A 57,671-nucleotide genomic window follows, 5' to 3' on the forward strand; every position below is an offset into this window, starting at 1 on the left:
TGCAGCTGGCACGGCGGGCGAGCGCTTTGCGGTGCGTAACTCCGGCGCCTCAGCGGTCATTGAAGGGGCTGGCGACCACTGCTGCGAATATATGACTGGTGGCTTGGTTTGTGTGCTTGGCGAGACCGGGGTGAACTTCGGTGCCGGTATGACCGGTGGGTTTGCCTACGTGCTCGATGAAGATCGCTCCTTCGTCGATAAGTACAATCACGAGCTGGTCGAAATTCATCGCGTCACCACAGAGGCTATGGAAGCGTATCGCCGCCATCTGCGTGAAACGATTGAAGCCTATGTGGCCGCGACCGGTTCCGCACGTGGCGAAGCCATTTTGGAAGACTTTAGCGACTACGCGCGCCACTTCTGGTTAGTGAAGCCGAAAGCGGCCAGTTTGGGCAGTTTGTTGGATCAGTCTCGGCGTCAGCCGCAATAACCCGATTATGCCGCTCATGCTGACAGGAGAGAGATCATGGCTAACCGTTTAAATAATGATTTTCAGTTTATCGATGTGGGTCGTAAAGACCCGCAGAAGAAAGACGCGCGCGCCCGTGCCAAAGAGTTTGCGGAGATTTACGAGCCGTATAAACCTGCCGATGCGGCCAGCCAAGCGCACCGCTGCCTGCATTGCGGCAACCCGTACTGTGAGTGGAAGTGCCCGGTGCACAACTACATTCCCAACTGGCTACAGCTGGTGGTGGAAGGCAACATTATTGAAGCCGCGGAGCTGTCGCATAAGACTAACTCGCTGCCTGAAGTGTGTGGGCGCGTGTGCCCGCAGGATCGCTTGTGTGAAGGTGACTGCACGCTGAATGATGGTTTCGGTGCGGTGACGATTGGCTCGGTAGAGAAGTACATCACCGATACGGCGTTCGCCATGGGCTGGCGCCCGGATATGTCTAACGTCACCTGGACCGATAAAAAAGTTGCCATTGTGGGTGCTGGCCCTGCCGGTTTGGGCTGTGCCGATATTCTGGCGCGTAACGGCGTTAAGCCGGTGGTGTTCGATAAGTACCCGGAAATTGGCGGCCTGCTGACCTTTGGTATTCCTGAGTTCAAGCTGGAAAAAAGCGTCATGGAGCGCCGTCGCGCAGTATTTGAAGAGATGGGCGTTGAGTTTCGTCTGAATACCGAAATCGGCACTGATATAGAGTTTGAAACGCTGTTGCAGGATTACGACGCGGTCTTCCTCGGTATGGGCACCTATAAATACATGCAAGGCGGCTTCCCGGGTGAAGATCTGCCAGGCGTGTATAAAGCGCTCGACTTCTTGATTGCTAATGCTAATCGCAGCTTAGGATTCGAAAAAGATCCGAGCGACTATATCTCGATGGAAGGCAAGCGTGTGGTTGTGCTGGGCGGCGGTGATACGGCGATGGACTGTAACCGCACCTCGATTCGTCAGCGCGCTGATAACGTTATCTGCGCCTATCGCCGTGATGAAGGCAACATGCCGGGTTCGCGCCGGGAAGTGACTAATGCCCGAGAAGAAGGCGTGGAGTTTCTTTTCAACCGCCAGCCGGTGGCTGTTGTCGGCGAGGATAAGGTCGAGGGCGTCAAGGTTGTGCGCACCCGATTGGGCGAGCCGGATGAAAACGGCCGTCAGCGCCCTGAAGTGGTGCCGGGCTCTGAAGAAATCATTGCAGCCGACGCCGTCGTCATTGCTTTTGGTTTCCAGGCAAGCCCCGCGCCGTGGTTCGATAGCTCTAATATCCAAGTCGACGAGCGTGACCGCGTCACTGCCCCGGAGCACGGTCAGTACGCCTTCCAGACCAGCAATGAGAAAATCTTTGCCGGTGGCGACATGGTGCGCGGCTCTGATTTGGTGGTCACAGCGATCTACGAGGGTCGTCAAGCAGCGGAAGGCATTTTGGATTACCTCGGCGTGTAATGCGTCTTTGCTTAGGTTGAGCGGGGCCATATTGGCCTCGCGACTATTCCGGCGTCGCTATGTGCCATTAATCAACTGTTATCTTCATCAGCAGTTCAAATTGAGCCTGGAGGCGTAATCTGCTAGTCTGTCGACCCATCCTGGCGTGGCTTTCTGCCGTGCCTTCTGATCACGTTTCGACAGGTTATCCATGACACGATATATCTTCGTGACCGGCGGCGTTGTGTCCTCTCTTGGCAAGGGCATCGCCTCCGCCTCGCTAGCGGCGATTTTAGAGGCCCGCGGCCTTAAGGTCACCATGCTCAAGCTCGACCCGTACATCAACGTGGACCCGGGCACGATGAGTCCGTTCCAGCACGGTGAGGTGTTCGTCACAGAAGATGGCGCCGAAACCGATCTTGATCTCGGACATTATGAGCGCTTTATTCGCACCAAGATGACCCAGCGCAACAACTTCACCACAGGGCGTGTGTACGAGCACGTGCTGCGTAAAGAGCGCCGTGGCGATTATTTAGGCGGCACCGTTCAGGTGATTCCGCATATCACCGATGAGATCAAAGCGCGCGTTTATGCCGGCGGTGAAGGCTTTGATGTGGCGCTGGTTGAAATCGGTGGCACGGTAGGCGATATCGAATCGCTGCCTTTCCTTGAATCGATTCGCCAAATTCGTAGTGAACAGGGTGCCAACCGCGCGCTGTTTATGCACTTAACGCTGGTGCCCTACATCAAAACGGCGGGCGAGACCAAAACCAAGCCGACCCAGCACAGCGTTAAAGAGCTGCGTTCTATCGGTATCCAGCCGGATATCTTGATTTGCCGCAGTGAAGTCGAGTTGGAAGAAACCGAGCGCCGTAAAATTGCGCTGTTCACCAACGTCGAAGAGCGTGCGGTAGTGCCGCTACAAGATGCCGATACGATTTATCGCATTCCGCTGATGCTCCACGAGCACGGCCTGGATGAGATTGTCTGCGACAAGCTGCGTCTGGAAGCGCCCGAAGCCGATTTGTCTGAGTGGGTGAAAGTGCTGGACGCTAAGCTCAATCCCCTCAAGTCGGTCAGCATCGCCATGGTAGGTAAGTACATGGAGCTGTTGGATGCCTACAAGTCGCTCAACGAAGCGCTGATTCACGCCGGTATCCAAGGGCGCATTAAGGTCAACGTCGATTATATCGATGCGGAAGATATTGAGCATCACGGCACTGAGCGGTTAGCGGGCAAAGATGCCATTCTCGTGCCGGGTGGTTTTGGCGAGCGCGGCGTCGAAGGCAAAATACTGGCCGCCCAGTTTGCGCGTGAAAATAACGTTCCTTACCTGGGTATTTGCTTGGGTATGCAGGTGGCCGTGATTGAATTCGCGCGTAATGTGGCAGGTTGGAAGGACGCTAACTCCACCGAGTTTACCCATGACACCCAGCACCCGGTGGTGGGACTGATTACGGAATGGCTAACCCCGGAAGGTAAAATCGAGCTGCGTGATGCGGCGTCTGATTTAGGCGGCACCATGCGTCTGGGTGGCCAGATATGCCAATTGGCATCTGGCACGAAAGCACGCGAAGCCTACGGTTCAGACGAAATTGTTGAACGCCACCGCCACCGTTTCGAAGTTAATAACCAGTTTATTGACGAGCTCGAAAAAATGGGATTAGTAATCTCAGGTCGAAGCGTGGATCAGTCGCTGGTCGAAGTGATTGAGCTGGCGGATCACCCTTGGTACGTTGCCTGTCAGTTCCACCCGGAGTTCACGTCTACCCCGCGCGATGGCCATCCGCTATTCTCGGGTTTTGTGAACGCGGCGTTGGAGCATAAAACAGCGCGTAGCCGCGCCCAGGCCCATTCTCAGGAATAAGGGAGAGCAGCATGTCTTCTCAGAATCTGTCTAGCGATGGGTTGCAAGAGCGCCATATTAACGTTGCTGGCCTAACCGCCGGCAACTCATTGCCGCTGATGCTGCTGGGCGGCATGAACGTACTGGAGTCTGCCGAGCTTGCCGACGAGGTGGCCCAAGCCTACGTGTCGGTCACCCAAAAGCTGGGCATTCCCTACGTTTTTAAAGCCAGCTTTGATAAAGCCAACCGCAGCTCGATTCACTCTTATCGCGGCCCGGGTCTTGAGAAAGGGCTACAGATTCTGGCTGATATCAAAGCGCGCTATAACGTGCCCATTATCACCGATGTTCACGAGGCCTGGCAGGCAGAGGCGGCGGCGGAAGTAGCCGATATTATCCAGCTGCCCGCGTTTTTGGCTCGCCAAACCGATTTGGTGGTTGCCATGGCTAAAACCGGCGCGGTGATTAATATTAAAAAGCCGCAGTTTTTGGCACCCCATGAAATGCGCCATATCCTGAGTAAATTTCAGGAAGCAGGCAACGATCAACTGATGCTCTGCGAGCGTGGCTCAAGCTTTGGTTACAACAACCTAGTTGTTGATATGCTGGGCTTTGGCGATATGAAGCAAACCGGATATCCGGTGTTTTTTGATGTCACTCACGCGCTGCAGCGTCCCGGTGGCCGTGCCGATAGCGCGGATGGTCGTCGCGCCCAGGTAGCAGAATTAGCGCGGGCAGGGGTGGCTGTCGGCCTTGCTGGACTGTTTTTGGAAGCACACCCTGATCCTGATAACGCTAAATGCGATGGCCCCTGTGCGCTGCCGTTGGATCAGCTAGAGCCGTTCTTAACTCAGCTTGCGCAGTTAGATGCGCTGGTCAAAGGGTTTGAGCCGCTAACGATTCGCTAGCTATCGCTATGCTAGGCAGAACGCCATTTTAATGATTTTATCTGACTTACAGTAAAGGACACTGCTATGACCAAGATTGTTGCTATCAGTGCGTTGGAAGTACTTGATTCGCGTGGTAATCCGACCGTACAGGCGCAGGTGCGTCTTGCCAGTGGCGCTTTCGGCGAAGCCTGTGCTCCCAGCGGTGCCTCTACCGGATCACGTGAAGCGCTAGAGCTTCGTGACGGCGATAAATCCCGCTATCTGGGAAAAGGCGTGCTGAAAGCAGTTGACGCGGTCAATAGCAAAATTCGTGATGCGTTGATGGGCATGGACGCACGCGATCAGCGCGGTTTAGACGACGCTATGCTGGCCTTAGACGGTACTGAAAATAAGGCCAACCTTGGCGCTAACGCGATTCTCGCGGTGTCGCTGGCTGCGGCTAAAGCGGCGGCTAATGCCAAGGGCGTGCCACTTTATGCACACATTGCCGAGCTTTACGGCCAGCCGGGCCAGTACAGCATGCCGGTGCCGATGATGAACATTATCAACGGCGGCGAGCACGCCGATAACAATGTTGATATTCAAGAGTTTATGGTGCAGCCCGTAGGTGCGCCTAATTTTCGTGAAGGGCTACGCATGGGCGCGGAAATTTTCCACGCGCTGAAGAAAGTGCTCTCGGCGAAGGGGCTTTCCACAGCCGTTGGCGATGAGGGCGGCTTTGCGCCTAATCTTGCGTCTAACGCCGATGCGCTGGCTATCATCAAGCAGGCAGTGGCGGATGCTGGCTACGCCTTGGGTACTGACGTGACGCTGGCGCTGGACTGTGCGTCGTCTGAGTTCTATAAAGACGGTCAGTACAATCTTGCTGGTGAAGGTAAGAGCTACGACGCTGAAGGCTTTACCGACTACTTGGCAGGTCTTTGCGCCGACTATCCGATCGTTTCTATTGAAGACGGCATGGATGAATCAGACTGGGCAGGCTGGAAAGCGCTGACCGATAAGCTGGGCGATAAAGTACAGCTGGTGGGCGACGATCTGTTTGTGACCAATACCAAAATCCTCAAGCGCGGTATTGATGAGAAAATCGGCAACTCGATTCTGATCAAGTTTAATCAGATTGGCTCGCTTTCCGAGACATTGGATGCGATTAAAATGGCGCAGGACGCGGGCTTTACTGCGGTCATTTCTCACCGTTCAGGTGAAACGGAAGACACTACCATTGCTGATTTGGCGGTGGGAACCTGCGCAGGCCAGATTAAAACGGGTTCGCTGTGCCGTTCTGACCGTGTTGCCAAGTACAATCGTTTGCTGGTGATTGAGGCCGAGCTTGGCGAAGTTACCTATCCTGGTCTAAAGGCGATTAAAGGTCAGTAAAACGCTGAAATTGAGCGAATTATTAGGCTGCTTGTAAGAGATGTCTCAATATTTTGTAAGAGATATCGTACAAGTTCCGACGAAAATCGCTCTGGTTAGGGTAAGAAAATACGAAACTTACCGCTAACTAAAGTTTAACTCATTGTTTTTTAAGATATAAAAGCTGAAAGGCGAGCCGATGCGGCTCGCCTTTTTGCGTTATAGCCATGTTGAGAAGCCGCCGGGATCTGCCACAATGCAATCAGGACAAGGGGAGGCAGGGATGCTTTAGGCAGAATGCAGCAGGATGAAAGCTCGGAGGCGCCTGGTAATTAGTGGAGTGATTACTGGCAAGGACGTTTTCCGAAAGGGGTGTGACCTAGGGAGTGGTCAGAGGAAGTGCTTGGAGTGGGGCGGCCTAAGGGCCGCCTTTTTTTATGCGTGGCCCTGGGGCCGAATAAAAAACCAGCTTATCCGCTGGTTTAACAAAACACTCTATTAATAAAGACGAGGTTAAGAAAAACGTCACGCTCAGCGCTCTAGTTTTTCCATCTTACCGGTCTTGCCATCCCATTCTTCGGCATCGGGTAGCGCGTCTTTTCTTTCGACAATATTAGGCCATACGTCTGCCATCTCAGCGTTAATCTCAATAAAGGCTTCCTGCCCGTCGGGCAACTCATCTTCTGAGAATATCGCTTCGGCGGGGCACTCGGGCTCACACAGCGCGCAATCAATACACTCATCCGGATGAATAACCAGAAAGTTCGGGCCTTCATAGAAGCAGTCGACCGGGCAGACTTCCACACAGTCGGTGTATTTGCACTGGATGCAGTTCTCGGTAACGACAAACGTCATCTTGCTATCCCTCTCGCGGGACCGGGTGTGTCCCGGTCATGATTAATCGTGAATGGTTATAAAGCAGCCGTTTTTTATAAGCTAAAGGTTTGATGACATTCTAGAGGTGCGCATACCATGCGGCAAGCGCCGCATGGTCTTCTATTGCAGCTATTAGAGCAAGTCCCGCCATTGATAAAGCAGGGCGAGGGCTTCGCGCGGCGATAAATCATCCATATCGGTCTTTTCAAGTGCCTCAATCACCGGATGAGGCGTCGCGGCAAATAAATCGTTTTGCTGCGGCGTCGTTCGCGGCACTTGCGCACCGTTGTCCACATCGCGATGCTCTAAGCTGACCAGTTTTTCGCGGGCGCGTTTAATCACATGATTAGGCACGCCGGCTAGCTGAGCCACCTGCAGGCCATAGCTCTGGCTTGCCGGGCCTGCCTCTATGCGGTGCATAAACACAATGCTGTCGCCATGCTCGGTGGCCGTTAAATGAATGTTGGCCACGCCGTCCATGTGTTCAGGCAGGGCGGTCATTTCAAAGTAATGGGTTGCAAATAGCGTTAGCGCGCGTCCTTTAGCTAAATGCTCGGCGCTAGCCCAGGCAAGTGATAGGCCATCAAAGGTGCTGGTGCCACGGCCAATTTCATCCATCAAAATCAGGCTTTGCTGGGTAGCATTATGCAGGATATTGGCGGTTTCGGTCATTTCGACCATAAAAGTAGAGCGCCCGCCAGCAAGATCATCTGACGAGCCAATGCGGGTGAAGATGCGGTCCAGCGGGCCGATGTCGGCGGCATCGGCGGGCACAAAGCTGCCGCAGTGAGCCAGCAGCGCAATTAACGCTGTTTGACGCATATAGGTCGATTTACCGCCCATGTTGGGGCCGGTAATAATTAGCATGTGCTGATCAGGCGTAAGCGTAACGTCGTTAGGCACAAATGGCGTTGCGCTGACGTGCTCAACGACAGGATGGCGCCCGGCTTCAATGCGAATGCCGGTGGCCTCGCTGAGTATGGGGCGAACCCAGCTAAGGGCCTCGGCGCGTTCAGCAAAGGCGCACAGTACGTCTAGCTCAGCGACGGCTTGAGAGGTGCTTTGCAGCGCATGCAGGCTGGCATTGAGATCACCCAGCAGACGGTCATAAAGCCATTTTTCACGCGTCAGCGCGCGCGATTTGGCTGACAGCGCTTTATCTTCAAACTCCTTGAGCTCTGGAATGATAAATCGCTCGGCATTTTTCAGCGTCTGGCGACGTATATAGTCGGCCGGCGCCTGCTGCGCCTGGGAGCGGGGTAGCTCAATAAAGTAGCCATGCACTCGGTTATAGCCGACTTTAAGGTGCGCCAAGCCGGTGCGCTCACGCTCGCGAAGTTCGAGCTGAATAAGATAGTCGCCGGCGTTTTCGGCCATGCCACGATGCTCATCAAGCTCGGCGTCAAAACCATCAGCAATCACGCCGCCATCGCGGATGACCACGGGCGGGTTCTCGACCAGCGCGCGGCTCAGCATATCGGCCATTTCCGGATAGGGGCGAATATGCGGGCGCAGGGTGTCCAACGCACTGCCGCTCTCTACCTCACTCAACTGCTGTTCAAGCGTGGGCAGCGTTACTAGTGCGTCTCTAAGGCGTGCTAAATCTCGTGGGCGGGCGCTATACAGTGCCACGCGAGCCAGAATGCGCTCAACGTCGCCGACGGCGCTCAGGGTATCGCGCAGCGGCATGTAGGCGGCATCTAGGCTGAGCAGTGCTACGCCCGCATGGCGTGCCTGGACAATCTCGCGCTGGCGCAGGGGGCGGTTAAGCCAGCGCTTGAGCAGTCGCGAGCCCATGGCGGTGGTGCAGGTATCCAGTACGCTGGCCAGGGTGTTGTCGCTATTGCCGCCGAGATTGATGTCAATTTCCAGATTACGTCGGCTGGCCGCGTCGATGACCACGGCATCATCACGATTTTCAACGCTGATCGCCGTGACGTGGGGTAGGCGCGAGCGCTGGGTGTCGCGGGCATAATCGATCAATACGCCCGCGGCAATCAGTGCGGTGGTTAAATGCGCGCAGCCAAAGCCGCGCAAATCCTGAACTTCAAACTGATCACACAGGCTGCGGGTAGCGCTGTCTATGTCAAATAGCCATTCGCCCTGACGACGCAGGCTGCGCTTTTGCGACCAGGCATCCGGCAGCGTTAAGCTTTCTGGTACGAGCAGCTCAGCGGGGGATAGACGCGTGAGCTCGGCGAGCATTTCGGCTTCGCTGTCTACTTCCAGTACGCTGAAGCGGCCGCTGGAAAGCTCAAGCCATGCCAGGCCCCAGCTATCCTTGCCGGGGGAAACGGACACCAGTACGTTGTCGCGGCGTGCATCGAGCAGCGCTTCGTCGTGGAGCGTGCCGGGGGTGACGATACGAACCACCTGGCGGTCAACGGGGCCTTTGCTCGTCGCTGGATCGCCAATTTGCTCGCAAATAGCTACCGACTCGCCGCCGGCAACTAAGCGTGCCAGGTAGCCTTCAGCGCTGTGGTAGGGTACGCCAGCCATTGGGATGGGTTTGCCGCCTGACTGCCCGCGCTGGGTAAGCGTGATATCCAATAACGCGGAGGCACGTTTCGCATCGTCGAAAAATAGCTCGTAAAAATCCCCCATTCGGTAGAACAGCAGTACCTCGGGGTGTTCACGTTTGATCTTTAAGTATTGCGTGATCATTGGCGTATTCGGGGGGATGGCCTGTGACATGGGCGTCCTGGTTAAGCGTAGCGTAGGCCGTCTCGGCTGACGGCATGTCTTTGAGCGGTTTCTTTGCGTCAGTTCTTTAAGAAAGCTAAACGCAGTATTCTACGCTGAACTGACGACTCACTTGAAGGAGCGACGATAGTGACCAGCGTATCTAGCCTGAAAAATCTTGATTTAACACTGCTTGCTCAGCGGCTGGGGCGGCTTTGCCAGCAGTTAAAGGTAGAGGTCACCGCCGCTGAGTCGTGCACGGGCGGCGGCGTTGCCAGCGCGATTACCGCGGTTGCGGGTAGCTCGGCCTATTTTACGACCGGCTATGTGGCGTATGCGAACGCGGTAAAGAGCCGCTTATTGGGCGTGCCCGACGCTATGCTGGCAGCGCACGGTGCGGTGAGTGAAGAAGTGGTAAACGCCATGGTGCTTGGCGCCTGCCGGGAAAGTGGTGCAAGCTTGGGCGTTGCGGTTAGCGGTGTCGCCGGGCCAGACGGCGGTAGCGAAGATAAGCCGGTAGGAACGGTATGGCTGGCCTGGGGCGATGCCAATGCCCAGCAGGCGGAGTGTTTTCATTTTCCAGGTGACCGCTCGGCAGTGCGTGAACAGGCCGTGCGTCAGGCGCTTGCCGGGCTAGTGGCGCGCTTGGATGCTCAGGTAAATGCGAGCGATACGAAATAATTGTGAGAAAGCGTTGTTGAGGATTTGTTTACGACGAAATCTTTGGCATACTACTGGCTAATTATACAGCTTGTTATGAGGAATCACTGAATGGCTCAGGATGACAACCGCACTAAAGCGCTAAACGCTGCACTCAGCCAAATCGACCGTCAGTTCGGCAAAGGCACCGTCATGCGTCTAGGCGACGCTCCGCGTGTAGTCATGCCGTCGGTTTCCACCGGTTCATTGGGTCTGGATATCGCGCTCGGCATCGGCGGCCTGCCGTACGGACGAGTATGCGAAATCTTTGGCCCAGAGTCGTCGGGTAAAACCACGCTGACCCTTTCGGTGATTGCCCAGGCGCAAAAGCAGGGCAAAGTATGTGCCTTTGTGGATGCCGAGCACGCGCTTGACCCGAGCTACGCTGAAAAACTGGGCGTTAACCTGGATGATCTGCTGGTTTCCCAGCCGGATACCGGCGAGCAGGCGCTTGAAATTACCGACATGCTGGTGCGTTCTGGCGGTGTTGACGTGATTGTTATCGACTCGGTCGCAGCGCTAACGCCGCGTGCGGAAATCGAAGGCGAGATGGGCGATACCCACGTTGGCCTGCAGGCGCGTTTGATGTCACAGGCGCTGCGTAAAATTACCGGTAATATCAAAAATGCCAACTGCTTAGTCATCTTCATTAACCAGATCCGTATGAAGATCGGCGTTATGTTTGGTAGTCCTGAAACAACGACCGGCGGTAATGCGCTCAAGTTCTACGCCAGCGTGCGCCTCGATATTCGCCGCACGGGCTCGGTTAAGGTCGGTGATGAAGTCACCGGTAACGAAACCCGCGTTAAAGTAGTCAAGAACAAAGTGGCGCCGCCGTTCCGCCAGGCTGAGTTCCAGATTCTTTACGGCAAAGGTATCTATCACGCGGGTGAAGTTATTGACCTAGGCGTGCAGTGTAACCTCGTCGACAAAGCCGGTGCCTGGTACAGCTACAAGGGTAAGAAAATCGGCCAGGGTAAAGCGAATTCAGCGCTGTATCTGGAAGAGCATCCTGAGATTATGATTGAAATCGAAACGCAAATCCGCGAGCAGCTGCTGGCCAAGCCGGACCCCAAGAAGGAAAAGGAAGAGGCGTCTGTAGAGGCATCGGTTGACGCAGATGCGGGTGATGACGATCTGCTATAAGGCACCCTAATGGCGTTTGCCTCGCAGCGTGATGCTACGCCACGAGTGATCGCCATCGGCTTGCTGGCTCGGCGTGAATATTCGCGCGCTGAGCTGGCACAGCGATTGGCGAAAAAATCCTTTGAGCCCGCCGCCATTGATGAGTGTCTGGATACGCTGATCGAGCAAGGGTTCCAGTCGGACGAACGTTTTGCTGCAAGCTTTGTGCGCTCACGTATTTTGCGTGGTCAGGGCGTTATCCGTATTAAGGGTGAGCTACGCCAGCGCGGCGTCGACCAAGAAACGCTCAACGCTGCCTTTGAATCGGTAGTGGCGAGCGAGCAGGTTGACTGGTTTGAATTGGCCCGTGAAACCTTAGCGCGGCGCTTTACATCTGCTGGTGAAACACCCAAAGAGCGCGCCAAGCGAGAGCGCTTTTTAGCCAGCCGTGGCTTTGATTTTGAACAAATTCGCTACGCACTTTCTTGTCTTTAACGCCTGCCTTTAACGCCTGTTTAGGTGTCTGCAATACCCTTGTTTCTACGCATAAAAACATCGTCTCTTACATTTCTAATGCCGCTCTAATAGGCTTGTGCATCTTTCTGATTGCAATTCTGCCACTAAGTGCAGCTTTAGTCGTTTGACAACTGCGCTATAATGGCTCTTTTGCGACCCCTGAGGGTAGCGGTGACAGCGCCCTGGGACACCACGCTTTCTTGTTACGGATACCCTATGAAAAGCGCAGAGATAAGACAGGCCTTTCTTTCCTTCTTTGCAGAGCAGGGGCACACCATTGTGCCAACCAGCTCGTTAGTGCCGGGCAACGATCCGACGCTGCTGTTTACCAATGCCGGTATGGTGCCGTTTAAAGATGTGTTTCTGGGTCGCGACCCGCGCCCTTATGTGCGCGCCACTTCTGCCCAGCGCTGCGTGCGCGCGGGCGGAAAGCACAATGATTTAGATAACGTTGGTTATACCGCCCGTCACCATACTTTCTTCGAAATGATGGGTAACTTCAGCTTCGGTGACTACTTCAAGCGCGATGCTATTCGCTTTGCGTGGGTGTTTCTAACAGAAACGCTGGGGCTGCCCAAAGAAAAGCTGTGGGTAACGGTGCATATCAGCGACGACGAAGCCGAACGCATCTGGAAAGATGAAGTAGGCATTGACCCTGAGCGTTTTTCCAAGCTGGATGAGGACAATTTCTGGCAGATGGGCGATACCGGCCCCTGCGGGCCCAGCTCGGAAATTTTCTATGATCACGGCACAGAGGTCTGGGGCGGCCCTCCCGGCAGCCCGGAAGAAGACGGCGACCGCTACATTGAAATCTGGAACTTGGTGTTCATGCAGTTTGATCGCGATGCCCAGGGCACGCTTAATCCGCTGCCTAAACCATCTATTGATACCGGTATGGGCCTGGAGCGAGTGGCCGCCGTTATGCAGGGCGTGCACTCCAACTACGAGATCGATCTGTTTCAGCGCCTGCTGCAAGCAGCTTCTCAGGCAACTGGCCATGCAGATACGGCGACGCCTTCGCTGCGCGTGATTGCCGACCACATTCGCTCATGCGCCTTTTTGATTGCCGATGGCGTGCTGCCTTCCAACGAAGGGCGCGGCTATGTGTTGCGGCGTATTATTCGCCGCGCGATTCGTCACGGCCATAAGCTAGGAGCGGTCGACCCGTTCTTCCACAAGCTGGTCGGTGCGCTTGACGCTGAAATGGGCGACGCCTACCCAGAGTTGCGCGAAGCCAGCGGTCAAATCGAGCGCGTGCTGCTGAAAGAAGAAGAGCAGTTTGCCCGTACGCTGGATCACGGTATGGGGTTATTGAACGCGGCACTGGCCGAGCTAGATGGCAGCGTGCTGTCGGGTGAAACCGTGTTTAAGCTCTATGACACCTATGGTTTCCCGTTTGATCTGACGGCGGATGTTTGCCGGGAGCGTGGGGTCACCCTCGACGAAGACGGCTTTCAGCGTGAGCTTGAAGCGCAGCGCGAACGCGCCCGAGCGGCCAGCCAGTTTGGTGCCGACTACAGCGCCTCCATTGACCTGGAGGGTGAGACCTCCTTTACCGGATACGACCGATTAGAAGATCAGGCCAAAGTGACGGCGCTAGTCGACAGCGAAGGCAAGGCGTTGGCGGCACTTGAGGCCGGTCAGAAAGGCACGGTGGTGCTGGACCGTACGCCGTTTTACGGCGAGTCGGGCGGCCAGGTAGGCGACACCGGTTACCTGTACGTCGACGGCGGGCGCTTCCAGGTCATGGATACCCAAAAGCAGAGCGGTCACCACCTTCACCAAGGTGTGATGGTGGAAGGCGCATTGAGCGTCGGTGCTAGCGTGCGCGGGGAAGTGGATTCCAGCCTGCGCGCTGCGACTATTCGCAATCATTCGGCCACTCACCTACTGCATAAAGCGCTGCGCATGGTGCTGGGCGATCACGTGCAGCAGAAGGGCTCTCTGGTTAACGCCGAGCGCCTGCGCTTTGATTTTAGCCACTTCGAACCGATAACGGCTGAACAGCTGGCGGAAGTCGAACGGCTGGTTAACGAGCAGATTCTGGCTAACGCGGCTACCAAGACCGAGCAGATGAGTTTGGATCAGGCCAAAGCCAAAGGCGCTGCGGCACTGTTTGAAGCCAAGTACGCAGAGAACGTGCGCGTTCTGACTATCGGTGCTGACGACTTCTCCATTGAGCTTTGTGGCGGTACCCACGTGGCGCGCAGTGGCGACATTGGCTGCTGTCACGTGATGAGCGAAGTGGGCATTGCCTCGGGCGTACGCCGCATTGAAGCGATTACCGGCGAAAACGCGCTGGCCTACTTCCGCGAGCAGGAAGCCTGCCTTGGGCGCTTGGGCGATCGCTTAAAAACCAAGCCAGAGCAAGTCGAAGCGCGTGTAGAGTCGCTGGTTGAGCGTAACCGTACCCTTGAGAAAGAGCTTGAGCAGCTCAAAGCTAAGCTTGCTAGCGCCGCGGGCAGCGACATGCTTAGCCAGGTCCAAGAGATCAACGGCGTTAAGCTGTTAGCGACCCAGCTAGAGGGTGTATCAGGCAAAGATCTGCGAGGCATGCTTGACCAGATTAAGAACAAGCTAGGCTCCGGCGTGGTTATTCTTGGCGTTGCCGATCAGGCGGCGGGCAAAGTCAGTCTCATTGCCGGCGTCACCCAAGACCTGACTGGCCGCGTGAAAGCCGGGGAGCTGGTCAACCATGTTGCCTCGCTTGTCGGTGGAAAGGGCGGTGGTCGCCCCGATATGGCTCAGGCGGGAGGTAGCCAACCCGATGCGCTGCCGGATGCGCTGAAGAGCGTACCTCTATGGTTAGAAAACACGCTTAACTAAACTCCAAGGCCGGTGCATGATTGCACCGGCCTTATCGTTAGATATGTACGACACATTTCATCCTCCATTTCCGAACGCATAGGAAAAACGGCATATGGCACTATACGTACAGAAGTTCGGCGGCACCTCGGTGGGCTCTGTTGAGCGCATCAAGGCCGTCGCTGAAAAGGTCAAAGGCTTTCGTGATCAAGGCCACCAGATCGTCGTCGTCGTTTCTGCCATGAGTGGCGAAACGAATCGACTAACGGACATGGCCCAGGCGCTGAATGAAGAACCCGCCCCGCGCGAGATGGACATGCTGCTGTCTACCGGCGAGCAGGTCACGATTTCGCTACTCGCCATGGCGCTTCAACAGATTGGCGTGCCAGCAACGTCGCATACCGGTGCGCAGGTGGGGATTCTTACGGATAGCGCCTATACCAAAGCACGTATTCAGCGCATTGAAACCGACGACTTAAAAGCGGACTTAGATGCCGGTCGCGTCGTCGTGGTGGCTGGGTTTCAGGGGGTCGATGAAAACGGCAATATTACCACCCTGGGGCGCGGTGGCTCCGATACCACTGGGGTTGCATTAGCCGCAGCGCTAGGTGCCGATGAGTGTCAAATTTACACCGATGTCGACGGCGTCTATACCACCGATCCGCGCGTATGCTCTAAGGCCCAGCGGCTAGAAAGTATCACTGTGGAAGAGATGCTGGAGCTTGCCAGCCTAGGCTCTAAAGTGCTGCAAATTCGCGCCGTAGAGTTTGCCGGTAAGTACAACGTACCCCTGCGGGTGCTGTCGAGTTTTGAAGACGGCCCCGGCACCCTAATTATTGCAGAAGCAGACAAAGACGAGGACGCAATGGAAGAACCACTGATCTCCGGTATCGCCTTCACCAAAAATGAAGCCAAACTGACCCTGCTGAACACGCCTGATGTGCCCGGCGTGGCATCGCGTATTCTTGGCCCCATTGCCGATGCCAATATCGAAGTCGATATGATCGTGCAGAACGTGGCTCCTGCCGGTGACTATACCGATTTCACCTTTACGGTCGCGAAGGGTGACTACAAGGCTACCAAGAAGCTGCTCGAAGAGACGGTGATTCCTGATTTGGGCGGCGGTGAACTACGCGGTGATGATAATATCGCTAAAGTGTCGCTTGTCGGTGTTGGTATGCGTTCTCATGCGGGTGTAGCATCGAAGATGTTCCGCGTGCTGGCCGATGAAAACGTCAATATTCGTATGGTATCAACCTCCGAGATTAAAATTTCGGTAGTGATTGATGAAAAACATATGGAACTTGCCGTTAACGCGCTACACAAAGCGTTTGGTCTAGATAAAGCAGATGTTGAATCTGAGTAACACTAATCGCTTAACTCTTCTACGCTAAAGAGGTACTTGCTGCCGTGGGGTGGTGAGCTTTCTTTCAGCGGGAGGTTAAGGTATCAAGGAGCCGACGCTTTTTTTGTGATAGGCAGTGCCAGGTGCAATATGGCGTGGCATTGCCTTCGGCTGATATAGCCCGTTGTAAAACGTCTGAAAAGGAGATCAGCCATGCTCATTCTAACTCGCCGTGTTGGCGAAACCCTGATGATCGGTGATGAAATGACCGTCACGGTGCTAGGTGTGAAAGGTAATCAAGTGCGTATCGGCGTTAACGCGCCGAAAGATGTGTCGGTTCATCGTGAAGAGATTTACCAGCGCATTCAGCGTGAAAAGAACAGCGAAAGCGAAGTGGAATGACGCCTACGTCCGCGCATCATTATGTGATGCTTTCAGCGTAAGGTAAGGCCAGCGCGAAAAAAATCGGCCAAGGGCTGGACAGAAGTAACCTAAATCGGTAATATTCGCGCCGTGCCGTTAAGGAGAGGTGGCCGAGTGGCTGAAGGCGCTCCCCTGCTAAGGGAGTATAGGGTTTATAGCCCTATCGAGGGTTCGAATCCCTCCTTCTCCGCCAACTGCACACTAGGTATGCGCCCGTAGCTCAGCTGGATAGAGTACCTGACTACGAATCAGGGGGTCGGAGGTTCGAATCCTCCCGGGCGCGCCACCTTTTAGTTAGTAGCAAGACAAGTAAACGTAAATGCAGTTATTACGCGCCCGTAGCTCAGCTGGATAGAGTACCTGACTACGAATCAGGGGGTCGGAGGTTCGAATCCTCCCGGGCGCACCAGATTCTAAACCCGCTCTCTTTTGAGAGCGGGTTTTCTGTTTCAAGCCTGTTTGTAGCCTGACCGGAAATGGCTCGCGCCCCGGTCTTGCGATCGTGTGTAGCGCCCACCGCTTTTGCGGCTGGGCGCTTTTTTTGGCCATTACTTTTGTTTAAGCATCGACCACAAGGCTGTCGAGCAGATGATCTAAGTCGGTGAGACGCTTAACGCGTTGAAAGTTCTGGTTAGCCTCGTCGCTGCCTTGGCGCATCTGGGCAAGCCATTGCTTCACTAACGAGACGGCGACGCGGTCCGGCAGGTGCTGTCGCTGTAGGGCGGCGTACTCTTGAAGTACGCTCGCGCGCATCGCCCAGCTGCTTTCAGGCAGCCGCTCTCCGGTTTTCTGCCAATGGCGAATGCGCGGTGCAAGCCAGGGGTCTGCCAGCGCGCTGCGTCCTAGCATGACGTCTTCACATCCTGAGAGCGTGCGCGCTTTCCAGTAATCTTCAAGCGTCCAGATATCGCCGTTGGCGACCACTGGAATGCTGACATGCCGACGAATCTTGCCGATCCACTCCCAGTGCGCCGGTGGGCGATAGCCCTCGTCACGGGTGCGCGCATGCACCACCAGGTGCGCCGCGCCGCCCGCCTCAGTTGCTTGCGCGCAGGCCACCGCTAAGCGCCGATTGGAGAAGCCTAGGCGAATCTTGGCGGTCACCGGAATTTCGCCGTCCAGCGCATCTGCAACGGCTTTCACCGCTTGATAGACACGCTCCGGTTGGCGTAACAGTGCCGCGCCGCCGTCGTGTCGGTTGACTAGCTTGGCGGGGCAGCCGAAATTAAGGTCAACGCTCACTGCGCCTAAGTGGAGCGCCTGGCGTGCGTTGGCGGCCAGGGCGCTAGGGTCAGAGCCGAGCAGCTGCAGATGTACCGGAATACCGCTCGGGGTTGCCACAGGGGGCTGAGCAAGCTCCGGACAGTGCTTGTAAAACACCCGTGGCGGCAGGCATGCATCAACCACGCGGACAAACTCCGTCACCGTCCAATCGAACCCCGCGTGGCGGGTTAGGAGATCGCGGGTGAGCGCATCGATCACTCCCTCCATGGGGGCTAGGCCAATTCTTCCGTTATGTAGTAAATTAACAACCATGACTTCCACTATCGCGCCATTGCATTCTATTCTGGGTGTGGCAGGTTAGTGTATTCCCTTTACTGCGCCAAGCGCCTTTCATTGCATGGGCGTAATCATGTGCCTATAAGCAGCACTTATAAACGAAGGAGAGCGTCTTATGCAGGATCAAGAACTATTGCAGGACGGGCTAGCATTGATGGCGCTCGGAATGGGCGTAGTGTTTGTTTTTCTTGCTATTTTAGTGGTCAGCGTCACGCTGATGTCAAAGCTAATTGACCGCTTTCAACCGGTGCCTGTTGTCGCTGATACGGGTAGAAAGTCACTAAGCTCTTCTGTGTCTTCCTCGCCGGATGAAGAGGTCATGGCCGTCATTAGTGCTGCAGTGCACCGTTATCGCTCCACGCGACGTAGTTAACTTTCTTGTTTTTTTCGTTAAAGCTACTTTTTGGCTATTTTTTTGTTAACTTTACTACAAACTTGCCATTCTCTACTGTGAGCTAAGACCATGAACGAAGTAAAACGCCCTCTAGGCATTACCGATGTTGTGCTGCGCGATGCCCATCAATCGCTGTTTGCAACGCGTATGCGCTTGGACGATATGCTGCCGATCGCTGAAAAGCTTGATCAAGTTGGCTACTGGTCGTTGGAAACATGGGGCGGTGCCACCTATGACGCCTGCATTCGTTACCTGGGTGAAGACCCGTGGGAGCGTATCCGCGCCTTGAAAGAAGCCATGCCGAATACGCCCCAGGCAATGCTGCTACGTGGCCAGAACTTGTTAGGCTATCGCCACTATGCGGACGACGTAGTGGATAAGTTCGTGGAGCGGGCAAAAACCAACGGTGTGGATGTTTTTCGCGTGTTTGATGCGATGAATGACCCGCGCAACCTTGAGCGCGCCATTCAGGCGGTGCGAAATGTAGAAGGCCATGCTCAGGGCACCATTTCTTATACCGTGAGCCCGGTACATACCCTGGATAGCTGGGTCGATCTCGCCAAAACCATTGCAGGTTTAGGCGCAGATTCATTGGCTATCAAGGATATGGCGGGGCTGCTTACTCCCTACACGGCGTTTGATCTTGTTACTCGGCTGAAGAAAGAGCTGTCGATTCCGATACACCTGCATTGCCATGCCACGACCGGCCTCTCGACCTCGACCATTCTAAAAGCCGTCGAGGCGGGCATTGATAACGTTGATACGTCAATCTCTTCGATGTCGATGACTTACGGCCACAGCCCGACCGAATCGGTGGTCGCGATGCTCAAAGACACCGACCGCGATACCGGTTTGGATCTTGAATTGCTGGAAGATATTGCCGGTTATTTCCGCGAAGTGCGTAAAAAATACGCCGCCTTTGAGGGCTCGCTGCGGGGCATTGATTCGCGCATTCTGATTGCCCAGGTGCCGGGCGGCATGCTGACCAACATGGAAAGCCAGCTTAAAGAACAGGGCGCTGGCGACAAGCTCGACGACGTGCTGAGCGAGATTCCACGTGTGCGTGAAGACCTGGGGTTTATTCCCCTGGTTACGCCAACTTCACAAATTGTCGGCACGCAGGCCGTCATGAACGTGATGATGGGCGAGCGCTACAAGTCTATTTCCAAAGAAGTGCAGGCGCTGCTCAAGGGTGAGTACGGCGCGGCCCCTGCGCCCTTTAACGCAGAGTTGCAAAAGCGCGTATTAGAAGGCGGTGAGCCGATTACCTGCCGCCCGGCGGATAACCTTGCGCCGGAAATGGAAAGGCTGGCCACAGAGCTGAAAGAGAAGGCCGGTGCGGACGGTATCCGGCTGGCAGAGGGTAAGCAGACAGTTGATGACGTGCTGACCTATGCCCTGTTTCCGCAGATTGGTTTGAAGTTTTTGAAACATCGCGATAACCCCGATGTCTTTGAACCCGTGCCTCAGGCGGCGGATGCGAGCGCCGGTAAAGCGGCTGCTCCGGCTGAAAGTAAGCCGCCAGTCGCAAATGGCGGCCCAGAGACCTATACCGTTAAGCTCAATGGCAAAGCCTACGTGGTGGAAGTGTCTGAAGGGGGCGAGCTCGGCGAGGTGCAGGAGCAAACGGCAAGCGCGACGACGGCCGCCGCTCCTCAGGAAGCGCCCGCGCCTAGCGGGGAAAGCATCGATGCGCCGCTGGCAGGCAATATTTTTAAGGTGAATGTGCGTCCTGGCGATCAGGTCGCTGACGGTGATGTCGTCATTATCCTGGAAGCGATGAAAATGGAAACCGAAGTGCGCGCCAGCAGCGCAGGCACTGTGTCTAAGGTTAACGTCAGCGAGGGCGACAGCGTCGCCGTAGGCGACACGCTGATCGAACTTTAAGGGCACTCGGTAATGGATAAATTAGTAACCTTATGGGAAGGCTCTGGGCTGTATAACCTTGAGCTTGGTCAGGCGGCAATGATCTTAGTGGGGCTATTGCTGCTCTACCTGGCCATTTATAAGAAGTTTGAGCCGCTGCTGCTAGTGCCGATTGGCTTTGGTGGCATTCTTGCCAACATACCCGAAGCAGGGCTGGCGCTTTCAGCGTTAGACCAGGCGATTGACGTTGCTAAACCTGTCGTTCTGCAGCAGATAGCAACAGCGATAGGCGCCACGCTGGACCCGGCCAGCGGTCTTGAAACATGGCGAGAAATGCTGAAAGTGATTGCCCACGATGGCGTTGCGCCAGACCAGCTGCGCGCCGCGCGTGATATCGCCATGAGCGTCGGCTACAGCGACGGTATGCTGTATAGCTTCTATAAAGTGGCGATTGGCTCGGGTATTGCGCCGCTGATTATCTTTATGGGCGTGGGGGCCATGACCGATTTTGGCCCTTTGCTCGCCAATCCGCGCACGTTGTTTTTAGGCGCAGCCGCTCAGTTTGGTATTTTTGCCACCCTGTTTGGCGCCGTGCTGCTCACCTCTATGGGCGTGATGGATTTCTCGCTTAATCAGGCGGCCGCTATTGGTATTATCGGTGGCGCGGATGGCCCGACGTCTATTTACGTATCAAGCGTGCTAGCGCCTGAGCTGCTGGGTGCGATCGCCGTAGCCGCTTACGCGTATATGGCATTGGTGCCGTTGATTCAGCCGCCAATCATGCGTCTTTTGACCACTCAGAAAGAGCGTGAAATTAAAATGACGCAGCTACGGGCGGTGTCCAGGCTGGAAAAAGTCGTCTTCCCGCTGATGCTGTTGATTTTGGTTGCGCTGTTTTTACCCGATGCTGCGCCGCTGCTGGGCATGTTCTGTTTCGGTAATCTGATGCGCGAGTGTGGGGTGGTCGAGCGCTTGTCGGATACCGCGCAAAACGCGCTGATCAATATCGTAACGATTATCCTAGGTTTGTCCGTGGGCTCTAAACTCATGGCCGAAAGCTTTCTGGCATTTGAGACGCTGGGGATACTGGGATTAGGGATTGTCGCTTTTGGTATTGGTACGGCCGCCGGGGTATTGATGGCCAAACTAATGAACCTGGTGAGTAAAATGCCCATTAATCCGCTCATTGGCGCCGCAGGCGTGTCCGCCGTGCCGATGGCAGCCCGTGTGGCGAATAAAGTAGGGCTTGAAGCCAACCCGCATAACTTTCTGTTAATGCACGCCATGGGTCCCAACGTGGCCGGGGTGATTGGCTCAGCGGTCGCTGCCGGGGTAATGATTAAATATCTGGGTTAATCGGCCATTGGCATCAGAGTGCATACTCAGGCCGTTTTTAAGCGTTGGTTTTAATAGCGGATTTTAAAAACAGGTTTTAGGCGCAGAGTTGAAACGTTAGCGATGAGAGCGCGGCATGCTGAAGATTTCAGCTGTCGCGTTTTTTATGGCAGGGCGGTATGAAACTCAATCGTGCTCTTTAAGCGGTTTTCCAGCGGGGAAAAGTCGAGCGGGCAGTCGCGTGGCCAGCCAACGGCTAACCGGACGCCGTTTCCATCGTAATCGGCTTGTTCAATGGGAATATCCCGCTCTTCGCACCAGGCGCGAGCAATCGCTTCTTGGGCAAAACTTAGTCGTAGGGTGTAAATGTCGCGCTCAATGACCTCGCAGGTGGGCAGTGTCTCAAGCGCATGGCTGACTGCCTGAGCGTAGGCGCGGGCTAAACCACCGGTGCCAAGCTTTGTGCCACCAAAATAACGAATGACCACACAGCCAATGTGACCAAGCTGACTGCCTTGTAGCACCTGATACATCGGCCTGCCGGCGGTACCGCCAGGTTCACCATCGTCAGAGAAGCCAATAAAGTTCTGCTCGCCTGGCGGCCCTGCAATGTAGGCAGTGCAGTGATGGCTCGCATTAGGGTGTGCCGTTTTAGCAGCATTCAGCAGAGCGGTGAACGCACCAATGTCAGGGGCGTAACATATCCAGGTTATAAATTGGCTCTTCTCTACGTCAATGTCAGCCGTATGCCATATGGATGCAGGCAGTTTGGGAACCCGGTAACGCATTAATGCTCCGTAATAGCAGGCTTGCTCACATGAGGTTCAACACCCATCACCATGCCAAGTACCTGAATATCTCGATTATGCAAAAATAGCGCTGGCTGCAGCGCGTCTTCTGGCCATAGCTGCACGCCAGAACGGCTTATGGCGAGCTGCTTAAGCGCTATTTTCTGCTGATTGATTTCGGCAACGGCGGTTTCTGTTTGAGTATCGTGCTGGTAGCGCCGAATAATAATGACATCGCCATCGAATAAGTTGCAATCGCGCATCGCATTGCCGCGTACTTTAAGCGCATAGGTGTTGTGCCGCGTAACGTTAGACGCCAATGCATAAGGGCGCGGCAGTGGCTGCCTGTGAGTGGGCGTAGCGGTAGATGCTGCCATTGATATCGTCATTTGGGAATCTCCATTGCTACGCCGGCTGGTTAGGCTTCGTTCATGCGTAGTGGCCTTAAAGGTAGCGACCTTAAACATTGACTGCAGACAATCGCTTTAGCGGTGCAGGCGTTGCTGAATCGCGCAAAGCATGTCTTTCCATACAGTGGTTTTAGTATAGGCCTGTTTTTGCATACAGTGCTAGCGGTAATTCGTCTAATTAGTCATTGGTGTCCATTGTTCAAACGGCTGGCGGTAGATCGTGCAAGTGGCGAGAAGAAGGCTTTCCGTGTAGAGTTCGACGCGAAATCAATGTGCCTGGAGAGACGCTTGAGCCTGCATCTACAAGCCCAAGAGCTTGGCTGTGAACGTGATGACCGCTGGCTATTTAAAGGGCTGAATCTGGATATCCATAGCGGTGAAATCGTGCGTATTGAAGGGCCCAATGGCTGCGGCAAAACAACCCTGCTAAAGATCCTCTCCGGGCAGCTCAGCGACTATCAGGGCGCGCTGTTCTGGAATGGCACGTTAATGAACAAGGCGCGTGACCACTTTCTCGCCAATCTGTTGTATTTGGGACATGCCCCCGGCATAAAATTAGGGCTTTCGCCGCTAGAAAATTTGGCGTGGTATCAGGCGCTGAGCGATGAAAAAAACGACGAAGAGCAGCGATTGAATGCGCTTGAAAGCGTCGGGCTTACTGGTTTTGAAGAGGTGCCTGCCGGGCAGCTGTCGGCGGGTCAGCAGCGGCGAGTGGCATTGGCGCGGTTAACGCTGACGCCGCGAGCGCTGTGGGTATTGGATGAGCCCTTTACCGCGATTGATCGTAATGGCACTGCTGATCTTGAAAGGCAGCTTGTTGCGCATGCAGAGTCAGGTGGCAGCGTACTCGTCACTACACATCACGAGCTATCCGCCTCGCCGCTGCTGAGGCAGGTAGCGCTGGGGTAGAAGGAGACAGCGTTGCATCGCACTTCAAATGGCTCTTCACAGCCTTCAACGCCTGGTTGTTTAGACGGTTCAGCGATCGGCCCGGTTGCGCCGCTGCGCGACTATAAGGGCGGGCTAATGACAGCGGTAAAAGCCACGCTATTACGTGATTTAACGCTGTTACTTCGCCGTCGCGGTGACATTCTTAATCCATTAGTATTTTTTGCGCTCGTGATTACCCTGTTCCCAATGGCTATTTCCCCCAACCCTGAGCTGTTGGCAATGATTGCACCGGGTTTGCTCTGGGTGGCCGCGCTATTAGCCGCGCTGCTGTCATTAGATAGCCTGTTTCGCAGCGACTATGACGATGGCAGTCTTGAGCAACTGCTGTTAGCCCCGCACTCATTGGCCGCGTTGAGCCTAGCAAAAGTAGTCGTTCATTGGCTGCTAACCGGCTTGCCCTTAGCGCTGATCGCGCCGCTGTTAGGCATTATGCTGTCGCTGCCTAGCGGCAGCTACGCCGCGTTAACGCTGTCGCTTGCGCTGGGGTCGGCCAGCCTGAGTTTGATTGGCGCGATTGGCGCGGCGCTAACCGTCGGCTTGGCGCGCGGCGGCGTGCTGCTCTCGTTGCTGGTGCTGCCGCTGACGATCCCGATATTGATTTTTGGCGCGGGCGCGGTGCAGGCGGCGATTGTCGGCAGCGGTGTCGCCGCACATTTAGCTATTTTAGGCGCGCTGCTTGCCGCCTCGCTGATGCTGGCGCCGTGGGCGATTGCCGCATCGCTGCGTATTAGTATTAACGGTTGAGGACAAAACACGCTATGTGGGCCTTTATACATAAGCTGGGATCGCCTCGGTGGTTCTATGGCATAAGTGCTAAAATACAGCCCTGGTTTTGGGCCGCCGCGGTGCTGCTATTGGTCGTTGGTTCGCTATGGGGGCTGGTATTTGCGCCTGCGGATTACCAGCAGGGCAACAGCTTCCGGATTATTTATGTACACGTGCCGGCTGCTTTGTTGGCTCAATCCATTTTTATCGCCATGGCCGTGTCGGGCCTGGTGTTTATGGTTTGGAAAATTAAAGTAGCCGATATGGCGGCGACAGTGATGGCGCCGTTTGGGGCAGTGATGACCTTTATAGCGCTGTTTTCCGGTGCCGTATGGGGGGTGCCTACCTGGGGTACCTGGTGGATGTGGGATGCGCGGCTCACTTCAATGCTGATTCTGCTGTTTCTTTATCTCGGCATCATCGCCTTACGTGGCGCGTTTGCCCGGCGCGACAGCGGCTCTCGTGCTGCTTCGGTGCTGACGATGGTGGGTATTATCAATATTCCCATCATTAAGTATTCGGTTGATTGGTGGTACACCCTGCATCAGCCCGCTTCATTTACGTTAACCTCGCGGCCGACCATGCCCACACAAATGTGGCTGCCGCTGGTCATTATGCTGCTGGGTTTTTACTGCTTCTTTATCGCGATAACGCTGATGCGCACGCGTAGCGAGATTCTGCGGCGGGAAGCCAGTAAGCGCTGGGTGCAAGAGTTGCTGACAGATCCGATGTTGAGCACTGCAACGAAGAAGGCGCACTAATGGCATTTACCTCCTTTTCTGACTTTCTCGCCATGGGCGGCCATGCTCCTTACGTTTGGGCGGCCTGGGGCGTGACGGCACTATTGATGCTCGCAAGCGCTTGGCATGCGCGCCTTGAACAGCGTCAATTGCTTAGGGTCTTGAAGCGTCGTGCCAGGCGCTCGAAAGGAGCGCGCCATGACGCCTAAACGAAAACAGAAGCTGTTTGTTATCCTAGGCTTGGTGTCGCTGGCGGCGATCGCCGTAGGGCTAACTCTTTACGCGCTGCGCGCTAATATTAATTTGTTTTTTAGCCCGGTACAGATCGCCCAAGGTGAAGCCCCCATGGCGCGACAAATTCGTGCCGGTGGGATGGTCAAAGAAGGTTCGGTGGCCCGCGACCCTGACAGCCTGGACGTTGAATTTATCGTGACGGACTATGTTGATGACCTTCAGGTCACTTATAGCGGCATCTTGCCCGACCTTTTTCGTGAAGGCCAAGGCGTGGTAGTGGTGGGTGAGCTTCAGGCCGACGGCCATTTGTACGCCGATAAGGTCCTTGCCCGTCACGATGAGAACTATATGCCGCCGGAAGTAGCCCAGGCGTTGAAAGAGGCGGGTTATTCGCCTGCCGACTATCAGACCAACAGCGCCGGTAAGTAACGATATGGCTGTGCCTGCTTACCGACCAGTCAGTGCTAATTCGGAGCGCCCATGTTCATCACAATGATTCCTGAAATTGGCCACTTTGCGCTGATTATTGCGCTGCTTATGGCAGTGGTGCAGGCGGTGATGCCACTTGCCGGCGCGGCGACGCGAAGGCCCCTGTGGATGGCCTACGGCCAAGCGATGGCGGCAGGGCAGTTTTTGTTTGTCGCCATCGCCTACGGCTGCCTAACCGCGAGCTATATGCTCGATGATTTTAGCGTGGCGAACGTGGCCAATAACGCCAACTCGCTGCTGCCCTGGTATTACAAATTCAGTGCGGTATGGGGTAATCATGAAGGCTCGGTGCTGCTGTGGAGCCTGATGCTGGCGGGTTGGGGATTTGCTGCAAGTAGGTTCACCGGTAACCTGCCGCGGGATATGGTCGCCCGAGTGATGGGCGTAATGGGCATGGTCTGCGTTGGTTTTTTGCTATTTATTCTGATTACCTCTAACCCCTTTGAACGACTGCTGCCCAACATGCCGTCAGACGGTGCCGACCTGAATCCGCTGCTCCAAGACATTGGGCTTATTGTCCATCCGCCGATGCTTTATATGGGCTATGTGGGCTTTTCTGTGGTGTTTGCATTTGCCATCGCGGCGCTGTTGGGCGGCCGGCTAGATGCGGCCTGGGCGCGCTGGGCGCGGCCTTGGACCAATGTAGCGTGGGCATTTTTGACCGTAGGCATCGCGCTGGGCAGTTGGTGGGCTTATTACGAGCTTGGCTGGGGCGGCTGGTGGTTTTGGGACCCGGTTGAAAATGCCTCGCTGCTACCATGGCTAACCGGTACCGCGCTGGTGCACTCGCTGGCGGTGACTGAGAAGCGCGGTTCCTTTAAAAGCTGGACCGTGCTGCTGGCGATTTCGACTTTTTCGCTGTCGCTGATGGGGACTTTTTTAGTGCGCTCCGGCGTATTGACCTCCGTGCATGCTTTCGCCAACGACCCTGACCGTGGGCTCTTTATTCTGATTCTGTTGGCCATTACGGTAACGCTATCACTGCTGCTGTTCGCTCTGCGCGCGCCGCGTGTGAGCCATAGCATCGGCTTTAACTGGCTCTCCCGAGATGCGCTGCTGCTGATCAATAACGTCTTTCTGGTCATTATGACCGTCACCGTGTTACTCGGCACCGTTTATCCGTTGATTCTAGATTCCCTAAATCTTGGAAAAATCAGCGTGGGCCCGCCTTATTTTAACGCGCTGTTTGTGCCATTAACCGTGATGATGTGTGTGTTTATGGGCCTTGGCTCGGTCACCCGTTGGAAAGGTATGGCGGCTAAAGACCTTATCCATAAGCTCTGGTGGGCGGGAACTGCGGCGCTGGTCATTGGGGCAATAATGCCGCTGCTTTATCGCGGCGAGTGGAATCTGCTGGTCTCTCTGGGTATTGTCTCTGCGCTGTGGGTTGTGCTGCCGATACTGCGCGATATCGTTGATAAAACCCGCCATGCCCGCTCGTTTTCCGCCGGGGTGCGCAAGCTCTCATTATCATACTGGGGCATGGTGCTAGGCCACGTGGGCGTAGCTGTCGCCATTGTTGGTGTAACGGTGGTTTCTAACTACAACATTGAACGCAACGTGCGCATGTCACCAGGCACCACGGTAGAAGTGGCGGGCTATCAGTTCACCATGAGCGAGCTGGCCGAGCGCCGCGGCGCTAACTTTCTGGCAGACACCGCGATAATTCAGGTGCAGCGCGGCGAGTCAGGGCGCCGCTTTACCATGCGCCCTGAAAAGCGCTTTTATCTTGCGACCGGTATGCCGATGACCCAGGTCGCCCTGCGGGCGGGGCTATTTCGCGACCTTTATGTTGCGATGGGCGAAGACCTAGGCGACGGCAGCTGGGCAATGCGTGTGCAGTACAAACCGTTTGTGCGCTGGCTGTGGCTGGGCGCCTTATTGATGGCGTTTGGTGGTGTGCTCGCTGTGCTCGACAAGCGCTATCGCCGCGTCACAGTAGCGCGTGAGACGCCAACTTCGACTGCCCACCGCAATGCGGCGCAGAAGGTGGCGGTATGAAACGAAGGCTACTGCTATTACTGCTGCCGCTGTGCTTTTTAGGCTTAGCGCTGTTCTTTTATAAAGGCTTGTCGCTGGATCCTTCGCAGCGCGACTCAGCGCTGATGGCGAGGCCGTTTCCAAGCTTTGAAGCAGTCACGCTGCGCGATGAAAATCAGCGCGTTGACCAAACGCTGCTGGAAGGCGAGGTAACGTTGGTGAACGTATGGGGCGAGTGGTGCCCCGCGTGCAAGCAAGAGATGCCGCAGCTTTTAGAGTTAGCGGATCACGACGTTCGCATGATAGGCGTCAACTACCGTGACATCCGCGAGAAAGGCTTAGCGTTTCTCAACGAATTTGGCGACCCGTTTGAAGCCAATATTTTTGATCCCCAGGGCGAGCTAGGCTTTGACCTTGGCGTTTACGGTGCGCCTGAAACGTTTCTTGTCGATGCCAAGGGCGTGATTCGCTATCACCACAAAGGTTATATATCGCCGGATGACGTGCGCGAACGGATTCTTCCGGAGGTGGAGAAATGGCGTTAATACGTGTCGTTGCAGCAATGATGATAATGATCATCGCCTCTAGTGCGGCGGCGGGTGGGATTGAACTGCGTCAATTTGACGACCCGGTGATGCAGGCGCGCTATTACGATTTAACCGCCGCCATGCGCTGCCCGCTGTGTGAAAATCAGGCCATCGGTGACTCTAACGCGCCGATTGCCGCAGACATGCGCGACCGCGTTTACCAATTGCTGCAAGAAGGCCGGTCGGATATCGAAATTGTTGATCATATGGTGCAACGGTTTGGCGAGTACATTCTGTACAATCCGCGCTTAGAGAACCGCACGTACCTGCTTTGGGGGTTGCCTATTGCGCTGGTACTGCTGGGGGCGCTGGTAGTGGTGCTGATGGTCCGCGCTCGCCGCAACGCCTCGGCCAAAGCGCTGAGCGCGGAAGAGCGTCAGCGTGTTGAGGCGCTGGTTAACCGTAAGAGGTCTTCATGACGCTGCTTTGGATTGCGATTGCCGTTTTATTGCTACCTGCGCTATGGCTGTTAGTATCGCCGCTCAGGAGTGCGCGTGCACTGCATGAACAGCAGCGCCAGTTTGAAGCCAGCGACAGCTCCGATGAGCAGAATGTCGCGATTTTCAAGCGTCGCCTTGCCTCGCTTGAAGCCGCGCACGAGCGCGGCGACATTGACGCCGAACGCTTTGAAGAAGACCGTTTGGAGCTGGAGCGTAGCCTGCTAGAAGACACCGCCATACGCGAGCGCCGCCCGCTTAAACCTGCCCACGCCGGGCGTTTAGCGGTGCCGCTGATAATGGTGGCGGTGGTGGCGGTTAGCGTGGTCTGGTATCAGCAAAAGGGTGCTGAGGGCGATCTAATATTGCTTGAGGTGCAGCAAGCCGTGCAGCAAGACCCGGAAGGGTCGCTTGATACGTATATTGAGCGCATGCAAGAGCAGGCGGAGCGCCAGCCGAATAACCCCAATGTGTGGGGCACCCTGTTTCCGCTTTACCGCGAAACGGGGCAGATGCCTCAAGCCGTTGGCGCCTTGGAGCGTCTGATCGAGATTGAAGGGCGTCTTCCACCGCTGCTGGCTCAGCTCGCGCAGATTCGCTTTTTTATGGCCGAGCGAGAGCTTACCGATGAGGTACAGGCGCTGGTAGACGAAACGCTGGCCAAAGACCCGCGTGAGCCCACCGTGCTGGGAATGCTGGGTCTGCACGCCTTTGATAATGGCGATTATGAGCAGGCGATTGACCGCTGGCGCCGCGCGATCGCCACTATGCCAGATCCGAATGCCGCCGACTCGCTGCGTGAGGGTATTCGCATTGCCCAAGAGCGGCTGGACGCGGATTCCGAAGGGCCCGAAGAAAACGTCGACGAAGTAGTGAATAGCCATGCACTTAAATAACCGTTTTTTGAAGGGCTATGTTTTGAAGGACTATGTTTTGAAGGACTATGTTTTTGAGTAGCTATGTTTTGAGTAGCCCTGTTTTCAATAACCAGGGCGTGGTCTCGCTATGCGCTTAACCTCAATACGTTTGGTCGGCTTTAAGTCCTTTGTGGATCCCGTGACGGTGCCTTTTGATGGCAATATGACCGCCATTGTGGGGCCCAACGGCTGTGGAAAATCCAACATTATTGACGCCGTGCGCTGGGTGATGGGCGAGTCTTCGGCAAAAACGCTGCGCGGCGAATCCATGGCCGACGTTATTTTTAACGGCTCGACCGGCCGTAAACCGATCAGCCAAGCGTCTATAGAGCTCAAGTTCGACAATAGCGACGGCAGTATGGGCGGCGTTTATGCGCAGTATGCCGAAATCGTCGTTAGGCGCTTAGTGACGCGGGATGGGCAATCCAATTACTTCTTCAACGGCCAGAAGTGCCGCCGCCGTGATATCGCTGACCTGTTCATGGGGACAGGTTTAGGACCGCGCTCCTACGCCATTATTGGGCAAGGAATGATTTCGCGGCTGATTGAAGCTCGCCCCGACGATCTGCGCTCGACGCTAGAAGAAGCTGCGGGCATCTCCAAGTACAAAGAGCGCCGCCGGGAAACCGAAAACCGCATGCGGCGGACCCAGGAAAATTTGGAGCGTCTTGACGATATTCGCGAAGAGCTGGATAAGCAGCTCGATCGCCTTAAGCGTCAGGCCGAAGCCGCCAAACGTTATCAAGAGCTAAAGCAGCTGGAGTATCGCCTCAAAGGTGAGCTTGCGCTATTGCGCGGTCGAACCCTGCGCGTCGAACAGTCACATCAAGAAAGTCGCGTTCGCGAGCTGGAGATCGCCGTTGAGAAAGACGTCTTTGGCGTTCGCCAATGCGAAACACGACTGGAACAAGCCCGCGAGCAGCATGACGAGCTGTCCGAAGTGCTTGATCGTCATCAGCAGCAGTTCTTTGAAACCACTACGCGCATTGCACGGCTGGAGCAAGATCAGGCGCATCGCCGCAGCCGTGAAGCGCAGCTGGCTAGCGATATCGCCACCGCCCGCGGTGAGTTAGACGAGCAGCGGTGCGTTAGCGAAGGTGATCAGCTTCGCTTAGCCGCGATTGATGAACGCTTTGACGACTTGCAGCCCGAACACGACGCGTTGGAAGAGCAGCTTGAACGCCTTGAGCAATCGCTGGCCGATGCCTCTCCAGCGCTGGAAGCGGTCGAGCACCAGTGGGCCGACGCTGAAACGCGCTGGCGCGACGCCAGCCGCGATGCTGAGCGAAGCCAGGATCAACTGCGGGACTTAGAACAACGGATTCAGCGCTTGCAGGCTGAAAATCAGCGCCGCCGTCAGCAGCGTAGCGAGGTGGCTGATCTCACCGAGCTGCGCGATGAGCACGCTTTGTGCCACGCGCAGTTAGCGGATGCTCAGCAGCAGGCCGACGACTTTCACGCCGGTCGCGACCAGTGGCAGCAGCGCTACAGCGATGCTAAAGCAGCGTATCAGCAGGCCGTACAGTCACGGGATCAACAGCGTGCCGCGTTAAGCCAGCAGCAGGGGGAACTTGCCTCGCTTCAAGCGCTGATGGATGCGGCCCTGGCGGATCATGACCCTGAGATTGGGGCTCGCCTGGAAGCGCTGGGTCTCGAACAGGCGCCTCAGCTGGGCGAGGTGCTTCAAGTGACACCCGGTTGGGAAGCGCTTACTTCTTGGCTTCTCGCGCCGTGGCTTAATGCTCGCCTGGTCGCTAGCCATCAGCTCGCCGCTTTGCCTGATGCGCTGGCTACCGACTGGTGTTTGATTGATCAAGCGTCGCCAGCACCATCAACCGCGGGCCAGCGGCTGGATAGCCTAGTAAAAGGCGCGGGGGCGCTGAGTGAATGGTTAGCAAGTATTCACTACACGGAAACGGCTGGCGAGGCGCAGCAGCAGGTCGCGCACCTAGCACCCGGCGAAAGCGTGGTGAGCCGCGACGGCGTTTGGCTAGGCCGGGGCTGGTTGCATCAACAGGCCAACGGCGAGGGTATTGATGGATTGCTGCTTATCCGTCGACGCTACGTTGAACTCAATGAGCGTCGTGAGAGCGAAGAAGAAGCGCTAGCGCTGGCCGAAGAGCAGTGTGAAGCCGCCAGTGAGGCTATTGAGGCGCTGGATCAGGCTCGCGATCAGCAGGCTGAGCAGGAGCGCAGCCACGCCGCTAGCCTACAGCAGCTGGCGGTGAAAGAGCGTAGCCTCGCTCAGCGTCTTGAGCATTTAGCCGGCCGTGCGACAGAGCTGGATGAAGAACTTGCCCAGCTGCAAGAGGATGAGGCGGAGTTAGTACTTACCTTAGATGAGCAGCGCGCACGCTGGAACGAGGCGATGGCGCAGCTGGAAAGCACCGCAGAAGGACGCGAGCAGGCCTCGGAACAGCGCCGCTTTTTGCGCGAGCAGCGTGACCAGCTGACCCAGCAGCATTCGCCGCTTAAAGCGCAGCAGCAGGCGCTGGCGCTTGAGCGCGAACGCTTAAATGCCGAGCGCGCTAGCCTGCGCTCGCAGCAGTCGCGCTCCAGTGACTCTGAAGAACGCCTATCGCTGCGCATTGCCGAGCTTGAAGAGTCCCGTGAAATGCTGATTGAGCCCGATGAGCTGGCGGGCGAAGAGCTTGAAGAGCTGCTGCATCAGCGTGAGCAGCAGGAAGGGCGCTTAAACGCGACCCGCCAGCAGGCTCAAGCGCTGGCAGAACAGCTGCGCAATGATGAGCTTGCCCGCCAGCAGCATGAGCGCAATCTAGAGCAGAGCCGCGAACAGCTACAGCAGCGTCGCATGGACGTGCAGGCGCTGGCATTGAAAGCCGCCACTCAAGATGAGCAACTGGCAGAATTAGGCCATAACGCTGAAACGCTTGCCGAACAGCTGCCTCAGGAGGCCACTGAAACGAGCTGGCAAGAACGTCTGGAAAGTACCACCGATAAGATACGCCGCTTAGGGGCAATCAACCTTGCCGCTATTGAAGAGTACGACCAGCAGGCTGAGCGACGTAATTATTTAGAGGCACAGCACGCTGAGCTTACCGAGGCGCTGGAAACGTTAGAAAGAGCGATTAAGCGCATTGATCAAGAAACGCGCATACGCTTTCGGGAGACCTTTGATCAGGTTAATGCCGGGCTGCAAGTTTTGTTTCCGCGCGTGTTTGGCGGCGGTGCGGCATGGTTAACGCTGACGGGCGATGATTTGTTGGAAACGGGGGTAGCGATCATGGCTCGCCCGCCGGGCAAGAAAAACAGCACCATTCATCTGCTATCAGGCGGAGAAAAAGCGCTGACGGCGTTGTCGCTGGTGTTTGCGATCTTCCAGCTTAATCCCGCGCCTTTTTGTATGCTAGATGAAGTGGATGCGCCGCTGGATGACGCTAACGTTGGGCGTTACGCCAGGCTGGTGAAAGAGATGTCTGAAAACGTTCAGTTTATTTACATCACTCACAACAAAATTGCCATGGAGGCCGCCGAGCGCTTGATGGGGGTGACCATGCAAGAGCCCGGCGTCTCGAGACTAGTCTCGGTAGGTATTGAAGAGGCGGCCGCGCTGGTTGATTAAGCCCCTTCGCGCTTAGTCCTTAGTCCTTAGCCCTCACCCAGTTCACGCATGACCGCGTACAGTTTGGACTTCGCTTCAAAGCCTACGCCTGGAATATCCGGCAGGCCAACATAGCCATTTTCCACTTGAATGCCGTCAGCGAAACCACCAAAGGGTTGAAAAACATCCGGATACGACTCGTTGCCACCTAAATGCAGGCCGGCCGCAATGTTCAACGACATCTGGTGGCCTCCATGGGGAACGACGCGGCGCGATGACCAGCCCAGGTCTTCCATTACCTTCAGCGTGCGCATGTATTCAACTAAGCCGTAAGAGAGTGCGCAGTCAAACTGAACAAAGTCGCGGTCAGGGCGCATGCCGCCATGGCGTAACAAGTTGCGCGCATCTTGATGCGAGAACAGGTTTTCGCCGGTCGCCATAGGCAGGTCGTAATGATTAGCAAGCTCTGCCTGAAGGGCGTAGTCAAGCGGGTCGCCAGCTTCTTCATACCAAAATAGATTGTAAGGCTTTAGCGCTTCGGCATAGGCGATAGCGGTGGCTTGATCAAAGCGGCCGTTAGCATCAACGGCGACGCGGCTGCCGTCACCTACAACCTTAATGACCGCCTCAATGCGGCGTAAATCTTCTTCAAGCGACGCCGCGCCAATCTTCATTTTGACTACGTTATAACCGCGGTCTAAATAGCTGCGCATTTCATCTTGCAGTTTACTGTGGTCTTTGCCGGGATAGTAATAACCGCCCGCCGCGTATACCCACACTTTATCGTCGGCGACACCGTTGCGGTAACGGTCGGCCAACAGCTTATAGAGTGGTTTGCCTTCTATTTTAGCCACAGCGTCCCAAACGGCCATGTCGATTGTGCCTACCGCAACCGAGCGCTCGCCGTGGCCGCCGGGCTTTTCGTTGGTCATTAAGGTTTTCCAGATAGCAAACGGATCAAGGTTGTTATTCTCTTGATCGATAAGGCTTTCTGGGTCAGCTTCGCTGATGCGATCCAAAAAACGGTCGCGCATCAGCGCACCCTGGCCATAACGTCCATTGGAGTTAAACCCATAGCCAATCACAGGCTTACCGTCGCGTATTACGTCGGTCACGACGGCGACCACAGAACAGGTCATCTTGGAGAAATCGATATAAGCATTGGCGATGGGCGAGGCAATGGAAACGGTTTTTTCGCGGATTTCAACGATGCGCATAGGGCATTCCTTTATCGGTTTAGTGCCTAACAATAAACGTGGTAATTCAGCGCAACCAATGCTATTAATCCGCAACCCCATGCTGAAATGGCATTGCCCATGGAACTTGTTTGGCTTGAAGATTTCATCGCCCTAGCGGAGCAAGGCAGTTTCGTACGCGCTGCAGACGCTCGCCATATTACCCAGCCAGCGTTTAGCCGCAGGATACGTTCACTTGAGCAGTGGATGGGGGTGAGCCTATTTGTGCGAACGCCGCAAGGCACCACGCTGACGGAAGCCGGGCGGCATATCTTAACCGACGCGTCTGAAGCCACGAGCCGTCTTTATCGGCTGCGCACCGAGGCGCAGGAAGTGGCTGGGCATATGGCCAAAACGCTTCCGTTTGCCGCGACTCACTCGCTTTCGTTTACGTTTTTCCCGCGCTGGATTCGCCAAGTGGATAACGGTGCTCCGATTGAGGCCATTCGTCTTCATTCCGATAGCATGGCAGGGTGTGAAAAATTACTGGTGCATGGGGACGTGCCTTTTTTGCTCTGCCACCGACACCCTGCCGTGCCTTCACCCTTGGCACCGGGGCTGTTTATTAGCAAACAGGTGGGGGAAGACACCCTGGTTGCGTTGATGAGTCCTAGCGTAAGTCAAGAAATTCCCTCTCATCAGCTGCCTTATTTGGCTTACACCGAAGCATCGGGCCTGGGGCGTATTGTGGCCCATCGTTTATATGGCAAAGCCGCGGTTTTGGCGCTTAAGCCACAGTTTAGTAGCCACTTAGCCGCGGTATTAATGTCCATGGCGCTGGAGGGAAAGGGAGTGGCATGGTTACCAAAAAGCCTTGCAGAGCAAGAGGTTGGCGATGGGCGCTTAGTCCGTGCGTTGGATGAAAGTTGGGATGTTACGTTACAAATACATCTTACCCGCCCTGTTGCGCCATTAAGTGCGGCTGCTGAAGTATTTTGGAATAAGCTGTAACTTTAAACAGCGGTTTGTTAATCATAGGCTTGTAAACATTAACTTAAATGTGTAAAAAAATGTCCTAAAGCGCTGAACTTAACTATATTACCTCTATTAAAGTTGATCTTGAGGCCGTTAAGCAGCCTAAAGATAGAGGCTGAAGCTTGAAGTCATAAGCATGTTTAGTGGGGGAGTGGCAGTGCACTTTCCTAAGATAAATTCAGTCTTTGTTGCTTCTACTGCTTCTATATAAAGCCGCTTAAAGAGCCTTGATCAAATGTTCGTTGCACTTTTGTTTGAAGTTAAGGTCTATTTTTTTGCTTTTAACCGTGTCAACGTTTTGCTAATGTGCAAAAATTGTGCGAAATAGAGTAAAAAGTGGCCCTTTTCATAGCATTCGCGCTATGCTTGGTGGTATTAATGGCAAGTATTTATTTAATCGCCGTTACCTTTATTTAGGCATGAATTTTTAGACACAGTGCCTTAGCAACCGGCAAGATGCCCATGGAACGTTCGACATGGAACTAAGAGAGTGGCTAATTATTTTAGGGCTGGCGTTGGTATCGCTCATCGTTATAGACGGTGTGCGAAGACTTCAACGACAGCGTCGTGTACCCCGCCTTGACCAGGCAGAGAAGGATCTTTCAGCTAGTCAGCTAGAAGACCCCGATGATGCTGCTAAAGCAGCCGAGATAAATTGGGAGCTTCCTAACGGTGGCGCCCGCGTTGTTAAGCCTGCTGATTATAGCGGGTTAGGAAGTAAGCCAAAGTTAGAACGTCAAGAGCATCCTGGTGCCTCACGAGTGCTTGCTGAGTTTAGACGCTCAGCCACGGCTAAGGTCGCTAAGCGTAAAGCTGAAAAAGCCGAGAAAGCGGAAGCGCTAGCGTTTGCTAAAGCGTCGCCCGCAGCACCTCAGGTCAATATCGCTGACACTGCGCCTGAGCATGAGCGCCGCGAGCCCAGTGTTTCTTTTACTGCGCCGCAGGCTGCTCAATCAGCGTCTGCTTCTATTGCCGATTCATCCGCGGCTACCGAGACGCCAGTTTCTGCTCAGACACCCCCTGTTCAAGCATCGGCACCAGAACTGGCTGTTTCAGAAGCTATGGCGCCGGAAGTAGCAACGACGCCTGCTGCGGCTTCTATAAGCGCGAGTGAATCAGTCGAAGCTCCGGTGCAGCCTGAACGCGAGAACGTGCTGCGTGCCGAGCCTGAAGATGCCGCCTTTGCCAAACATGCCTCCAGCGACGCTGCACCAAAACGCCGCAAGCTGCGCTCTGACACCGTGGGCGAGCATGATGAGCTGGACGATGATCAGGTAGACGAATATCGTCTTGTTGATTTTGAAGGTATGGGCCGATCTTTTAAACGTCGTCTTATTGAGCGTCGTTTAGAGCGGCAGCGTAAAAAAGCCGAGAAAGCCATTTGCGATAAAGCGCTGGCAAAACAGAAGGCCGAGCGTAAGGCACTAGAAGCGGAGCAGCGTCGTGAGGCCAAAGAGGCCGCTGATGCTGAGCGTGCTCGACTGGCTCAAGAGCAGGCCCAGGCACGCGAAGTCGCTGCTAGCGCCGCAGCAGCCGATCGACTGGTGGCACAGCAGCGTATCGCTGAAGAGGAAGAGCGTCGCGAGACTGAGCGTTATTCCGAAAGCTATTCAAACAGCCATTCAGACAGCCATTCAGACCGTCATGCCGCCTATGAAGATGGCTATGACCACGCTGATGAGCGCGGAGAATACGCTAGCGACGATTCTTTTGATGACCGGGGCGCGAGCGAGCGAGAGTCCAACCAGCGGGTTCGCGTTCATCCCACCTTGGAAAAAGCCTTACGCCATGACGTTAATGGCGAACACGCGAAAGAAACGCTTTCTGGCGCTGAAGAAGTCGTGGTTATCAGCGTGCTTTCGCGTGATCCCGAAGGCTTTGATGGCAGCAAACTGCTTGAGCTCATGATGGTATGTGGTTTGCGCTACAGCAGTGGAATGGGTATTTTCCACCGCTTTGAGACTGAAAGCGAAGACAGCGAGCTACAGTTCTCGATGGTTAACGTTGTTAAGCCGGGCACTTTCCCCATTCAAGAAATGGGTGAATTTATGACCCCCGGCGTAACGCTGCTGATGCCGCTGCCCGGGGCTGTTGATAGCTCCGCTGCATTTGAGGCAATGGTCGAGACGGCCATGGTACTGGTTCGTCATATGGGCGGTGAGCTGAAGGATGAAAATCGCAGCGTTATGACCGCACAAACGATTGAATTTGCCCGCCAGCGTGTGCGTGAATTTGAACGCCGTCATCGACTGCATCGGCATATGCAAGCACGTTAAATCGGGCTTGCTGTCTAACACCCGCCTTCTTTACAGACGGCGGGTGTTTTTGTTTATGCGCCTGCTTTTATAATGGGCGCAGTTTTTAAGGTGTGTTTACATATCTGTTTTGCATTTTCGCTGCCGCTTTTAGCTAGTACTGGAACCCATTCTAATGAGTCAGTCTGATTCTCAGCCACGAGAAGAGATAAACCAACTGCGTGCCGCCTTGGATGAGGCCAATCATCGTTACTACATCCTGGATAAACCGACGCTGACGGATGCTGACTACGACCGCAAGCTGCAGCGTTTACAGCAGCTAGAAGCCAGTTATCCAAACTTAATCACCAGCGATTCGCCGACCCAGCGAGTTGGCGCGGCCCCCGCGGACGGTTTTTTATCGGTAGCGCATGCGATTCCCATGCTGTCGTTGGATAACGCCTTTAGCCGCGAAGATATTCACACCTTTGCCGAGCGTGTGGCTGATCGCCTGGAATGCGCTGCCGATGAGATTGCCTTTAGCTGCGAGCCTAAGCTTGACGGCGCTGCCGTGTCGCTCGTTTACGAGCAAGGCAGGTTAGTGAGCGGTGCGACGCGAGGCGATGGCCGCAGCGGTGAAGGCATTACCTCTAATCTGCGCACGCTGCGCTCGGTGCCGCTTAAGCTGCTGGGCAGCAACGTGCCTGCGCTGCTGGAAGTACGCGGCGAGGTGATTATGCGCCATACGGGCTTTGAAGCGCTTAACGAGCGCGCGCGCGAAGAGGGCAGCAAAGTATTTGCTAACCCTCGCAATGCCGCTGCCGGCAGCTTACGCCAGCTAGACCCGCGGATTACCGCGAAACGTCCGCTAGAGTTTCACGCCTATCAAGCCGTGCGTTTAGAGCCTGAGCTAGGTGATGCCACTCATAGTGAGCTAATGGCACGCCTATCCACATTAGGATTTCGCGCAAGCGCCGTGTTAGCCGTCGTCAAAGGTCCGCAGGCGGTCGCCGACTACTGTGAGACGCTAGGCGAGCAGCGAGATAGTCTCGGTTTTGATATCGACGGCGTAGTGATTAAGGTTGATGACCTGCGCCATCAGCGTGAGCTGGGCTTTGTCGCCCGCGCGCCGCGCTGGGCGGTAGCGTTTAAGTTTCCAGCCCAAGAAGAAGTCACCACGCTCAACGATGTGGAGTTTCAGGTGGGGCGTACCGGGGCAATCACGCCCGTCGCGCGGCTAGAACCTGTTAGCGTGGCGGGCGTGACGGTATCGAATGCAACGCTGCATAACGCTGATGAAATCACCCGCTTAGACGTGATGATCGGTGACACGGTGTCGATTCGCCGCGCTGGTGATGTGATTCCCCAGGTGGTGAGAGTACATACTGAGCTGCGGCCGGCGGACGCTAGAGCCATTATCTTTCCTGAGCGCTGCCCGGTGTGCGATTCACAAATTGAGCGACTTGAAGGTGAGGCCGTGGCGCGCTGCTCGGGCGGTCTCTACTGCGCTGCGCAGCGTAAAGAGGCGCTGAAGCACTTTTCCAGCCGTAAAGCGCTGGATATTGATGGCTTAGGTGAAAAGCTAATTGTGCAGCTGGTGGATCTTGACTGGGTCAAAACCCCGGCGGATCTGTTTCACTTAACCGTTGAAAAGCTGCAAAGCCTGCCGCGCATGGGCGAAAAATCCGCTACCAAACTGGTCGGCGCGCTTGAAAACGCTAAGTCGACCACGCTTGCGCGTTTTATTTATGCGCTGGGTATTCGCGAAGTAGGCGAAGCAACGGCGGCTAACCTAGCCAACCATTTCGGTACGCTTGAAACCATTCAGGCGGCAGAGCTGGCGGCGCTGGAAGCCGTGAGCGATGTTGGCCCCATTGTTGCCGCCCATGCGCATACTTTTTTTCGTCAGCCCCATAACCAGGAAACTATTGCAGCGCTGCGCGACGCCGGTATTACGTGGCAAGAGGCGGTCGTCACCCAAGGCCCTACGCCGCTGGAAGGTCAAACCTGGGTACTCACCGGCTCGCTGGAAAGCATGACCCGCGATGAGGGTAAGGCGCGCTTACAGGCCCTAGGGGCCAAGGTGGCGGGCAGTGTTTCGAAAAAAACCACGTGCCTGGTGGCGGGCGAAGCCGCAGGCAGCAAACTGACGAAAGCCGAACAGATGGGCGTTGACGTCATCGATGAGGCTACTTTTATTGAACGCTTGGCAGAGTGGGAGCAGCGCTAATGGGCCGATTTATTGAAGTACCCGCACGAATGCTGCCAGAAGAAACCTTGAAAGCGCTGTTGGAGGCCTTCGTTACCCGCCAGGGCTACGATACCACCGACACGACAGGCGAGGGCATGCACGGTTGGGTAGCCGAACTGAAAAAACAGCTGGCGCGCAATGAGCTGATCATTGCGCATGATCTGGAGCTAGAGATGACTGAAGTCATGACCCTAGCTCAATGGCGCTCCTTTGGCCGCGACGTGGCCGATGATGAAGAGGAAGGCGACTACTGAGCGCGGATAATCGCACTAATAATACGTCGTCCTGGGTGTAGGTGATCAACCAGCGGTAATTCTAACGGCATGGGCTCATCGCACAGTCGCGAAGCAATCAGCTCGGCACAGAGCGGCGCGCTGGCCAATCCTCGCGAGCCGTGCGCGGTGGTTATCCATAGCCCTCTATGGTGCTCGCCACGCTTGTCCGGCACGCGAGTGGCATCTTTGCTGAGCGCGCAATAGTCAGCCCGCCACGTATCCGCTATCGGCACTGGCCCTGCGTAGGGGCTTTTGTCGGGGCTCGCGGCACGCACCGCAGCCCGGCCCTTTAGGTTTTCAGGGCTAAGATTAATGCCCGCCTGTTCTAGCTCGTCAACCAGGGCGGGCAGCGTTTGGCGCAGCTCGTCAATGTTGCGCTGGTGGTCGGACGCTGACACATCGGTGGTGGCGTTGTTGGGCACAAAGCTTGCGCCAAAGGTTAATACGCCATCCAATGCCGGCGCGACATAGCCACCGGCACACACCACGCGGCTAGGGCCTGTCACCTGTTCAGGTAGATTGATTTCACTAACCTGGCCACGTACAGACTGCAGCGGCAGCTCTAGCGTTTGTGCAAAGCGGTTGGCTAAATGGGCGCTGGCAATCACGACCTGGTCCGCCTCCTCGCTGCGGCCCTCGGCTAAGTGGATCTGCCAGCCCTGGCCAGCAGCGCCATCAGCATCTTTGCGGTCAAGCGATGTGACGTCGCCCTGCAGCAGCGTGATGTTCGAATGGCTCAGCAAATGCTCGCACAGCGCCTTAGGCCGCACCCAGCCCGCCTGTGAATAAAAGAGCCCATGAGAGGCGTCAATAGTCAGCGCCGCTGCATCGGTTAGCGCAGGATTTTGCATCGCAGAGACGACCTCGCAAGGCAGCGGGTGTTGCTCAATAAAGCGCTGCTGGCGAAGCGCTTCTTTATCGCTACTAGCGAGTTGAATGACGCCACACGGTTGCCATAAAGGAGGCGCAGACAACGGCTGTGTGCAACGCTGCTGCGCCAACCAGCGCTGGCTATAGAGCAGCCCGGCAAGATAAACGCGGCTTTGATGATTTGTCTCTGCGGCAAGTTTCACATACAGCGCGCCCTGACGGTTGCCAGAGCCGCCCGCGCCAGGGGCCTCACGCTCAATGACCGTCACCTGAACGCCGCGCCGCGCTAGCGCCGCTGCAACGCTACAGCCCGCAAGCCCCGCGCCGATTATGGCAACGTGCATCGCAACATGTTTAGCCGCCTCAATAGGTGGCGGCGTGAACCAGGGAGTTTTCTCGCGCCGCTGATCGCTGGGCGGCGACTCAATACTGCCCGCCAGCATTTCTCGTTTACGGCCATAGCCCGGTACTTTTTGCCAGTGAAAGCCTGCCGCTTTCAAGCCACGCTTCACAATGCCCGCGCAGGTAAATGTCGCAAAGGTCGCCCCAGGGCGTGAACGTGCGGCCATGGCGTCAAACAGTGCCGGGTGCCACATGTCAGGATTTTTCGAAGGCGCAAAGCCGTCCAAAAACCACGCATCTACCTGGCCATCCAGCTGTTCTAAGCGCTCTGTGGTATCTCCAAAATGCAGGTCGAGGGTTACACGCTCGGTTAAGTGCAGGCGATGAATGCCACTGACGGCGGCCGGCCACTGGTCACACAGTACCTGTGCATAAGCGGCCAGTGATGGCCAAACGGCTAAGGCGCGCTCAAGCGCCTGGCGATCAAAAGGGTATTTTTCGGTAGATAACAAATGCAGCCGTGCATTAGCAGGCGCATGTTGTTCAAAGCACGCCCAGGCGCAGAGCATATTTAACCCTGTGCCAAAGCCCGTTTCGCCAATGACAAAAGGGCGCGTCAACGTCCAACTGGCGAAACGCTCAGGAAGATGATTGGCACCGAGAAACACGTGTTCCGTCTCCGCGCGGCCATCGCCACGGGTGAAATAGATATCATCAAACGCTGCTGAGCGGGGCGCACCCTCTTCATTCCAGGTAAGTGTGGGCGTGGTTAGCGCCGCGAGGAGGGGCAAAGCGGTTGGACGTTGGGCCACGCAGGCATCCTTCGTAGTGATATCGTCGATGATGACGTAGTGATCAACAGATGGTTAAAAAATGATCAAAGTGTTGATAGCAGCGCTATCTCTGGCTTAGCGAAAAGCGTCCGCCGGGTTTGCACAGAGTTTTCCACAGGCTCTGTGAAGAACTTTGTGCAAGACTGACGAACACCCATAGTGGGCTATTAAAATCAAGGCAGCACTTTTTTGAATGGCTTCACAATGACCTTGGCATAGACTCCTGCAATCATGTAAGGATCTGCATCGGCCCAAGCTTTAGCCGCTTCCAGGCCGTCAAATTCCGCCACGACCAAGCTGCCTGAAAACCCTGCGTCACCCGGGTTTTCAGCATCAATGGCAGGGTGAGGGCCCGCCAGCACCAAACGGCCTTCATCGCGCAGCGCTTCCAGGCGGGCTAAATGATCAGGGCGAGCTGCCAGTCGGCGCTCTAGGCTATTGGCGACATCTTCACTAAGAATGGCATACAGCATTGAGTATAACTCCTTGATTAGACGAGGTTGCGACGTTAGCGCTAATTGACCATGCGATTATAAGCGCGCACCATATCTGACGCACCGTTCTCACATGCTGCTTTGAAATACCGTTTCTGACAGACAGGGAGCGGTTAAGTAACGACTGAACAGCATTTCAGTTTTTCCAATGCTCATTCTGACAAACTGGCCACACGGCGTCATCTTATGCCTCAACTTCCGTATACCTTTGATGCCGATCAGCGCTACCCGGTTGATTTGCACATGCACTCCACCGCTTCCGATGGCGCGCTCACGCCCACCGAGCTTGTAACGCTGTGTGCCGAGCGTGGGTTAACGCATATGTCGCTGACCGACCACGATACCATGGACGGCATAGACGAAGCGGCCCGCGCGGCTGAACAAGCGGGGCTGTGCCTTATCGCTGGGTGTGAGTTATCCACACGCTGGCAGGGCATCAATATCCATGTCGTGGCACTAATGCCCGGCGGCCTGCAGGGGGCAATGGTCGAAGGTTTGATTCAGCAACGTGATGCGCGCATTCAGCGTGCGGAAGTGATTGCCGAACGCCTGGAAAAAGTAGGGTTAAGCAACGCGCTGGAAAAAGCGCGTGCGCAGGCTGGCAGCGACCGCCCTTTGGGTCGCCCAGACTTTGCCCGGGCGCTGGTCGCTGAAGGTGTCGTGCCCGATTGGTCAAGTGCCTTTAAGCGCTACCTGGGCAGTGGCAAGAAGGGCGATGTCAAAGCCCACTGGCCGGAAATTAGCCAGGTGGTGGCGTGGGTAGTGGCCTCTGGCGGCGTCGCTGTGATTGCGCATCCACTGCGCTATGGCTTAACGCGGCGCAAGCGTGGTTTGTTGATGGACACGTTTCAGGCGGCAGGCGGGCAAGCGGTTGAGCTGGTCAGCGGCCAGCAGAACTCGGACAGCACACGCGACTTAGCCCGCCAGCTTGCTGAGCGTGAGCTTTACGCCTCCCTCGGCAGCGACTTTCACTTCCCCGGCAGTCATGCGGCGCCCGGCAGTATGAGCCTAGTGCCGCGCACCGCTGCCCCTCCCATATGGCAGCACCCGCGGTTACTGCATTTACGTGACGCACAACCTGGCCTATTGGCGAAGGCCTAGCCCGGTGTTTGTCGGCCGGTAAAGACTGAACCACGTCAACGCCAGGTCAGCTATGCTGTATGAGCAGGGTTTTAGGATCAGGTTTTAGGATCAGGTTTTAGGACAGGGTTGTAGGATAGGATTTTAAGACAGGAGCAGTTCCATGAGCCAATATTTTCAGATTCACCCAGAAAATCCCCAGAAGCGTCTAATCGACCAGGCTATTGCGATCATTCGTAAGGGCGGCGTTGTGGCGTATCCCACCGACTCAGGCTATGCCCTGGGCTGTCATTTGGGCGAGAAAAAAGCGGTTGAGAAAATCAAATGGTTGCGCTCGCTGGACGACAAGCACAACTTTACGCTGGTGTGCTCTGATTTGTCAGAAATCGGCACTTACGCTAAAGTCGACAACGACGTTTTTCGGCTGCTGAAAGCCCATACGCCAGGGCCTTACACGTATATTTTAGATGCCACTTCTGAGGTGCCTCGTCTGCTGCTGCATCCTAAGCGGCGCTCTATTGGCGTGCGCGTGCCGGATCACCGCATCACCCATGCGCTATTAGCCGCGCTGGGTGAGCCGTTGATGAGCGTAACGCTAATTCCGGTGGGCGAGACCTTGCCCATGAACGACCCGGAAGAAATTCGCGAGCGCTTTGGCGCCCATTTGGACGCCATTATTGACGGTGGGGCCTGCCATTTAGACCCAACAAGCGTTATTGACCTGCGCGAGCTGCCGCCCAAAATCGTTCGTGAAGGGCGAGGCGATATCTCTCCTTTCGTAGCCTAAAAGCTCTCTGCAAGGCAAATCCTCGGCTCGTAGCATTATCGAGAAGAGGTTTGTCTTTTTTCGTTGTTTGATTGTTCAATGAAAATAAAATATGATCCTAATGATTCTTTTCGATAATAAATCGTGATCCTTTAAGGCGCGGAGTCGCCTCGTCTTTTTGAGATCGCCTAGCCCAGGAGATCATTCAATGAAGATGCCTTTCACCCCTCGCCTCTGCACCCTTGCTGCCCTAGCCAGCCTTACTGCTCTACCGCTGACGAGCCACGCGGATAGCAATGATGCAGGAATGTGTGCCCAGGAAGCTTATGCGATGGGCCTGCGCTATCAACAGCAGTCTGCTGAGGCTGCTGCCCTCCAGCGTCAGGGTTTTGCTCTCGCCACCTATCGGCTTGAGGATCAAATTGAAGCACATGGTAGCAGCGACGGCCTGGCTATCATTACCGACCTGGACGAAACGGTGCTGGACAATAGCGCGCTGCTGGTTCGCGACATGCAGGCGTGCCACGACTACACCGCCTGGGATACTTGGGAGCATTGGGAGCGTGAAGGTGAGCCGCGTTTAATGCCGGGCGCCAAAGCGTTCCTGGATTACGCAGATGAGCAGGGCGTGGCTATTTTTTACGTTTCTGATCGCTATCAGGAGAATGAAGCCGACACGATCGCCACGTTAAATGCGTTAGCGCTGCCCCAGGTCTCTGAGCAGAGCGTGATGCTGCTGGGGCCCGCTAAAGAAGAGCGGCGCGCAGAGGTGGTTGAAAGCCATACGCTGGTCATGCAGTTAGGCGATTCACTGCACGATTTTGCGGCTGATTTTGCAGGTGCCGACCTTGCCCAGCAGCACGACCTTGTGAACGATAATGCAGAGCGTTTTGGCAAGGACTGGATTGTATTCCCCAACGCGACCTACGGTGCTTGGAGTGAGGCCGAGCTAGATGCTTGGGAAGCGCCGTTCGAAGGAGAGTGATCCCGAGACCACCCCCTTGATCTCTTGCTAATCCAGTAAAAGAGCACTGCGCGCCCCAGGTTTCGTTGCCCTGGGGCGCGTTTTAGTCTTTGTCTTACTTTTCTTCATCTTGCTTTTGTTCGTCTTGCTTTTGTTCATCTTTCTTGCGCGGGTCTTCACTGTCCTCGTCTAGCCAGGTGCCACAGCGCATGCAGTAGTGGGCGAGTTGGTCATGCTGCTCATGTCCGCAGCCGGGGCAGGCTTCTTCCGAGTGGCGATCTTCACGTATTGAGCGAATCACCTGAGCCGAGAAAATCCCAGTGGGCACGGCAATGATCGAGTAGCCGAGTAACATCAGCACCATGGTAATCGCTTTGCCTAGTGGCGTGATCGGGACGATATCGCCATAGCCTACGGTCGTCATGCTAACGATAGCCCAATACATCGACATGGGAATGCTGGTAAAGCCTGCCTCCGGCGATTCGATGGTGTACATCAAGGCCGCAAATAGCGTCACCACCATCAAAATAGAGAAGAAGAACAGCAGTATCTGGCGCATGCTGCGCTTCAGGGCGTCTATTAACAGGCTGGCTTCACCGACAAACTCCATCAGGCGCAAAATACGAAAAATCCGCAGTACCCGCAGCAGGCGCACAATCACCAGCGCGTGGGCGCCGGGCACCAAAAGAACGAGCCACGTGGGTAAAATCGCAATGAGGTCGACGATGCCATAAAAGCTTTTGAGATAGAGAAGCGGGCGTTCCAGGCAGTAGATGCGAATGAGCAGCTCAATGCTGAACAGCAGCGTCAGCACCCATTCGGTGTAAAAAAAGATGTTCCCGTAGCGCTCGGCATAAATCTCAATACTGCCCAGCAGAATCACCGCGACGCTCACCAAAATAGCCACAATCAAGGCGATATCAAATGCTTTCGCGCCCGGCGTATCGGACTCAAATATGATGTGGAACAGACGGCTGCGCAGGCCTTCCGTGCCTGGAGTTAGGTGAAAATTCATTGCATCATCCTGAAGTGGGCCCTCAAATCAGCGCTAGCGTAGCGCGGTTTGGTACGCCAAGCGATAGGCGAGTGCTAACGCAGCGCTGCCGTAAGCGGCCTGTGGCTGGCCTTGGGCATCGAGAGCGAGAGGCAGTGTCTGTGCGTAAGTGCGCTCAAGGGTATCTAGCTCAGGATGTTCCGCCAGTGCTTGAATCGCCTGGTGGGCTTCTGCTAGAAAGCTTGCTTGCTGGCTGTCGTGGTAGGCATCTAGCGCTAGCGTGGCGCGGTGTAGCCATTGAATGGGGGTTTGCGCGTCGGGTAAAGGCCAGTGCTGGGCGCTCAGCATATTGCCGCGCGCTGCTTTGCTGCTGTCTGATGGGCGCAGGGGAACCTGCTCGGCAAGCTGAAGTGCCAGTGTCCAAAGCGTTTCTGGGTCGCCCTTTTTTAACTCAAGCTCTATTTCACAGATAGGCGTGCGGTAGCCGCCGCTAATAATTTCGCCTTCATCTAATACCAGCTCAATATGGCTGCTAGTATCTGTTAAAGCGGTGCTCGAAAGGCCGCTAGTTAACTGCCAGCTGCGCCGCGTGAAGTCAGTGCGTAGCTGTGGCACTAGTGCGGGTAGCGCCTGCGCAAGCTCGCCTTGAAACGGTGGCAGCTTGGCAAGCGCCGAGAGGTCTAATTGCGGGCCCGAAACTTGCCATTCCCACTCTTGACGCTGAGAAAGCCCGCCACTACCTTGGCCTGCTGTTTTGACAGTGTGCAGCAAGATGCCATCGATTTCGCGCAGGCGAACGGCAATACGTGCCTTGGCTAAATCGCCTGACGGGGTATCAAAATAGGTGTTGGTCAACGTGTGTTGAGAGACGGGAAGTGAGGCCAGAAGCGGGTGTTGGTTTAACGCAGCCGGCCCAGTGGGGGGCAGCGCCAGCTTAATCTCTACTTCTAGAGGAGTTGGGGTTTTCATGGCAATCGCCACCTCGTTATCGTGACATATAGATGAATATTTGATTACATTTATGAACTTTTCATGACGGCGGCGAGCGCACTCTTTATACTGGCGCCGCCATTTCCAGGCTTTCCGAAAACAGGCTAAAAGGCATTATGGTTACCTCCAATCCTTTTTCTTCGATGTTTGGCCGCTCGCCATTCCAGCCGTTATTGGCCCATATCGTCAAGGCGAATGAATGTGCCGACCAGCTATTGCCGTTTTTCGAGGCAACCCTGGCTGACGACTGGGTCAAAGCGGCTGAGCTGCGCGAAAACGTCACTCGCTTAGAGCATGACGCTGATACGCTGAAAACTGAGTTGCGATTGAACCTGCCCAACACTATGTTTTTACCGGTGTCGCGGTCTGATCTGCTCGATCTCATTAGCGTACAGGACAAAATCGCCAATAAGGTGCGCGACATTACCGGCATTATGATGGGCCGTAAAATGCGCGTGCCGGATGAGCTGGCTGAGCCGATGCGCGATTATATCTGCACAAGCGTTGCCTGTGTTGCGCAAGCTCGCCAAGCGTTGGAAGAGCTCAAAGATCTGCTTGAATCAGGCTTTGGACGTAACGTCGCTGATGTCATGCATCGAATGATCCGTGAACTGCATATTCTCGAACACCAGGCCGATGACCAGCAGGTGACTATTCGTCGCCAGCTTTTCGCGCTTGAAAGTCAGCTGCCACCCGTCGATGTGATTTTTCTTTATAAAATCATTGAATGGGTGGGTGAATTATCTGACCGCGCCGAGCGCGTGGGTAGCCGCTTACAGATTCTGACAGCCCGCTAAGGGGACTTGTATGCTGATTATTGCCCAGCACGGTGAAATCTTCATTATCCTGGCCTGCTTGTTCGGCTTCTTTATGGCTTGGGGCGTTGGCGCAAACGATGTAGCCAATGCCATGGGGACCTCGGTGGGATCGAAAGCGATCACCATCAAGCAAGCCATCCTTATTGCCGTTGTCTTTGAATTTCTGGGCGCATGGCTGGCCGGCGGTGAGGTCACCGCTACCATTCGTGGAGGGATACTCGACCCGGTATTATTAGAAGCTAATCCTGAACTATTAGTTTACGGCATGTTGTCTGCACTGTTAGCTGCCGCCATTTGGTTGTTGATTGCTTCAGCACGCGGCTGGCCGGTGTCTACCACGCATTCTATTGTGGGCGCTATCGTCGGTTTTGGCGCGGTGGGCCTGGGGGTTGATGCGGTGGCGTGGGGCAAGGTAGGTCAAATTGCCTCTAGCTGGCTCATTTCGCCGCTGCTCGCGGGTACCATCGCCTATGTCCTCTTTAAGTCTGTTCAGCATCTGATTTTTGAAAGCAGCGACCCGCTTGCAGCGGCTAAGCGCTACGTACCCGGTTACGTTTTCCTGGTAGGCTTTATTGTCTCGATGGTCACGCTGACCAAAGGCTTGTCGCACGTAGGTTTGAACCTCAGCTTTGGGCAAAGCTTGTTGCTTTCGATTGTGCTCGGCATCGCCATTATGGGCCTGGGCATCGTTATGCAGCGACGCATTAAGTTCGAGCAAAATGCGAACGACCACTTTGGCTACGCTAACGTTGAGCGCGTGTTTGGCGTTCTGATGATCTTCACCGCTTGTGCAATGGCGTTTGCGCACGGCTCGAATGACGTAGCCAACGCAGTGGGCCCTCTAGCCGCGGTCATTAGCGTTGTACGTAGCGACGGCGTGATCGACAGCGCCGCGCTAGTGCCCTGGTGGGTGCTTATGCTGGGCGGTGCGGGGATCGTGGTAGGCCTTGTGACCTACGGGCACAGAGTGATTGCGACAGTGGGTACCGGCATTACTGAACTCACTCCAAGCCGAGGTTTCGCCGCCACCCTGGCCGCTGCAAGCACCGTCGTGCTGGCCTCGGGTACCGGCTTGCCTATCTCAACGACGCATACCCTGGTTGGCGCTGTGCTGGGGGTTGGTTTAGCGCGCGGCATGGCGGCTCTTAACCTGCGCGTGATCGGTACCATTGCTATTTCGTGGCTAATTACGCTGCCCGCGGGCGCAGGCCTGGCTATTTTGTTCTTCTTTATGTTCAAAGGCATGTTTGGCTAAGCCAGTGCTACCAAATCGGTTCGGCTAAACCAGTTCTGGTAAATCAGTTCGACTAAACCAGTTCGGCTAAACAAGCCAAGCAGGCATAAAAATAACGGCGGCACTCTTCATTGCGATCTGCATGAGAATCAGCAGATATGCAATTGAAGGTGCCGCTGTTTTTTATGCTCTGTTAAAGTAGCCAAGTTGAACGTGATAACAGCCTGTTTCTTTCACCTGCTGCCGGAGAGCGGCCCTTGGATACGCGCTTCCCCTTTGTCGATTGGTTTCGTAACGCTTCCCCCTACATTAATGCGCATCGGGGGCGAACCTTTGTCATCTTAATTGAAGGCGAAGCGATGGCCTCTGGCCGCGGGGAGCAGCTGATTCAAGATTTAGCGCTGCTGCATACGCTGGGCGTGCGTTTGGTGGTGGTGTTTGGCACTCGCCCACAGGTGCAGGAAGCCTTAACGATGGCGGGCGTTGAGCCCACGCGTATTGATGGCCGCTGGGTCGCCGACCGCGCCGTGATGGTGCACGTGGAGCAAGTCGCTGCGCACCAACGGCTGTGGCTAGAGGCCCGGCTTTCCCTTGGACTGCCCAGCACGCCGCTACACGGCGTAGAGCTCAGCGTGATCTCGGGCAATCTCGTCACCGCTAAGCCGCTCGGCGTAAGAGAAGGCGTGGACTTTGACCACGGCGGGGAAGTGCGCCGCGTGCGGGCCAGCGCCATTGAAGGCCTGCTGGAGAAGGGCTCGTTAGTGCTGCTGCCGCCGCTAGGCTTTTCAAGTACGGGCGAGGTGTTTGACCTGGAGGCCGCCGAAGTTGCCCAGCACGCCGCCGTGGCGCTAAAAGCCGATAAACTGATTTTGCTCGGTGAGTCCGAAGGCTTAGACGATGAGGATGGTGCACTGCTGCGCCAGCTTTCTCCGGCAGAAGCAGAGCCGCGCATAAGCGCCGCGCTGCCAGGCAGCGAGTTAGCCCGTCATTTACAGGCCGCCTGCACCGCCGCAAGGCAGGGCGTGGCGCGCACGCATCTACTTTCCTGGCGCAACCATGACGCTTTGCTGGGCGAGCTGTTCACCCGCGACGGCGTGGGCACCATGATTACTCAGCATCGTTATGAGCAGCTGCGCCCGGCCACGCTCAACGACGTGGCGGGCTTGCTGGAGCTTTTAGAGCCATTAGAGCGCCGCGGTATGCTGGTTGCGCGCTCAAGAGAGCGCCTGGAGCACGACATCGATGATTACATGGTCATTGAGCGGGATGGCATGGTGATTGGCTGCGCCGCGCTACATGTGTTCCCGGATACGCGCATTGCCGAGCTGGCCTGTGTCGCGGTACACGACAGCTACCGCGGTGGCGAGCGTGGCGAGCGTTTAGTGGAAGCCATAGAGCGCCGTGCCCGCCAGCGCGGCCTTAGCGAGGTGTTCGTGCTCACTACTCATACCGCGCACTGGTTTGTTGAACGTGGATTCCATGCCGCAAGCCTAGATGATTTGCCACCGCTTAAACGTGAGGCCTATAACCACGCGCGTAAATCGAAGGTGTTGATGAAAACGCTGGCTTAGCCCACGAGTAGCTGGCTGAGCAAGCCGCCGCCCACCACTAACAGCACAAATAGAATCAGTCCTAGAATAAAGGGACGAACACCTAATTCCATGAGCTTCGCTATTCGTGTGCCGAAACCCAAGGCGGCCATGGCCATCGCTAGCGCCACTTGCCCTGCGAATATCAGCGTCTGACTCAGGACGCTGGGTAGCGTCATGAAACTATTAATACCCACCACCGCCATAAAGCCAAAAGCAAACCAGGGAACAACCAGTTTTCCGGTTTTAATGCTCGCGTCAGAGGCATGCTGCTTACTCCACCATTGCCCGATAATCAGCAGAAAAGGAATCAGTAGCATCACTCTAACGAGTTTGACGATAACGGCATTGGTGAGCGCATCTTGACCCACTGCATCGGCGGCGGCGACCACTTGAGCCACCTCATGAACGGTTGCGCCAATATAAACGCCATACAATCCTTCACTCATCCCTGTCAGTGGATACAGCAAGGGATAGATAACCATGGCTAGCGAACCAAACAGCACTACCGTTGCGACTGCGATCGACGCGGCGGCGGGCTTAGAGCGGATGGTGGTTTCAGTGGCAAGAACGGCGGCAGCACCACAAATAGCGCTGCCGGCACAGGTCAGTAGCGTCGTTTCGCGATCCATGCCCAGTAGCCGAGTGCCGATTTGATAGCCGACGACCAAGACAGTGCAGACCACAACTATATCCAGCAGCAACGCCCACGGCCCTAGTGCGAAAACTTGTTGTACCGTCAATGAAAAGCCGAAAAGTACGACCCCGCCCCGAAGCAGCCAGCGGGTGGCAAAGTCCAGCCCCGGTTGAGTGCGCGTAAAATGACGTGCAAAGGGCAGGTTGCCTGCTATCAGCCCCAGGAGTAATGCGATCACTAATGGGCTGATGCCGCTGGAGGCTAACCAGGGCAGATACGTCAGAGCAAAACCTGTAAACGTTAATGCACCACAGAGAAGTAGGCCTTGCCACATGAGTTAATGCCTTTGATATGAATTTACGGTTAGTCTATTAAGAAATAAGTTTATGCATTAACATTTAATAATAATATAGCTATTCGGTAGAGCCGATGTATGACGCCGCATATAACGTTTCGCCAGCTCCAGGTTTTTGTGTGTGTCGCTCAGGATGGCACTGTGATTGCCGCGGCTCGGCGCTTAAGCCTTTCTCAATCAGCTACCAGCCAATCACTGGCTGATTTTGAGCGGCAGTTAGGCGTTGATCTCTTTGAGCGGCTGGGTCGTCGGTTACGGCTCAACGATTTAGGGCGCTCCCTGTTGCCCAAAGCCGAACGCCTGCTGGATGGTATGGCTGACTTCGTCGCCGCTGCTGAGGAGCCTGAAGGAGGGTTGCGAGGAACGCTTATGGTGTCGGCAAGCACGACTATCGGCACTTATTTATTGCCTCCTCTGGCCGGTAATTTTTGTAATCAGCACTCGGAAGTGGATCTGCGCTTAAGGCTGCGTAATACGAGTGATGTCATTACCGATTTGCTGCGTTTTGATGCCGATATCGGTTTGATAGAAGGGGTGTGCCACGAACCACGTCTAGTCAGCCAGGCCTGGCATAAAGACAAAATGGTGATCATCTGCTCACCCCAGCACGCCTTGGCTCAGAAAAAACAGCTGGATGACGCCGACTTGAATGAGGCTGCATGGATTCTCCGTGAGCCCGGCTCCGGGACGCGAGACGTGTTTGAATCCGCAGTATTGCATCACGTAGAGCGGCTACAGGTGCGTATGGAGCTCAGTCAGAGCGAAGCCATCAAGCAGTCGGTAAAAGCGGGCTTTGGACTGGGCTGTTTGTCATATCTTAGCGTGGTGGGCGAGCTTCAGCGCGGTGAGTTAGTGGCGCTTGAAAGCCAATTGGCGCTCTCTAGATCTTTTTCGCTGATCTGGCATCCCGAGCGATATCGAAGCCCGCTGTGGCAGGCGTTCAAAGTATTTTTGCTAGACGACGGCAATTTCCCCTACGCCAATGTTCGCAGTTAGCCAGCGGCTCCTAGGACTTTAAGCGCCGTTTCACCTCGACATTTAACCTGCCTTCCCCGAGCTTCACGGTGAGCTTCTGACCTGGCCGGGTATCGGCGGCGCGCCGAATCACCTGGCCCTGTTCATCCTGGGCAATCGCATAGCCTCGCCCCAGAACCGCCAACGGGCTGATTGCGTTTAGCTCCCGCGCAGCGCTGGTTAATCTCGCCTGTCGACTCTCAAGTTGACGCTGCATCGCCGCGCCCAAACGGCGCTGTAGCTGACTTAAACGTTCTTTTTCTGCACGGTGCAGGCGCGTCATATCCTGGCTAACTAAACGCCTGCTCAGCTGTGTTACCTGCGCTTTTTGCTGCTCAAACGTTTGCCGCATGGCGCGATTCAAGCGCTGATGAAGGCCCGTCAAGTGCTGGCGCTGGCGGTTGAGCTGCTCGCCTGGGTGGCGCAGCTTGGCGCGCAGGGTATCCAGGCGCTGGCTATCGCGTTCCAAGCGCGCCTGCATGGCTCGAAGCAGGCGGCTGTGCTGATGCTCAAGCTGGCGCTTAAAGGTATTTTGATCCGGCACCAGACGTTCGGCGGCGGCAGAAGGGGTGGGCGCGCGCATGTCCGCGGCAAAATCCGCCAGGGTGACATCTACCTCGTGGCCCACCGCCGACATTACCGGCAGCTGGGAGTGAAAAATCGCCCGCGCCAGATGCTCGTTATTAAACGCCCACAGGTCTTCAAGGCTGCCGCCGCCGCGGGTCATGAGTATCACGTCGCGCTCAGGGTCTAATCGCGCCTGGCGATTGAGCAGCGCCAGCGCCGATATCATCGCTGGTGCTGCCTCTGCCCCCTGTACCGGCACGGGAATCAGCGTGACATCTGCCAATGGCCAGCGGGCTTCAAGCACCGCCAGCACGTCACGAATGGCTGCTCCGGTGGCAGAGCTTAAAATCAAAATCTTACGCGGAGGGAAGGGCAGCGGCCGGGCATTGGCAAACACGCCTTCGCCTTCCAGCTGCGCTTTTAAGCGCTCAAACGCCGCCAGCAGCTCACCCAGCCCCGCCGCCTGAACAGCATCAGCAATCAGCTGGTAGTCGCCACGTGGTTCAAACAGCGACACCCGCCCGCGTAGTTTAATCTGATCGCCATCGCGCATCGGCGCCGACACAAACCGCGCCCGCTGGCGAAACAGCGCGCAGCGAATCTGCGCCCGATCATCCTTCAGCGTGAAATAGACATGCCCCGACGCCGGGCGAGAGACGTTAGAAAGCTCGCCTTCTACCCATACTTCGCCCACATCGCGCTCAAGCGTTTGCTTGGCTCGCTGGTTGAGTTGGCTGACGGAAAGCGCCTGGGGAATCTCTGGCATGATTTAATCTCAAAAAAGCCGAATCGCAAATAAATAATAGTGGGTTAAGCCTATCATTAAGCCGTCATAAAAAAACGGATTAGCCGTTGGTCGCGGTTTGCTAGCGTCTCCGCATTGCTGGGGCGGCCCTCAAAACGCTATAATAGGCGATTAACCTTTCACGCCCCACTTCTCCTCTTCCATCAGGGTGTTGCCGCTATGCTACGTATGGCCCAAGAAGCGCTTACGTTCGATGACGTACTTCTCGTTCCTGGCTTCTCCGACGTTCTTCCCAAGGATGTCAGCCTCAAAACTCGCCTGACCCGCAATCTCTCGCTCAATATTCCACTTGTTTCTGCCGCGATGGACACCGTTACCGAAGCCCGTTTGGCGATTGCCATGGCTCAGGAAGGCGGTATCGGCATTATTCATAAGAGCATGGCAGTCGCTCAGCAAGCAGCCGAAGTGCGTAAGGTCAAAAAGCACGAAAGCGTGATTGTTAAAGACCCGGTCACCGTTAGCCCCAAAGCGAAGCTGGAAGACCTGCTCAGCATGGCGAAAGAGTACGGCTTTTCGGGCTTCCCGGTGGTTGAGGGCGAAACGCTGGTCGGTATTGTGACTGAACGCGACATGCGCTTTCAGCCCAACGTAGGCGACAGCGTGGCCGATATCATGACCCCGCGTGAGCGTCTGATTACCGTGGCCGAAGGCACCGAGCTTGAAGTCAGCAAAGCCAAAATGCGCGAACACCGCATCGAAAAAATGCTGATTGTCGACGATGAGTTTCACCTGCGCGGTTTGGTGACCTTCCAAGATATCGAAAAAGCCCGTACCTACCCTATGGCCGCTAAAGATAGCGATGGCCGTCTATTGGTGGGTGCTGCGGTGGGCACCGGCCCTGAAACGCCGGACCGCATCGCGGCGTTGGTTGAAGCAGGCGTTGACGTGCTGGTTGTCGATACGGCCCACGGCCACTCCAAAGGCGTCATCGACCGTGTACGCTGGGTGAAAGAACATTACCCTGACCTGCAGGTGATTGGCGGCAACATTGCCACCGCTGCCGCCGCTGTCGCGCTGGCTGAAGCCGGTGCAGACGCCGTTAAGGTCGGTATCGGCCCGGGTTCTATCTGCACCACGCGCGTTGTGACCGGCGTTGGCGTGCTGCAAATCACCGCCGTTGCCAACGTTGCGGAAGCGCTTAAGCCGTTTAATATCCCGCTGATTGCCGATGGCGGCGTACGTTACTCTGGCGATATCGCTAAGGCGATCGTCGCTGGCGCCAGCACTGTGATGCTGGGCAGCATGTTTGCAGGTACGGAAGAAGCGCCCGGTGAAGTCGAGCTGTTCCAAGGGCGTACGTATAAAGCCTACCGTGGCATGGGTTCCATGGGCGCGATGTCCCAAACGCAAGGCTCTTCAGACCGCTACTTCCAGAGCAAAGATGAAGGTGTTGAGAAGCTGGTGCCGGAAGGTATTGAAGGTCGCGTACCTTACAAGGGCCAGATGACCGCCATCGTGCACCAAATGCTGGGCGGCCTGCGCGCCTCCATGGGCTACACCGGCTGTCACGACATCGAAGAAATGCGCACCAAGCCCGAGTTCGTCAAAATTACCGGCGCTGGTATGGCCGAATCTCACGTTCACGACGTGCAGATCACCAAAGAAGCTCCCAATTACCGGGTGAGCTAACCAGCACGTTTAGATAGATGGCGCGGCGGGCTTTGCCCCGCCGCTTGCTTTTTGGCCTTACCAGCGGCACCTACACCGCTTAACCGAGACCCCGCCATGAGTGACATTCACGCCCATAAGATTCTGATTCTCGACTTCGGCTCACAGTACACCCAGCTGATCGCCCGCCGTGTACGTGAGATCGGTGTGTTCTCCGAAGTCCGCGCCTTCGATATCACCGAAGAAGAGATCCGCGAGTACAACCCTAACGGCATCATCCTTGCCGGTGGGCCGGAATCCGTAACGGAGCTGGACTCCCCGCGCGCGCCGCAGTGCGTGTTCGAAATGGGCCTGCCGGTGTTTGGTATCTGCTACGGCATGCAGACCATGGCCGAGCAGCTGGGCGGTAAAGTGGAAGGCTCCAACCAAAGCGAGTTCGGTTACGCGCAGATCCAAATCGACGTTGATAATGCGCTGTTCAACGGCATTAAAGACCACGTAGACACCGCTTCCGGCAAGACTCTGTTAGACGTGTGGATGAGCCACGGCGACAAGGTAGCCAAAGCGCCGGATACCTTCACCGTAACGGCTTCCACCCCCAGCTGCCCGATTGCCGCCATGGCGTGGGAAGAGAAGCAGTTCTATGGCGTACAGTTCCACCCGGAAGTGACCCACACGCTGCAAGGCCAGCGCATTCTTGAGCACTTCGTGCTGAATATCTGCAAAGCCGAGAAGCTCTGGACGCCTGCGCAAATCATCGAAGACCAGGTACAGCGCGTACGTGACCAAGTGGGCGACCGCCATGTACTGCTCGGCCTTTCCGGCGGTGTCGATTCCTCTGTTGTGGCGGCGTTGCTGCACAAAGCGATTGGCACCCAGCTGACCTGCGTGTTCGTCGACAACGGCCTGCTGCGGAAGCAGGAGGGCGACCAGGTTATGGAAACCTTCGCCAAGCATATGGGCGTGAAGGTGATCCGCGTAGACGCCGAAGACCTGTTCCTCGGCAAGCTGAAAGGCGAAAGCGACCCGGAAGCCAAGCGTAAAATCATCGGTAACACCTTTATCGACGTGTTCGATGAAGAAGCCAATAAAATTGACGGCGTCGAGTTCCTGGCCCAAGGCACCATTTACCCGGACGTGATCGAATCCGCCGCTTCTAAAACCGGCAAATCCCACGTAATCAAATCGCACCACAACGTGGGTGGCCTGCCGGAAACCATGAAGCTCAAGCTGGTCGAGCCGCTGCGCGAACTGTTTAAAGACGAAGTGCGCAAACTCGGCCTGGAACTCGGCTTGCCCTAC

48 protein-coding genes, 3 tRNA genes and 1 pseudogene (2 of these 52 cut by a window edge) are annotated in these 57,671 nt (G+C 55.7%); 40 read left to right on the top strand and 12 right to left on the bottom strand.

Annotation, left to right across the window (positions count from 1 at the left end; translation table 11 throughout):
* The 5 genes from gltB to eno all read left to right on the top strand — a co-directional run.
* Positions 1 to 430: the 3' end of a glutamate synthase large subunit gene (gene gltB / locus KUO20_RS02950; protein ID WP_235041425.1), read on the top strand. Its footprint begins 4,013 nt before the window's first position; 430 of the gene's 4,443 nt are visible here — the last part of the coding sequence; its start codon lies off the left edge, out of view; the stop codon is at positions 428 to 430.
* Between the two features lie 36 nt (positions 431 to 466).
* On the top strand, positions 467 to 1,885 hold the full coding sequence (locus KUO20_RS02955; RefSeq protein ID WP_235041426.1) for an FAD-dependent oxidoreductase: 1,419 nt from the start codon (positions 467 to 469) through the stop codon (positions 1,883 to 1,885).
* Positions 1,886 to 2,075: 190 nt separating this feature from the next.
* The gene (locus KUO20_RS02960; RefSeq protein WP_235041427.1) at positions 2,076 to 3,731 is read left to right on the top strand and encodes a CTP synthase; all 1,656 of its coding nucleotides are present in this window, start codon (positions 2,076 to 2,078) and stop codon (positions 3,729 to 3,731) included.
* 11 nt (positions 3,732 to 3,742) lie between these two features.
* Positions 3,743 to 4,618, top strand: coding sequence for a 3-deoxy-8-phosphooctulonate synthase (gene kdsA, locus KUO20_RS02965; protein ID WP_235041428.1), 876 nt, complete (start codon positions 3,743 to 3,745; stop codon positions 4,616 to 4,618).
* 66 nt (positions 4,619 to 4,684) lie between these two features.
* Positions 4,685 to 5,974, top strand: a complete 1,290-nt coding sequence (gene eno, locus KUO20_RS02970) for a phosphopyruvate hydratase (protein ID WP_235041429.1) — start codon at positions 4,685 to 4,687, stop codon at positions 5,972 to 5,974.
* A 510-nt stretch (positions 5,975 to 6,484) separates the two neighbouring features.
* Here the strand turns inward: eno and fdxA are convergent.
* Positions 6,485 to 6,808: a ferredoxin FdxA gene (gene fdxA / locus KUO20_RS02975; RefSeq protein WP_235041430.1), complete on the bottom strand. Its 324-nt coding sequence runs from the start codon at positions 6,806 to 6,808 to the stop codon at positions 6,485 to 6,487.
* Positions 6,809 to 6,961: 153 nt separating this feature from the next.
* Positions 6,962 to 9,523 (bottom strand): DNA mismatch repair protein MutS, encoded by a 2,562-nt coding sequence (gene mutS, locus KUO20_RS02980; RefSeq protein ID WP_235041431.1) that lies wholly within the window; start codon positions 9,521 to 9,523, stop codon positions 6,962 to 6,964.
* A 135-nt stretch (positions 9,524 to 9,658) separates the two neighbouring features.
* Here mutS and KUO20_RS02985 point away from each other — a divergent pair, with 135 nt between their 5' ends.
* The 9 genes from KUO20_RS02985 to KUO20_RS03025 all read left to right on the top strand — a co-directional run bounded on the left by KUO20_RS02985 (position 9,659) and on the right by KUO20_RS03025 (position 16,833).
* Entirely contained in the window at positions 9,659 to 10,192 is a 534-nt protein-coding gene (locus KUO20_RS02985) for a CinA family protein (RefSeq protein ID WP_235042405.1), read from the top strand.
* Between the two features lie 90 nt (positions 10,193 to 10,282).
* Positions 10,283 to 11,356: a recombinase RecA gene (gene recA, locus KUO20_RS02990; protein ID WP_235041432.1), complete on the top strand. Its 1,074-nt coding sequence runs from the start codon at positions 10,283 to 10,285 to the stop codon at positions 11,354 to 11,356.
* A 9-nt stretch (positions 11,357 to 11,365) separates the two neighbouring features.
* The gene (locus KUO20_RS02995; protein WP_235041433.1) at positions 11,366 to 11,830 is read left to right on the top strand and encodes a regulatory protein RecX; all 465 of its coding nucleotides are present in this window, start codon (positions 11,366 to 11,368) and stop codon (positions 11,828 to 11,830) included.
* A 237-nt stretch (positions 11,831 to 12,067) separates the two neighbouring features.
* Positions 12,068 to 14,677: an alanine--tRNA ligase gene (gene alaS / locus KUO20_RS03000; RefSeq protein WP_235041434.1), complete on the top strand. Its 2,610-nt coding sequence runs from the start codon at positions 12,068 to 12,070 to the stop codon at positions 14,675 to 14,677.
* Positions 14,678 to 14,771: 94 nt separating this feature from the next.
* Positions 14,772 to 16,022 (top strand): aspartate kinase, encoded by a 1,251-nt coding sequence (locus KUO20_RS03005; RefSeq protein WP_235041435.1) that lies wholly within the window; start codon positions 14,772 to 14,774, stop codon positions 16,020 to 16,022.
* Between the two features lie 192 nt (positions 16,023 to 16,214).
* Entirely contained in the window at positions 16,215 to 16,403 is a 189-nt protein-coding gene (csrA, locus tag KUO20_RS03010; RefSeq protein ID WP_235041436.1) for a carbon storage regulator CsrA, read from the top strand.
* Positions 16,404 to 16,524: 121 nt separating this feature from the next.
* Positions 16,525 to 16,617: transfer RNA gene (locus tag KUO20_RS03015), tRNA-Ser, on the top strand.
* Between the two features lie 16 nt (positions 16,618 to 16,633).
* Positions 16,634 to 16,710: transfer RNA gene (locus tag KUO20_RS03020), tRNA-Arg, on the top strand.
* Between the two features lie 46 nt (positions 16,711 to 16,756).
* Positions 16,757 to 16,833 (top strand) — tRNA-Arg (locus KUO20_RS03025).
* 149 nt (positions 16,834 to 16,982) lie between these two features.
* Here the strand turns inward: KUO20_RS03025 and KUO20_RS03030 are convergent.
* Entirely contained in the window at positions 16,983 to 17,960 is a 978-nt protein-coding gene (locus KUO20_RS03030) for a tRNA dihydrouridine synthase (protein WP_235042406.1), read from the bottom strand.
* 139 nt (positions 17,961 to 18,099) lie between these two features.
* On the opposite strand from KUO20_RS03030, the gene KUO20_RS03035 reads away from it, so the two are divergent.
* The 3 genes from KUO20_RS03035 to KUO20_RS03045 all read left to right on the top strand — a co-directional run bounded on the left by KUO20_RS03035 (position 18,100) and on the right by KUO20_RS03045 (position 21,600).
* Positions 18,100 to 18,357 (top strand): OadG family protein, encoded by a 258-nt coding sequence (locus tag KUO20_RS03035; protein WP_235041437.1) that lies wholly within the window; start codon positions 18,100 to 18,102, stop codon positions 18,355 to 18,357.
* Positions 18,358 to 18,447: 90 nt separating this feature from the next.
* Complete coding sequence (oadA, locus tag KUO20_RS03040) at positions 18,448 to 20,265, top strand: sodium-extruding oxaloacetate decarboxylase subunit alpha (protein WP_235041438.1); 1,818 nt, start codon at positions 18,448 to 18,450, stop codon at positions 20,263 to 20,265.
* A 12-nt stretch (positions 20,266 to 20,277) separates the two neighbouring features.
* Positions 20,278 to 21,600 (top strand): sodium ion-translocating decarboxylase subunit beta, encoded by a 1,323-nt coding sequence (locus KUO20_RS03045; RefSeq protein WP_235041439.1) that lies wholly within the window; start codon positions 20,278 to 20,280, stop codon positions 21,598 to 21,600.
* A 143-nt stretch (positions 21,601 to 21,743) separates the two neighbouring features.
* Here the strand turns inward: KUO20_RS03045 and KUO20_RS03050 are convergent, their stop codons facing one another.
* Together KUO20_RS03050 and KUO20_RS03055 are read right to left on the bottom strand one after the other, a co-directional pair.
* Positions 21,744 to 22,367 carry an IMPACT family protein gene (locus KUO20_RS03050; RefSeq protein ID WP_235041440.1) on the bottom strand — a complete coding sequence of 208 codons (624 nt, stop codon included), beginning with the start codon at positions 22,365 to 22,367 and terminating at the stop codon, positions 21,744 to 21,746.
* Positions 22,367 to 22,756 (bottom strand): LexA family protein, encoded by a 390-nt coding sequence (locus KUO20_RS03055; protein WP_235041441.1) that lies wholly within the window; start codon positions 22,754 to 22,756, stop codon positions 22,367 to 22,369. The genes KUO20_RS03050 and KUO20_RS03055 overlap by 1 nt, the downstream gene beginning before the upstream one ends.
* Positions 22,757 to 23,065: 309 nt before the next feature.
* Between KUO20_RS03055 and ccmA the strand changes: the two genes are divergently transcribed.
* From ccmA to smc, 10 genes and pseudogenes are all read left to right on the top strand, one after another.
* Positions 23,066 to 23,686, top strand: a complete 621-nt coding sequence (ccmA, locus tag KUO20_RS03060; protein ID WP_235041442.1) for a cytochrome c biogenesis heme-transporting ATPase CcmA — start codon at positions 23,066 to 23,068, stop codon at positions 23,684 to 23,686.
* A gap of 117 nt (positions 23,687 to 23,803) precedes the next feature.
* On the top strand, positions 23,804 to 24,472 hold the full coding sequence (gene ccmB, locus KUO20_RS03065; protein WP_235042407.1) for a heme exporter protein CcmB: 669 nt from the start codon (positions 23,804 to 23,806) through the stop codon (positions 24,470 to 24,472).
* Between the two features lie 14 nt (positions 24,473 to 24,486).
* Entirely contained in the window at positions 24,487 to 25,254 is a 768-nt protein-coding gene (locus tag KUO20_RS03070) for a heme ABC transporter permease (protein ID WP_235041443.1), read from the top strand.
* Positions 25,254 to 25,442, top strand: a complete 189-nt coding sequence (gene ccmD / locus KUO20_RS03075; protein ID WP_235041444.1) for a heme exporter protein CcmD — start codon at positions 25,254 to 25,256, stop codon at positions 25,440 to 25,442. The genes KUO20_RS03070 and ccmD overlap by 1 nt, the downstream gene beginning before the upstream one ends.
* Positions 25,432 to 25,896, top strand: coding sequence for a cytochrome c maturation protein CcmE (gene ccmE / locus KUO20_RS03080; protein ID WP_235041445.1), 465 nt, complete (start codon positions 25,432 to 25,434; stop codon positions 25,894 to 25,896). The genes ccmD and ccmE overlap by 11 nt, the downstream gene beginning before the upstream one ends.
* Positions 25,897 to 25,947: 51 nt before the next feature.
* Positions 25,948 to 27,957: a heme lyase CcmF/NrfE family subunit gene (locus tag KUO20_RS03085; protein WP_273543154.1), complete on the top strand. Its 2,010-nt coding sequence runs from the start codon at positions 25,948 to 25,950 to the stop codon at positions 27,955 to 27,957.
* Positions 27,954 to 28,481: a DsbE family thiol:disulfide interchange protein gene (locus tag KUO20_RS03090; RefSeq protein ID WP_235041446.1), complete on the top strand. Its 528-nt coding sequence runs from the start codon at positions 27,954 to 27,956 to the stop codon at positions 28,479 to 28,481. Before KUO20_RS03085 ends, KUO20_RS03090 begins: the two co-directional genes overlap by 4 nt.
* Complete coding sequence (locus KUO20_RS03095) at positions 28,472 to 28,942, top strand: cytochrome c-type biogenesis protein (protein ID WP_235041447.1); 471 nt, start codon at positions 28,472 to 28,474, stop codon at positions 28,940 to 28,942. The genes KUO20_RS03090 and KUO20_RS03095 overlap by 10 nt, the downstream gene beginning before the upstream one ends.
* A pseudogene (gene ccmI / locus KUO20_RS03100) lies at positions 28,939 to 29,823 on the top strand (c-type cytochrome biogenesis protein CcmI); the annotation flags it as partial. The gene KUO20_RS03095 and the pseudogene ccmI, both read left to right, overlap by 4 nt.
* Before the next feature lie 142 nt (positions 29,824 to 29,965).
* A complete protein-coding gene (smc, locus tag KUO20_RS03105) occupies positions 29,966 to 33,460 on the top strand; it encodes a chromosome segregation protein SMC (protein WP_235041448.1) in 3,495 nt (1,164 codons plus the stop codon).
* Positions 33,461 to 33,486: 26 nt separating this feature from the next.
* On the opposite strand, the gene KUO20_RS03110 is transcribed toward smc, so the two are convergent.
* Positions 33,487 to 34,656, bottom strand: a complete 1,170-nt coding sequence (locus KUO20_RS03110; RefSeq protein WP_235041449.1) for a mandelate racemase/muconate lactonizing enzyme family protein — start codon at positions 34,654 to 34,656, stop codon at positions 33,487 to 33,489.
* A 99-nt stretch (positions 34,657 to 34,755) separates the two neighbouring features.
* On the opposite strand from KUO20_RS03110, the gene KUO20_RS03115 reads away from it, so the two are divergent.
* The 4 genes from KUO20_RS03115 (at position 34,756) to KUO20_RS03130 (ending at position 40,388) form a co-directional block, all read left to right on the top strand.
* A complete protein-coding gene (locus tag KUO20_RS03115) occupies positions 34,756 to 35,625 on the top strand; it encodes a LysR family transcriptional regulator (RefSeq protein ID WP_235041450.1) in 870 nt (289 codons plus the stop codon).
* 500 nt (positions 35,626 to 36,125) lie between these two features.
* Positions 36,126 to 37,925 carry a cell division protein ZipA gene (locus KUO20_RS03120; RefSeq protein WP_235041451.1) on the top strand — a complete coding sequence of 600 codons (1,800 nt, stop codon included), beginning with the start codon at positions 36,126 to 36,128 and terminating at the stop codon, positions 37,923 to 37,925.
* A gap of 154 nt (positions 37,926 to 38,079) precedes the next feature.
* Positions 38,080 to 40,113, top strand: a complete 2,034-nt coding sequence (ligA, locus tag KUO20_RS03125) for an NAD-dependent DNA ligase LigA (protein WP_235041452.1) — start codon at positions 38,080 to 38,082, stop codon at positions 40,111 to 40,113.
* The gene (locus KUO20_RS03130; RefSeq protein ID WP_235041453.1) at positions 40,113 to 40,388 is read left to right on the top strand and encodes a YheU family protein; all 276 of its coding nucleotides are present in this window, start codon (positions 40,113 to 40,115) and stop codon (positions 40,386 to 40,388) included. Before ligA ends, KUO20_RS03130 begins: the two co-directional genes overlap by 1 nt.
* Here the strand turns inward: KUO20_RS03130 and mnmC are convergent.
* Positions 40,382 to 42,433: a bifunctional tRNA (5-methylaminomethyl-2-thiouridine)(34)-methyltransferase MnmC2/FAD-dependent 5-carboxymethylaminomethyl-2-thiouridine(34) oxidoreductase MnmC1 gene (gene mnmC, locus KUO20_RS03135; RefSeq protein WP_235041454.1), complete on the bottom strand. Its 2,052-nt coding sequence runs from the start codon at positions 42,431 to 42,433 to the stop codon at positions 40,382 to 40,384. The genes KUO20_RS03130 and mnmC overlap by 7 nt on opposite strands.
* 194 nt (positions 42,434 to 42,627) lie before the next feature.
* Positions 42,628 to 42,927 carry a YciI family protein gene (locus KUO20_RS03140; protein ID WP_235041455.1) on the bottom strand — a complete coding sequence of 100 codons (300 nt, stop codon included), beginning with the start codon at positions 42,925 to 42,927 and terminating at the stop codon, positions 42,628 to 42,630.
* A 207-nt stretch (positions 42,928 to 43,134) separates the two neighbouring features.
* Here KUO20_RS03140 and KUO20_RS03145 point away from each other — a divergent pair, with 207 nt between their 5' ends.
* The 3 genes from KUO20_RS03145 to KUO20_RS03155 all read left to right on the top strand — a co-directional run bounded on the left by KUO20_RS03145 (position 43,135) and on the right by KUO20_RS03155 (position 45,779).
* Positions 43,135 to 44,049 carry a PHP domain-containing protein gene (locus KUO20_RS03145; protein ID WP_235041456.1) on the top strand — a complete coding sequence of 305 codons (915 nt, stop codon included), beginning with the start codon at positions 43,135 to 43,137 and terminating at the stop codon, positions 44,047 to 44,049.
* A 142-nt stretch (positions 44,050 to 44,191) separates the two neighbouring features.
* A complete protein-coding gene (locus KUO20_RS03150) occupies positions 44,192 to 44,815 on the top strand; it encodes an L-threonylcarbamoyladenylate synthase (protein ID WP_235041457.1) in 624 nt (207 codons plus the stop codon).
* A 187-nt stretch (positions 44,816 to 45,002) separates the two neighbouring features.
* Complete coding sequence (locus KUO20_RS03155) at positions 45,003 to 45,779, top strand: 5'-nucleotidase, lipoprotein e(P4) family (RefSeq protein ID WP_235041458.1); 777 nt, start codon at positions 45,003 to 45,005, stop codon at positions 45,777 to 45,779.
* Positions 45,780 to 45,873: 94 nt separating this feature from the next.
* On the opposite strand, the gene KUO20_RS03160 is transcribed toward KUO20_RS03155, so the two are convergent.
* Together KUO20_RS03160 and KUO20_RS03165 are read right to left on the bottom strand one after the other, a co-directional pair.
* Entirely contained in the window at positions 45,874 to 46,773 is a 900-nt protein-coding gene (locus tag KUO20_RS03160) for an ion transporter (RefSeq protein WP_235041459.1), read from the bottom strand.
* Between the two features lie 33 nt (positions 46,774 to 46,806).
* Positions 46,807 to 47,721, bottom strand: coding sequence for a CYTH domain-containing protein (locus tag KUO20_RS03165; RefSeq protein ID WP_235041460.1), 915 nt, complete (start codon positions 47,719 to 47,721; stop codon positions 46,807 to 46,809).
* Positions 47,722 to 47,858: 137 nt separating this feature from the next.
* Between KUO20_RS03165 and KUO20_RS03170 the strand changes: the two genes are divergently transcribed.
* The 3 genes from KUO20_RS03170 to argA all read left to right on the top strand — a co-directional run bounded on the left by KUO20_RS03170 (position 47,859) and on the right by argA (position 51,365).
* Positions 47,859 to 48,539, top strand: a complete 681-nt coding sequence (locus tag KUO20_RS03170) for a TIGR00153 family protein (protein ID WP_235041461.1) — start codon at positions 47,859 to 47,861, stop codon at positions 48,537 to 48,539.
* A gap of 10 nt (positions 48,540 to 48,549) precedes the next feature.
* Complete coding sequence (locus KUO20_RS03175; protein WP_235041462.1) at positions 48,550 to 49,815, top strand: inorganic phosphate transporter; 1,266 nt, start codon at positions 48,550 to 48,552, stop codon at positions 49,813 to 49,815.
* A gap of 236 nt (positions 49,816 to 50,051) precedes the next feature.
* Positions 50,052 to 51,365 carry an amino-acid N-acetyltransferase gene (gene argA / locus KUO20_RS03180; RefSeq protein ID WP_235041463.1) on the top strand — a complete coding sequence of 438 codons (1,314 nt, stop codon included), beginning with the start codon at positions 50,052 to 50,054 and terminating at the stop codon, positions 51,363 to 51,365.
* Here the strand turns inward: argA and KUO20_RS03185 are convergent.
* The gene (locus tag KUO20_RS03185) at positions 51,362 to 52,354 is read right to left on the bottom strand and encodes a YeiH family protein (protein WP_235041464.1); all 993 of its coding nucleotides are present in this window, start codon (positions 52,352 to 52,354) and stop codon (positions 51,362 to 51,364) included. The genes argA and KUO20_RS03185 overlap by 4 nt on opposite strands.
* Before the next feature lie 99 nt (positions 52,355 to 52,453).
* Here KUO20_RS03185 and KUO20_RS03190 point away from each other — a divergent pair, with 99 nt between their 5' ends.
* Positions 52,454 to 53,371: a LysR substrate-binding domain-containing protein gene (locus KUO20_RS03190; protein ID WP_235041465.1), complete on the top strand. Its 918-nt coding sequence runs from the start codon at positions 52,454 to 52,456 to the stop codon at positions 53,369 to 53,371.
* A gap of 10 nt (positions 53,372 to 53,381) precedes the next feature.
* On the opposite strand, the gene xseA is transcribed toward KUO20_RS03190, so the two are convergent.
* A complete protein-coding gene (gene xseA / locus KUO20_RS03195; protein ID WP_235041466.1) occupies positions 53,382 to 54,722 on the bottom strand; it encodes an exodeoxyribonuclease VII large subunit in 1,341 nt (446 codons plus the stop codon).
* 198 nt (positions 54,723 to 54,920) lie between these two features.
* Between xseA and guaB the strand changes: the two genes are divergently transcribed.
* Positions 54,921 to 56,390 carry an IMP dehydrogenase gene (gene guaB, locus KUO20_RS03200; RefSeq protein ID WP_235041467.1) on the top strand — a complete coding sequence of 490 codons (1,470 nt, stop codon included), beginning with the start codon at positions 54,921 to 54,923 and terminating at the stop codon, positions 56,388 to 56,390.
* A 96-nt stretch (positions 56,391 to 56,486) separates the two neighbouring features.
* Positions 56,487 to 57,671, top strand: the 5' portion of a protein-coding gene (guaA, locus tag KUO20_RS03205; RefSeq protein ID WP_235041468.1) for a glutamine-hydrolyzing GMP synthase. It continues 393 nt past the right edge of the window; 1,185 of the gene's 1,578 nt are visible here — the first part of the coding sequence; the start codon lies at positions 56,487 to 56,489; its stop codon lies off the right edge, out of view.

Source organism: Vreelandella profundi (assembly GCF_019722725.1).
GTDB classification, from domain to species: domain Bacteria; phylum Pseudomonadota; class Gammaproteobacteria; order Pseudomonadales; family Halomonadaceae; genus Vreelandella; species Vreelandella profundi.

Coding starts and splice junctions, on each gene's coding strand:
- KUO20_RS02955 (WP_235041426.1), top strand. CDS start 467: ATGGCTAACCGTTTAAATAATGATTTTCAGTTTATCGATGTGGGTCGT.
- KUO20_RS02960 (WP_235041427.1), top strand. CDS start 2,076: ATGACACGATATATCTTCGTGACCGGCGGCGTTGTGTCCTCTCTTGGC.
- kdsA (WP_235041428.1), top strand. CDS start 3,743: ATGTCTTCTCAGAATCTGTCTAGCGATGGGTTGCAAGAGCGCCATATT.
- eno (WP_235041429.1), top strand. CDS start 4,685: ATGACCAAGATTGTTGCTATCAGTGCGTTGGAAGTACTTGATTCGCGT.
- fdxA (WP_235041430.1), bottom strand. CDS start 6,808: ATGACGTTTGTCGTTACCGAGAACTGCATCCAGTGCAAATACACCGAC.
- mutS (WP_235041431.1), bottom strand. CDS start 9,523: ATGTCACAGGCCATCCCCCCGAATACGCCAATGATCACGCAATACTTA.
- recA (WP_235041432.1), top strand. CDS start 10,283: ATGGCTCAGGATGACAACCGCACTAAAGCGCTAAACGCTGCACTCAGC.
- KUO20_RS02995 (WP_235041433.1), top strand. CDS start 11,366: ATGGCGTTTGCCTCGCAGCGTGATGCTACGCCACGAGTGATCGCCATC.
- alaS (WP_235041434.1), top strand. CDS start 12,068: ATGAAAAGCGCAGAGATAAGACAGGCCTTTCTTTCCTTCTTTGCAGAG.
- KUO20_RS03005 (WP_235041435.1), top strand. CDS start 14,772: ATGGCACTATACGTACAGAAGTTCGGCGGCACCTCGGTGGGCTCTGTT.
- csrA (WP_235041436.1), top strand. CDS start 16,215: ATGCTCATTCTAACTCGCCGTGTTGGCGAAACCCTGATGATCGGTGAT.
- KUO20_RS03030 (WP_235042406.1), bottom strand. CDS start 17,960: ATGGTTGTTAATTTACTACATAACGGAAGAATTGGCCTAGCCCCCATG.
- KUO20_RS03035 (WP_235041437.1), top strand. CDS start 18,100: ATGCAGGATCAAGAACTATTGCAGGACGGGCTAGCATTGATGGCGCTC.
- oadA (WP_235041438.1), top strand. CDS start 18,448: ATGAACGAAGTAAAACGCCCTCTAGGCATTACCGATGTTGTGCTGCGC.
- KUO20_RS03045 (WP_235041439.1), top strand. CDS start 20,278: ATGGATAAATTAGTAACCTTATGGGAAGGCTCTGGGCTGTATAACCTT.
- KUO20_RS03050 (WP_235041440.1), bottom strand. CDS start 22,367: ATGCGTTACCGGGTTCCCAAACTGCCTGCATCCATATGGCATACGGCT.
- KUO20_RS03055 (WP_235041441.1), bottom strand. CDS start 22,756: ATGACGATATCAATGGCAGCATCTACCGCTACGCCCACTCACAGGCAG.
- ccmB (WP_235042407.1), top strand. CDS start 23,804: ATGACAGCGGTAAAAGCCACGCTATTACGTGATTTAACGCTGTTACTT.
- KUO20_RS03070 (WP_235041443.1), top strand. CDS start 24,487: ATGTGGGCCTTTATACATAAGCTGGGATCGCCTCGGTGGTTCTATGGC.
- ccmD (WP_235041444.1), top strand. CDS start 25,254: ATGGCATTTACCTCCTTTTCTGACTTTCTCGCCATGGGCGGCCATGCT.
- ccmE (WP_235041445.1), top strand. CDS start 25,432: ATGACGCCTAAACGAAAACAGAAGCTGTTTGTTATCCTAGGCTTGGTG.
- KUO20_RS03085 (WP_273543154.1), top strand. CDS start 25,948: ATGTTCATCACAATGATTCCTGAAATTGGCCACTTTGCGCTGATTATT.
- KUO20_RS03090 (WP_235041446.1), top strand. CDS start 27,954: ATGAAACGAAGGCTACTGCTATTACTGCTGCCGCTGTGCTTTTTAGGC.
- KUO20_RS03095 (WP_235041447.1), top strand. CDS start 28,472: ATGGCGTTAATACGTGTCGTTGCAGCAATGATGATAATGATCATCGCC.
- smc (WP_235041448.1), top strand. CDS start 29,966: ATGCGCTTAACCTCAATACGTTTGGTCGGCTTTAAGTCCTTTGTGGAT.
- KUO20_RS03110 (WP_235041449.1), bottom strand. CDS start 34,656: ATGCGCATCGTTGAAATCCGCGAAAAAACCGTTTCCATTGCCTCGCCC.
- KUO20_RS03115 (WP_235041450.1), top strand. CDS start 34,756: ATGGAACTTGTTTGGCTTGAAGATTTCATCGCCCTAGCGGAGCAAGGC.
- KUO20_RS03120 (WP_235041451.1), top strand. CDS start 36,126: ATGGAACTAAGAGAGTGGCTAATTATTTTAGGGCTGGCGTTGGTATCG.
- ligA (WP_235041452.1), top strand. CDS start 38,080: ATGAGTCAGTCTGATTCTCAGCCACGAGAAGAGATAAACCAACTGCGT.
- KUO20_RS03130 (WP_235041453.1), top strand. CDS start 40,113: ATGGGCCGATTTATTGAAGTACCCGCACGAATGCTGCCAGAAGAAACC.
- KUO20_RS03140 (WP_235041455.1), bottom strand. CDS start 42,927: ATGCTGTATGCCATTCTTAGTGAAGATGTCGCCAATAGCCTAGAGCGC.
- KUO20_RS03145 (WP_235041456.1), top strand. CDS start 43,135: ATGCCTCAACTTCCGTATACCTTTGATGCCGATCAGCGCTACCCGGTT.
- KUO20_RS03150 (WP_235041457.1), top strand. CDS start 44,192: ATGAGCCAATATTTTCAGATTCACCCAGAAAATCCCCAGAAGCGTCTA.
- KUO20_RS03155 (WP_235041458.1), top strand. CDS start 45,003: ATGAAGATGCCTTTCACCCCTCGCCTCTGCACCCTTGCTGCCCTAGCC.
- KUO20_RS03160 (WP_235041459.1), bottom strand. CDS start 46,773: ATGAATTTTCACCTAACTCCAGGCACGGAAGGCCTGCGCAGCCGTCTG.
- KUO20_RS03165 (WP_235041460.1), bottom strand. CDS start 47,721: ATGAAAACCCCAACTCCTCTAGAAGTAGAGATTAAGCTGGCGCTGCCC.
- KUO20_RS03170 (WP_235041461.1), top strand. CDS start 47,859: ATGGTTACCTCCAATCCTTTTTCTTCGATGTTTGGCCGCTCGCCATTC.
- KUO20_RS03175 (WP_235041462.1), top strand. CDS start 48,550: ATGCTGATTATTGCCCAGCACGGTGAAATCTTCATTATCCTGGCCTGC.
- KUO20_RS03185 (WP_235041464.1), bottom strand. CDS start 52,354: ATGTGGCAAGGCCTACTTCTCTGTGGTGCATTAACGTTTACAGGTTTT.
- KUO20_RS03190 (WP_235041465.1), top strand. CDS start 52,454: ATGACGCCGCATATAACGTTTCGCCAGCTCCAGGTTTTTGTGTGTGTC.
- xseA (WP_235041466.1), bottom strand. CDS start 54,722: ATGCCAGAGATTCCCCAGGCGCTTTCCGTCAGCCAACTCAACCAGCGA.
- guaB (WP_235041467.1), top strand. CDS start 54,921: ATGCTACGTATGGCCCAAGAAGCGCTTACGTTCGATGACGTACTTCTC.